This is a genomic window from Pseudoalteromonas lipolytica (genome assembly GCF_003515105.1).
GTDB lineage: Bacteria > Pseudomonadota > Gammaproteobacteria > Enterobacterales > Alteromonadaceae > Pseudoalteromonas > Pseudoalteromonas lipolytica.
On record NZ_CP032090.1, the window covers coordinates 447672 to 505342 of the forward strand.

The 57671-nt window shown below is 39.9% G+C and carries 55 protein-coding genes, 5 tRNA genes and 1 riboswitch (2 of these 61 cut by a window edge); of the genes, 39 read left to right on the forward strand and 21 right to left on the reverse strand.

Going from position 1 to position 57671, the window contains the following annotated elements:
* The 3 genes in view from D0907_RS02055 to can are tightly spaced (at most 51 nt apart) and all read left to right on the forward strand, a layout consistent with a single transcriptional unit that may run on beyond the window.
* Positions 1–137 carry the 3' portion of an ABC transporter substrate-binding protein gene (locus D0907_RS02055; protein ID WP_118844777.1) on the forward strand. The gene continues 868 nt to the left of window position 1, outside the view, so 137 of the gene's 1005 nt are visible here — the last part of the coding sequence; its start codon lies beyond the left edge, outside the window; its stop codon occupies positions 135–137.
* A gap of 51 nt (positions 138–188) precedes the next feature.
* The gene (locus tag D0907_RS02060; RefSeq protein ID WP_118843950.1) at positions 189–1367 is read left to right on the forward strand and encodes a methyltransferase; all 1179 of its coding nucleotides are present in this window, start codon (positions 189–191) and stop codon (positions 1365–1367) included.
* An 18-nt stretch (positions 1368–1385) separates the two neighbouring features.
* On the forward strand, positions 1386–2048 hold the full coding sequence (gene can, locus D0907_RS02065) for a carbonate dehydratase (RefSeq protein ID WP_036971509.1): 663 nt from the start codon (positions 1386–1388) through the stop codon (positions 2046–2048).
* A gap of 46 nt (positions 2049–2094) precedes the next feature.
* On the opposite strand, the gene ubiK is transcribed toward can, so the two are convergent.
* Positions 2095–2358 (reverse strand): ubiquinone biosynthesis accessory factor UbiK, encoded by a 264-nt coding sequence (gene ubiK / locus D0907_RS02070; protein ID WP_036971505.1) that lies wholly within the window; start codon positions 2356–2358, stop codon positions 2095–2097.
* A gap of 110 nt (positions 2359–2468) precedes the next feature.
* On the opposite strand from ubiK, the gene rep reads away from it, so the two are divergent.
* Positions 2469–4481 carry a DNA helicase Rep gene (gene rep, locus D0907_RS02075; RefSeq protein WP_036971502.1) on the forward strand — a complete coding sequence of 671 codons (2013 nt, stop codon included), beginning with the start codon at positions 2469–2471 and terminating at the stop codon, positions 4479–4481.
* 24 nt (positions 4482–4505) lie between these two features.
* On the opposite strand, the gene D0907_RS02080 is transcribed toward rep, so the two are convergent.
* The 3 genes from D0907_RS02080 to elbB form a co-directional block, all read right to left on the reverse strand.
* Positions 4506–7085: a diguanylate cyclase domain-containing protein gene (locus D0907_RS02080; protein WP_118843951.1), complete on the reverse strand. Its 2580-nt coding sequence runs from the start codon at positions 7083–7085 to the stop codon at positions 4506–4508.
* 203 nt (positions 7086–7288) lie between these two features.
* Positions 7289–7681 (reverse strand): c-type cytochrome, encoded by a 393-nt coding sequence (locus tag D0907_RS02085; protein WP_065978244.1) that lies wholly within the window; start codon positions 7679–7681, stop codon positions 7289–7291.
* Positions 7682–7862: 181 nt separating this feature from the next.
* Positions 7863–8513: an isoprenoid biosynthesis glyoxalase ElbB gene (elbB, locus tag D0907_RS02090; protein WP_036971490.1), complete on the reverse strand. Its 651-nt coding sequence runs from the start codon at positions 8511–8513 to the stop codon at positions 7863–7865.
* Positions 8514–9024: 511 nt separating this feature from the next.
* Here elbB and polA point away from each other — a divergent pair.
* From polA to D0907_RS02105, 3 genes are all read left to right on the forward strand, one after another.
* Positions 9025–11760 (forward strand): DNA polymerase I, encoded by a 2736-nt coding sequence (polA, locus tag D0907_RS02095; protein ID WP_118843952.1) that lies wholly within the window; start codon positions 9025–9027, stop codon positions 11758–11760.
* Between the two features lie 527 nt (positions 11761–12287).
* Entirely contained in the window at positions 12288–12875 is a 588-nt protein-coding gene (locus D0907_RS02100) for a YceI family protein (RefSeq protein WP_075594321.1), read from the forward strand.
* The gene (locus tag D0907_RS02105; protein ID WP_074989665.1) at positions 12875–13393 is read left to right on the forward strand and encodes a DUF1285 domain-containing protein; all 519 of its coding nucleotides are present in this window, start codon (positions 12875–12877) and stop codon (positions 13391–13393) included. The genes D0907_RS02100 and D0907_RS02105 overlap by 1 nt, the downstream gene beginning before the upstream one ends.
* Positions 13394–13397: 4 nt before the next feature.
* Here D0907_RS02105 and yihA read toward each other — a convergent pair whose 3' ends face one another.
* The gene (gene yihA, locus D0907_RS02110) at positions 13398–14057 is read right to left on the reverse strand and encodes a ribosome biogenesis GTP-binding protein YihA/YsxC (protein WP_065978240.1); all 660 of its coding nucleotides are present in this window, start codon (positions 14055–14057) and stop codon (positions 13398–13400) included.
* Positions 14058–14340: 283 nt separating this feature from the next.
* On the opposite strand from yihA, the gene D0907_RS02115 reads away from it, so the two are divergent.
* From D0907_RS02115 to D0907_RS02125, 3 genes are all read left to right on the forward strand, one after another.
* Positions 14341–14973, forward strand: coding sequence for a c-type cytochrome (locus D0907_RS02115; RefSeq protein WP_036971475.1), 633 nt, complete (start codon positions 14341–14343; stop codon positions 14971–14973).
* Positions 14974–15723: 750 nt separating this feature from the next.
* Complete coding sequence (gene yihI, locus D0907_RS02120) at positions 15724–16326, forward strand: Der GTPase-activating protein YihI (RefSeq protein WP_036971473.1); 603 nt, start codon at positions 15724–15726, stop codon at positions 16324–16326.
* On the forward strand, positions 16323–16838 hold the full coding sequence (locus D0907_RS02125) for a DUF2489 domain-containing protein (RefSeq protein WP_036971469.1): 516 nt from the start codon (positions 16323–16325) through the stop codon (positions 16836–16838). The genes yihI and D0907_RS02125 overlap by 4 nt, the downstream gene beginning before the upstream one ends.
* Before the next feature lie 62 nt (positions 16839–16900).
* Here D0907_RS02125 and hemN read toward each other — a convergent pair whose 3' ends face one another.
* The gene (hemN, locus tag D0907_RS02130) at positions 16901–18274 is read right to left on the reverse strand and encodes an oxygen-independent coproporphyrinogen III oxidase (protein WP_065978239.1); all 1374 of its coding nucleotides are present in this window, start codon (positions 18272–18274) and stop codon (positions 16901–16903) included.
* Between the two features lie 273 nt (positions 18275–18547).
* Between hemN and D0907_RS02135 the strand changes: the two genes are divergently transcribed.
* Positions 18548–18624, forward strand: a tRNA-Ile gene (locus tag D0907_RS02135).
* 441 nt (positions 18625–19065) lie between these two features.
* Here the strand turns inward: D0907_RS02135 and galE are convergent.
* Complete coding sequence (gene galE, locus D0907_RS02140; RefSeq protein WP_036971461.1) at positions 19066–20079, reverse strand: UDP-glucose 4-epimerase GalE; 1014 nt, start codon at positions 20077–20079, stop codon at positions 19066–19068.
* Positions 20080–20310: 231 nt separating this feature from the next.
* Between galE and D0907_RS02145 the strand changes: the two genes are divergently transcribed.
* Positions 20311–20814: a DUF3016 domain-containing protein gene (locus D0907_RS02145; protein WP_118843953.1), complete on the forward strand. Its 504-nt coding sequence runs from the start codon at positions 20311–20313 to the stop codon at positions 20812–20814.
* Positions 20815–21112: 298 nt separating this feature from the next.
* Positions 21113–21616, forward strand: a complete 504-nt coding sequence (locus D0907_RS02150) for a DUF3016 domain-containing protein (RefSeq protein ID WP_118843954.1) — start codon at positions 21113–21115, stop codon at positions 21614–21616.
* A gap of 149 nt (positions 21617–21765) precedes the next feature.
* On the opposite strand, the gene D0907_RS02155 is transcribed toward D0907_RS02150, so the two are convergent.
* A complete protein-coding gene (locus tag D0907_RS02155; RefSeq protein WP_065978238.1) occupies positions 21766–22056 on the reverse strand; it encodes a prephenate dehydrogenase in 291 nt (96 codons plus the stop codon).
* A gap of 72 nt (positions 22057–22128) precedes the next feature.
* On the opposite strand from D0907_RS02155, the gene D0907_RS02160 reads away from it, so the two are divergent.
* On the forward strand, positions 22129–22341 hold the full coding sequence (locus D0907_RS02160) for a hypothetical protein (protein WP_054554124.1): 213 nt from the start codon (positions 22129–22131) through the stop codon (positions 22339–22341).
* Between the two features lie 3 nt (positions 22342–22344).
* Here D0907_RS02160 and epmB read toward each other — a convergent pair whose 3' ends face one another.
* Positions 22345–23358, reverse strand: coding sequence for an EF-P beta-lysylation protein EpmB (gene epmB / locus D0907_RS02165; protein ID WP_036971447.1), 1014 nt, complete (start codon positions 23356–23358; stop codon positions 22345–22347).
* Positions 23359–23399: 41 nt separating this feature from the next.
* Here epmB and efp point away from each other — a divergent pair, with 41 nt between their 5' ends.
* Both efp and epmA read left to right on the forward strand, forming a co-directional pair.
* Positions 23400–23966, forward strand: a complete 567-nt coding sequence (gene efp / locus D0907_RS02170; protein ID WP_036971443.1) for an elongation factor P — start codon at positions 23400–23402, stop codon at positions 23964–23966.
* A gap of 63 nt (positions 23967–24029) precedes the next feature.
* Positions 24030–25004 carry an elongation factor P--(R)-beta-lysine ligase gene (gene epmA, locus D0907_RS02175; RefSeq protein ID WP_118843955.1) on the forward strand — a complete coding sequence of 325 codons (975 nt, stop codon included), beginning with the start codon at positions 24030–24032 and terminating at the stop codon, positions 25002–25004.
* 146 nt (positions 25005–25150) lie between these two features.
* Here the strand turns inward: epmA and D0907_RS02180 are convergent, their stop codons facing one another.
* Positions 25151–27250: a TonB-dependent receptor gene (locus tag D0907_RS02180; RefSeq protein ID WP_118843956.1), complete on the reverse strand. Its 2100-nt coding sequence runs from the start codon at positions 27248–27250 to the stop codon at positions 25151–25153.
* 151 nt (positions 27251–27401) lie between these two features.
* Between D0907_RS02180 and D0907_RS02185 the strand changes: the two genes are divergently transcribed.
* The 8 genes from D0907_RS02185 to D0907_RS02220 all read left to right on the forward strand — a co-directional run bounded on the left by D0907_RS02185 (position 27402) and on the right by D0907_RS02220 (position 34976).
* Positions 27402–27791, forward strand: coding sequence for an acyl-CoA thioesterase (locus D0907_RS02185; RefSeq protein ID WP_036971432.1), 390 nt, complete (start codon positions 27402–27404; stop codon positions 27789–27791).
* Between the two features lie 124 nt (positions 27792–27915).
* The gene (locus D0907_RS02190) at positions 27916–28320 is read left to right on the forward strand and encodes an META domain-containing protein (RefSeq protein ID WP_075594334.1); all 405 of its coding nucleotides are present in this window, start codon (positions 27916–27918) and stop codon (positions 28318–28320) included.
* Between the two features lie 85 nt (positions 28321–28405).
* Positions 28406–28507, forward strand: a riboswitch (TPP riboswitch).
* A 150-nt stretch (positions 28508–28657) separates the two neighbouring features.
* Positions 28658–30610 (forward strand): phosphomethylpyrimidine synthase ThiC, encoded by a 1953-nt coding sequence (gene thiC / locus D0907_RS02195; protein ID WP_036971427.1) that lies wholly within the window; start codon positions 28658–28660, stop codon positions 30608–30610.
* Positions 30611–30685: 75 nt separating this feature from the next.
* Positions 30686–31690 (forward strand): FAD-dependent oxidoreductase, encoded by a 1005-nt coding sequence (locus D0907_RS02200; RefSeq protein ID WP_118843957.1) that lies wholly within the window; start codon positions 30686–30688, stop codon positions 31688–31690.
* Positions 31691–31699: 9 nt separating this feature from the next.
* Positions 31700–31897 (forward strand): sulfur carrier protein ThiS, encoded by a 198-nt coding sequence (gene thiS, locus D0907_RS02205; protein ID WP_065978234.1) that lies wholly within the window; start codon positions 31700–31702, stop codon positions 31895–31897.
* 1 nt (position 31898) lies between these two features.
* Positions 31899–32681 (forward strand): thiazole synthase, encoded by a 783-nt coding sequence (locus D0907_RS02210; protein WP_036971418.1) that lies wholly within the window; start codon positions 31899–31901, stop codon positions 32679–32681.
* A 13-nt stretch (positions 32682–32694) separates the two neighbouring features.
* On the forward strand, positions 32695–34224 hold the full coding sequence (gene thiE / locus D0907_RS02215; RefSeq protein ID WP_065978233.1) for a thiamine phosphate synthase: 1530 nt from the start codon (positions 32695–32697) through the stop codon (positions 34222–34224).
* On the forward strand, positions 34221–34976 hold the full coding sequence (locus D0907_RS02220) for a HesA/MoeB/ThiF family protein (protein ID WP_036971412.1): 756 nt from the start codon (positions 34221–34223) through the stop codon (positions 34974–34976). Before thiE ends, D0907_RS02220 begins: the two co-directional genes overlap by 4 nt.
* 34 nt (positions 34977–35010) lie before the next feature.
* Here D0907_RS02220 and asd read toward each other — a convergent pair whose 3' ends face one another.
* Both asd and rsgA read right to left on the reverse strand, forming a co-directional pair.
* Entirely contained in the window at positions 35011–35877 is an 867-nt protein-coding gene (asd, locus tag D0907_RS02225; RefSeq protein WP_036971409.1) for an archaetidylserine decarboxylase, read from the reverse strand.
* 18 nt (positions 35878–35895) lie between these two features.
* The gene (gene rsgA, locus D0907_RS02230; protein ID WP_036971407.1) at positions 35896–36954 is read right to left on the reverse strand and encodes a small ribosomal subunit biogenesis GTPase RsgA; all 1059 of its coding nucleotides are present in this window, start codon (positions 36952–36954) and stop codon (positions 35896–35898) included.
* Positions 36955–37076: 122 nt separating this feature from the next.
* Here rsgA and orn point away from each other — a divergent pair, with 122 nt between their 5' ends.
* From orn to D0907_RS02255, 5 genes are all read left to right on the forward strand, one after another.
* The gene (gene orn, locus D0907_RS02235; protein WP_036971404.1) at positions 37077–37622 is read left to right on the forward strand and encodes an oligoribonuclease; all 546 of its coding nucleotides are present in this window, start codon (positions 37077–37079) and stop codon (positions 37620–37622) included.
* 190 nt (positions 37623–37812) lie between these two features.
* Positions 37813–37888 (forward strand) — tRNA-Gly (locus tag D0907_RS02240).
* Between the two features lie 121 nt (positions 37889–38009).
* Positions 38010–38085: transfer RNA gene (locus D0907_RS02245), tRNA-Gly, on the forward strand.
* 128 nt (positions 38086–38213) lie between these two features.
* Positions 38214–38289: transfer RNA gene (locus D0907_RS02250), tRNA-Gly, on the forward strand.
* Between the two features lie 121 nt (positions 38290–38410).
* Positions 38411–38486 (forward strand) — tRNA-Gly (locus D0907_RS02255).
* Between the two features lie 77 nt (positions 38487–38563).
* Here D0907_RS02255 and D0907_RS02260 read toward each other — a convergent pair.
* From D0907_RS02260 to D0907_RS02270, 3 genes are all read right to left on the reverse strand, one after another.
* The gene (locus D0907_RS02260) at positions 38564–38989 is read right to left on the reverse strand and encodes a secondary thiamine-phosphate synthase enzyme YjbQ (protein WP_075594341.1); all 426 of its coding nucleotides are present in this window, start codon (positions 38987–38989) and stop codon (positions 38564–38566) included.
* Positions 38986–39453, reverse strand: coding sequence for a chemotaxis protein CheX (locus D0907_RS02265; RefSeq protein ID WP_065978232.1), 468 nt, complete (start codon positions 39451–39453; stop codon positions 38986–38988). The genes D0907_RS02260 and D0907_RS02265 overlap by 4 nt, the downstream gene beginning before the upstream one ends.
* Positions 39454–39530: 77 nt before the next feature.
* Positions 39531–39965, reverse strand: a complete 435-nt coding sequence (locus D0907_RS02270) for a transcriptional repressor (protein ID WP_036971396.1) — start codon at positions 39963–39965, stop codon at positions 39531–39533.
* Between the two features lie 95 nt (positions 39966–40060).
* On the opposite strand from D0907_RS02270, the gene D0907_RS02275 reads away from it, so the two are divergent.
* Positions 40061–40681, forward strand: coding sequence for a MarC family protein (locus D0907_RS02275; protein ID WP_036971394.1), 621 nt, complete (start codon positions 40061–40063; stop codon positions 40679–40681).
* 95 nt (positions 40682–40776) lie between these two features.
* Positions 40777–41256, forward strand: coding sequence for a hypothetical protein (locus D0907_RS02280; RefSeq protein ID WP_075594342.1), 480 nt, complete (start codon positions 40777–40779; stop codon positions 41254–41256).
* 391 nt (positions 41257–41647) lie between these two features.
* On the opposite strand, the gene D0907_RS02285 is transcribed toward D0907_RS02280, so the two are convergent.
* The 3 genes from D0907_RS02285 to D0907_RS02295 all read right to left on the reverse strand — a co-directional run bounded on the left by D0907_RS02285 (position 41648) and on the right by D0907_RS02295 (position 43545).
* Positions 41648–41938 (reverse strand): pyocin activator PrtN family protein, encoded by a 291-nt coding sequence (locus D0907_RS02285; protein ID WP_118843958.1) that lies wholly within the window; start codon positions 41936–41938, stop codon positions 41648–41650.
* Between the two features lie 369 nt (positions 41939–42307).
* A complete protein-coding gene (locus D0907_RS02290; RefSeq protein WP_118843959.1) occupies positions 42308–43039 on the reverse strand; it encodes an N-6 DNA methylase in 732 nt (243 codons plus the stop codon).
* Positions 43039–43545 carry a hypothetical protein gene (locus D0907_RS02295; protein ID WP_162898021.1) on the reverse strand — a complete coding sequence of 169 codons (507 nt, stop codon included), beginning with the start codon at positions 43543–43545 and terminating at the stop codon, positions 43039–43041. The genes D0907_RS02290 and D0907_RS02295 overlap by 1 nt, the downstream gene beginning before the upstream one ends.
* 571 nt (positions 43546–44116) lie before the next feature.
* Here D0907_RS02295 and D0907_RS02300 point away from each other — a divergent pair.
* From D0907_RS02300 to D0907_RS02335, 8 genes are all read left to right on the forward strand, one after another.
* On the forward strand, positions 44117–44569 hold the full coding sequence (locus D0907_RS02300; protein ID WP_118843961.1) for a hypothetical protein: 453 nt from the start codon (positions 44117–44119) through the stop codon (positions 44567–44569).
* On the forward strand, positions 44562–45038 hold the full coding sequence (locus D0907_RS02305) for a hypothetical protein (protein ID WP_118843962.1): 477 nt from the start codon (positions 44562–44564) through the stop codon (positions 45036–45038). The genes D0907_RS02300 and D0907_RS02305 overlap by 8 nt, the downstream gene beginning before the upstream one ends.
* Before the next feature lies 1 nt (position 45039).
* Positions 45040–45345 carry a hypothetical protein gene (locus tag D0907_RS02310; protein WP_118843963.1) on the forward strand — a complete coding sequence of 102 codons (306 nt, stop codon included), beginning with the start codon at positions 45040–45042 and terminating at the stop codon, positions 45343–45345.
* Positions 45339–47090: a type IV secretion system DNA-binding domain-containing protein gene (locus tag D0907_RS02315; RefSeq protein ID WP_118843964.1), complete on the forward strand. Its 1752-nt coding sequence runs from the start codon at positions 45339–45341 to the stop codon at positions 47088–47090. The genes D0907_RS02310 and D0907_RS02315 overlap by 7 nt, the downstream gene beginning before the upstream one ends.
* The gene (gene mobF / locus D0907_RS02320; protein ID WP_118843965.1) at positions 47074–49488 is read left to right on the forward strand and encodes a MobF family relaxase; all 2415 of its coding nucleotides are present in this window, start codon (positions 47074–47076) and stop codon (positions 49486–49488) included. The genes D0907_RS02315 and mobF overlap by 17 nt, the downstream gene beginning before the upstream one ends.
* A gap of 71 nt (positions 49489–49559) precedes the next feature.
* Positions 49560–52544: an Eco57I restriction-modification methylase domain-containing protein gene (locus D0907_RS02325; RefSeq protein ID WP_118843966.1), complete on the forward strand. Its 2985-nt coding sequence runs from the start codon at positions 49560–49562 to the stop codon at positions 52542–52544.
* Positions 52537–53685 (forward strand): phospholipase D family protein, encoded by a 1149-nt coding sequence (locus D0907_RS02330; protein ID WP_118843967.1) that lies wholly within the window; start codon positions 52537–52539, stop codon positions 53683–53685. Before D0907_RS02325 ends, D0907_RS02330 begins: the two co-directional genes overlap by 8 nt.
* A 39-nt stretch (positions 53686–53724) precedes the next feature.
* Positions 53725–55056, forward strand: coding sequence for a hypothetical protein (locus D0907_RS02335; protein ID WP_118843968.1), 1332 nt, complete (start codon positions 53725–53727; stop codon positions 55054–55056).
* A gap of 81 nt (positions 55057–55137) precedes the next feature.
* On the opposite strand, the gene D0907_RS02340 is transcribed toward D0907_RS02335, so the two are convergent.
* The 3 genes from D0907_RS02340 to D0907_RS02350 all read right to left on the reverse strand — a co-directional run.
* Entirely contained in the window at positions 55138–56769 is a 1632-nt protein-coding gene (locus D0907_RS02340) for an N-6 DNA methylase (protein ID WP_118843969.1), read from the reverse strand.
* Positions 56759–56947, reverse strand: a complete 189-nt coding sequence (locus D0907_RS02345; protein ID WP_118843970.1) for a hypothetical protein — start codon at positions 56945–56947, stop codon at positions 56759–56761. The genes D0907_RS02340 and D0907_RS02345 overlap by 11 nt, the downstream gene beginning before the upstream one ends.
* 98 nt (positions 56948–57045) lie before the next feature.
* Positions 57046–57671, reverse strand: the 3' portion of a protein-coding gene (locus D0907_RS02350) for a tyrosine-type recombinase/integrase (protein WP_118843971.1). Its footprint extends 571 nt past the window's final position; 626 of the gene's 1197 nt are visible here — the last part of the coding sequence; the start codon falls outside the window, past its right edge; it ends in the stop codon at positions 57046–57048.

The following is a 57671-nucleotide window of genomic DNA, read 5'->3' on the forward strand; positions in this document are numbered from 1 at the left end:
ATGCATTTTCAGGGTTTATGTATGATCAACAGCAAAGCGAGGGCATAGAGTTATCTTGGATGCTTATTTTAGCGATAATATTGAGCATTGCATGTGTTCCTTTGTACATTGGTCTAATAAGCAATGGAAGGCGTTAAACCTCTTAAAAGCTGTTATACTCACTTTTATTTTTTGTCGTTTTTGTAGTTATGACACTTGCCCAGCACTTTGCTGCTTTAGATACACTGCTTTATTCAACTCGCCAATACTGGCAATGCACGGCATTTGACTTTGATGATATTCCATGGCCTGAATTAATGTCTTTATTATGGGCGATTGATGACAGCCAAGTGAGTGAACTTGATGCCGACCAGCATGCTTTATATCAATACTTTTGTGATGCTATAGACGGTGTTGATGAACTTAATGCCTTATGCGAACTGCCCACAACAAAGTTGCCAAGGAATGAATTTCCATTTTGGATCAGTAATGGCATCAAAGGACGCAAGTTTGAGCAGTTACAAGATTTTGTTGCAGCGATCAGCCAAAATTCACAGCAACACCCTGTTTTAGAGTGGTGTGCAGGCAAAGGACACTTAGGGCGGATGCTGGCATTTAGTGGCGCACCCTCGGTACACAGTATTGAACTACAAGAGCACCTGTGTGAGCAGGGAGCTCATAGTGCTAAGCAGCAACAATTAGCCATGCAGTTTTCACAAGCGAATGTATTAACGGATAACACCGATGCATTTTTTAAAACAGAGCAACATGCCGTCGCTTTACATGCATGTGGTCGTTTACACCAAACATTTATGCAGCAGGCAAGTCGGGCCAAAACCCAGCAGATAAGCTTTTCACCCTGTTGTTATCACTTATTTACCGACGATGCCTACCAAGCAATGAGTGAGCATGCACAGCATAGTCAATTGACGCTAACCCATCGCGATTTAAAGCTGGCCTTGCAAGAAACCGTGACCGCACCAAGTCGGGTTGATAAAGTGAGAAAAACAGAAGTCGAGTGGCGACTTGGTTTTGATGCATTACGTAAATCAATTACCGGTGTTCAGCACTATGTGAGTGTGCCTTCCGTGAATAAAGCGGTATTTTCTGATTCTTTTAGGTCGTTTTGTTTGTGGGCAGCTGATAAAAAGTCACTACATATACCAGATGATATTGATTACAATGCATTTTTAGAGATAGGTAAGCAGCGTAAAAGGGTCACAGAACGCATTGAACTCATCCGACATGTGTTCAGAAGAGCAATTGAAGTTTGGCTCGTGCTCGATCGTGCTTTATATTTGCAACAACAAGGCTATCAGGTATCAGTAAGTACGTTTTGTGAAAAACAGCTCACACCAAGGAATATCTTGATCCAAGCTAATTATTAAAAATCGTAAAGAGGCGCAATGAGAAAGTTAAAAAATTTATTCGAAAATAATAGACGTTGGGCTGCGCGTACGAGTGAAAGTGATCCTGAGTTTTTTAAAATTCTATCAATGCAACAAAATCCCGAGTACTTGTGGATTGGCTGTTCGGACTCACGTGTACCCGCTAATGAGATAGTTGATTTATTACCGGGTGAGTTATTTGTACACCGTAACGTTGCAAATGTGGTTGTGCATACTGACCATAACTGTTTATCAGTCATGCAGTACGCGGTTGAAGTACTTAAAGTTAAGCACATTATGGTCGTTGGACACTATGGCTGTGGGGGTGTTCAAGCGGTTTTAAATGAAGCACGCTTTGGCTTAATTGATAACTGGCTACGTCATGTTGGTGATGTAAAAGAAAAACACATCGAACAGTTAAACGCATTACCAGAAAAAGAACGTTTAAACAGCCTGATTGAACTCAATGTAATTGAGCAAGTACGTAACGTGTGTCGTACTAATATCGTGCAAGATGCGTGGGCGAAAGGCCAAGAACTTACGATTCATGGTTGGGTATATGGTTTAGCAAATGGTCATTTAAATGACCTTGAATCCGTGGTGACCTGTGCTGAAGAAGCCACAGAGACATACGGTACTGCGGTAAAACGTGTTTTCGAACGTATTGCAGAGAAAAGTTAAGACTTAACTGGATAGAAAAAAGGTGAGCTAAGTAGCTCACCTTTTTTTATTGTTCGTCTTGTTTGCTAGCAAGTTGCTGTTCAAGTAAGGCAACCTTTTCTTCTAGCTCCGTGAGTTTTTCACGAGTTCGAATAAGTACTTGGCTTTGAATATCAAACTCATCACGGCTTACAAAGTCCATCTCAGCAAGTTTGTTTTGGATAGCTTGCTTCGTTTTACCTTCAATGGTGTCGGCAAGGTTTTTCACGCCTTGTGGCATGTTATCAGTGATTTGCTTTGCGATTTCTTCAAGTTTTGCTGGGTTGATCATCTTCGTCCCTTGAGTCACGTAAAAAAACAATCTTACCTTATTGGCTAGGCGTAGTGTAGTGATTACGGTAAAATTGCCGGTTCTGTCTTTGGATAATTTCTTAGGGGCTTATGAAACTCAACCCAAAACAAGATGAAGCGGTAAAGTATATCAGTGGACCGTGTTTGGTATTAGCCGGCGCAGGCTCAGGTAAAACGCGTGTAATTACCAACAAAATCGCTTACTTGGTGCAAAAGTGTGAGTATCAAGCACGTAACATAGCAGCCGTTACCTTTACTAATAAAGCGGCAAAAGAGATGCGCGAGCGTGTTGCACAAACGCTTGGTAAGCAAGAGTCTAAAGGGTTATGGGTTTCGACATTTCATACCTTAGGTCTTGAAATCATCAAAAAAGAATTAACCACATTAGGCTTTAAGCCAGGATTCTCATTGTTTGATGATCAAGATACCAATCAATTATTAACCGAGCTTACAGAAGACGAACTAAAAAAAGACAAAGACTTATTAAACCTGTTAAAAATGCAGATAGGCAGTTGGAAGAACGAGCTTATTTTACCCGAACGGGCGATTCGTGAAGCGCGTGAGCCACAAAAAGCACTGTTTGCCCAGTTGTATGCCCGCTATCAAAATCAACTACGAGCTTATAATGCCCTCGATTTTGATGATCTGATCATGATCCCCACCTTGCTACTGGGACAAAATGCGACAGCACGTGAGCGTTGGCAACAGCGTTTTCGTTATTTGCTGGTGGATGAGTATCAAGATACGAATACGAGCCAGTATCAATTGGTTAAGTTATTAGTGGGTGAACGTGCTCGCTTTACGGTGGTGGGAGATGATGACCAATCAATTTATTCGTGGCGTGGTGCTAAACCACAAAATCTGGTGTTATTGAGTAAAGACTTTCCGGGTTTGCGTTTAATTAAACTTGAACAAAACTACCGAAGTGCAGGGCGTATTCTTAAAGCAGCCAATATTCTTATCGCTAATAATCCGCATGAGTTTGATAAAAAACTGTTCAGTGAACTAGGTTATGGTGAACCGATTAAAGTCATTGGCTGTCGTGACGAAGAGCATGAATCTGAACGCGTTGTTGCAGAGATCATTTCGCATAAGTTCATGAAGCGGACCAGCTATAAAGATTACGCCATTTTATATCGGGGGAATCACCAAGCGCGCGTATTCGAAAAAGCGCTGATGAGTAACCGTATCCCATATAAAATTAGTGGCGGAATGTCGTTTTTCTCACGTTCAGAAATTAAAGATATCATGGCGTATTTACGCTTGTTGGTTAATCAAGACGACGACAATGCATTTTTACGTATCGTGAATACCCCACGACGAGAAATAGGTACCGTCACTCTCGAAAAATTAGGCACACTTGCCAACGAAAAGCACATTAGTTTATTTGCTGCCTGCTTTGAGCCTGAACTTGCACATCGTTTAAAAGGGCGGGGCTTTAATGCGTTAGCAGGGTTTGCTCGTTGGGTGGTTGAACTGTCTGATAATGCAGTGCGGGGTGACACGCTCGAAGCGGTAAAAGAACTGGTCAGGCAAATTAATTACGAAGCGTATCTTTACGAGTCATCGCCTAGCGCAAAAGCCGCAGAAATGCGTATGAAGAATGTGTCGGAGTTATATCGTTGGATCACCGATATGCTGACCGGTGATGCCGATAACCCCCCGTTGAATTTAGCAGAAGTGGTGAGCAAGTTAACGCTGCGCGATATGCTTGAGCGCAATGAAGAAGAAGATGAATCTGATGCGGTACAGCTTTTGACTTTGCATGCCTCAAAAGGCTTGGAATACCCGTATGTATTTATGGTGGGAATGGAAGAAGGGTTATTACCTCATCAAGTGAGCATCGACGAAGATAACGTTGAAGAAGAACGTCGTCTTGCTTACGTAGGTATCACAAGAGCCCAGCAAGAGTTGGTTATGACATACGCTAAGCTGCGCCGTCAGTTTGGTGAAACATCGGATACAGAGCTGAGTCGTTTTGTGCAGGAGTTACCACAGGATGATTTGGCCTTTGAAGCAAAGAAACCGCCTTCTTCACAAGCAGAGCGAATGGAGAAAGGTCAAGCACGTGTTGCTAACTTGCGTGCCATGCTTAAAAAGTAACGCCGTTATGCTCAATGCACATGTTTAAATATTTAAATCAAGCGGTATTGTCGAGTGTGTGCTTGTCGTCTCTTTATTGAAGGGCGCAAGTGCATGCTGTTTGCCAATAAACAGCGATAAGCCGTGTTTATCTAACAGGGTACGGTAGTTAAAAATCGATGGGCCTTTGGCTATGACTTGGATATTTTGAATATGGGTAATAGCCAGTACACCTTGAAGCTGTAAATGATAGTTTTCTTGTTGTAGCACACGCTTACTGAAAGTTGAGCTTAATAATAAGTAATCGAACTTAAATTCGGTCAGTAAGTTCAATTCACAGCGATCTTTTGCAAACTCATTCAAACCTATCGAGAATCCTTGTGCCACAAGACTTTTTAGGTTTTCTATTTGTACAGCCGATGCATAACGAATTTCTTGTTCATTAAATAATAAACATATCTTTTTAGCATCATGCGCTTTGAGAAGGTGACATAGCGCTTTAAAGTTGATGCGTTCAAGCACTAATCCTGAGCATGGAAATAACACCTTTTGTAACTTTGTTTGGGCGGCTAATGAAAAAGCTTGTTTGAGTAAACTCAGCTCAACTTCGAAATGCTGAATACGATCAGTGGCAAACTTCTTGAGTACTTCAAAGCTGGTACTGCCAAGTACAGGGTGTTCTCCAAACGCCTCTAATAGCGACTCAGCATGTGCTGACTCGTCAAGCGTAATGATTTCTGAGCTTCTAAAATGCATTGGTAAATCATCAAGGTGATGCATATTTTCAGCTTCATACTGTGAGGTCGTCGCATTGAGTAAAGGATGAAAACACTCAAAGCGGTTGCGCCCTGCGTTTTTAGCATAATACATGGCTGCATCAGCATCACGAATAATCTCATCGGTGTGCTTGTAACTCGTTTTTGAGTAGGTAATCCCTATACTTGCACCGCTTTGAATACATTGACCTTTCATGCAGAAAGGTTTCTTCATGATTTCAATAATGCGTTTTGCAACATCTTCTGCTTGCTGCGGCTCTGTTAAATGGGTGAGCAAAACAACAAACTCATCGCCGCCTAATCGTGCAAGTAAATCATGTTCTCGAATACAGTGAGAAAATGATTCTGCGACACTAATTAAAAACTGATCCCCAGCTTGGTGACCTAATTGATCGTTAATATCTTTAAATTTATCTAAGTCGATAAACAGCACTGCAAATTGTTGCTCTGGATAGCGTTGATAATGCTGCAGCGTTTTTTCAAGCTGTGTTAAGAACAAGCTTCGATTCGGTAAGCTGGTGAGCGAGTCATGATGTGCATCGTGATATAACTGTTGTTCAATTTTTTTACGCTCTTCCATTTGCATTTGTAAGTGCATATTGGCTTGGCGCAATTCTTTGGTCTTTTCAGCAACGCGATGTTCAAGCTTTTGGTGGCTTTGCTTAAGTTCTTGGTTAGCTAAATGGGCTTGGATTACATTGGCGATTTGGTGTGAAACGAAGGTGATGAGCTCACAATCATCTTGGCTAAATTCATGTTTATTGTTATATGCTTGGCAAACAATTAAGCCAATTACCCCTTGTGATGTCTTTAGTGGCGCTCCTAACCAGCTGGTGGCAGATTCTTCGGGCGGAATATCTCTAGGCCTTTCTATGACCCCCTGTTTTATGAGGCTTTTCGCGCGCTTTGCATCAATCACTTGGCATTTTTCGGTACTCAGTACCAACTCACTGTAACCTTTAGCAAATGGCCGAGGTTCGGCATTATCGCTGTATTCATCAACGCAGTAAGGAAAGCTTAGCCAGTGAGATTGTTGGTCATACAGCGCAATATATAAGTTATCTGCGTACGTAATGGTTTTTATTATTTTGTGTACATGCTGATATACGTCTTCTAGATTTTCACTCAGTGTTGCAAGCTCAGAGATCTTAAACAGTATTTGCTGTCGTTCTAATGCTTTTTTTCGGTGTAATATTTCTTCATTGAGTGCCTGGTTACTTTGCGTCAGTGCGCGGGTGCGAATTTTGACTTCGGACTCAAGAAGTTCGCGCTTTTTAACGCGTTCTATAGCAGTTGCAAGGTAAAGTGACATCACTTCTAACAGTTCAATTTGCTGCTCAGAATAGCTTTGCGCTTTATCGTAGCTCTGCGCCACCATCACGCCAATGATGGTTTTATCACGATAGACCGGTACGCCAACCCAGTGCTCTGCGGGGGTCCCTAAAGCTTTAAATTGACCCTTTTTAACAGCTTGTTGGGTTTGTTCTTTAGTAAAGTAGCTGGTTTTACCATGTTTGAATACATGACCAGTTAACCCCTCTTTGAAGTGTTGATCGTATTTTAAGGGCACAGAAAGGCCATCTTTTTCGTCTGCAAAATACGACAGTTCTAAAAGATCGTTCACAGGGTTGTGCAGCACAACGTAAAAGCTTTTACTTGGGATAAAGCTTTGCAATATATCGTGAATAGCGGGGTAAAGAAGGGTTAATTCGGCAACAGTGCTTGCTTGCTCTGATAACTGTAATAGAGCATGTTGCAAGTGATGAGATTGCTTATATTTTTGTATAAGCGATTTTAAGCGAGCATTTCTACGGACTAGCTTATCAATGTGTGTTGCTGAATCTTCCAATGATTTAGAACCAGTTTTTATTATTGTTTAAATATTGTTCTTTATAGTTCCACTTTTTTCGTAGATCGTCAAGTAGCAGATAGGCTAATTAAGGGGTTATACAGACAAGGTTGCTAGTACTAAATTATTATTTTTGTGCGTGTTTCAGGCATAAAAAAAAGGGCCTAATAAATTAAGCCCTTCGTATTATGTGTTTATAACTGTTATTTGCTTGTCATAAAGTCGATAGCAGCACTGATTTCTTCATCAGAACAGTCCATACACGTACCTTTAGGAGGCATTGCATTGAAACCATTTAAGGCGTGATTAAGTAAAGTGTCTTTGCCTTTAGCGATACGAGGAGCCCAATCATCAGCTGATTTAGGTGCGCCTAATGCGCCAGTACCGTGACAAGCGAAACATGATGCTTGATACACCTGCTCGCCAGAACGAGGACCAGTAGGTTCAGCAGCCGCAGCAGCTTTATCACCTTCTAGATATACAGAACCAATTGGCGCTAGACGCTTCTTAATTGCGTCTTCAGTCAAAGAGTTGTCATACGCTTGTGCGTATGCCGTTGTTGCTAGCAGTAATAATGCAGCTGATAGTTTTTTCATTTTGCCTTGCTCACTTCGATTTGAACGTGATCAATCACGATATCTGACGGAAATTAGAACGATTATAACGCTAAGCCACAATTTATAAAATGATCTGAAAGGCTTTTTCTTGATAAAAAAAGCCATTTTTTGCTCCAGCGCAATAAAAATCAGCTTTATGTGCTGAATCGCTACAGTGTTATTATGCCAGTTCTAATACTTTACTGACTAATTTTTCAATCCCAGCATCAGCCTCTAAAATGCTTTGCGCAAGCATATATGCAGGGGTGGTAACCACTTTATGTTGTTCATCCACAACAATGTCGTCAACGGCACAGTATTGGTGATCGCCGCCTAATTGTTGAATAGCCGCTGCGGTATCTTGGTCGTTACCAATGGTTGTTTTTACGCCTTGGCCATAAATAAGTGGCAGCATGGCAGGTGCAATACACATATATCCCGCTGCTTTATTTGCTTTAACAAACGCAGTACATGCATGGAGTACATCATCTTGTACTTGAGCATCTGCGCCTTTTACAGCAAAGTCAGATAAGTTTTTTGCCGCACCAAAGCCGCCGGGTATGATGAGTGCGTCAAATTCATTCACGTTTAGTTCTGTGATAGCTTTTATTTCGCCACGCGCAATACGTGCTGCTTCCACTAAAACATTACGATTTGGCGTCATCTCTTCACCGGTTAAGTGGTTAATGGTATGCAGTTGCTCAATGTCAGGAGCAAAACATTGATAGCGTGCACCTGCTTTGGCTATGTGTAGCAAAGTTAATACTGCTTCATTGATTTCTGCGCCATCGTAAACACCGCAACCCGCTAAAATTACAGCCACTTTTTTCATTAGATATTCCTCCTTAATGCAACTTTGGTTAGTGTAGCAATTATGCGTGTCAGTCGACAAAATAAAAAAGTTTTCTGGGTCGACTGCTCGAGACGCTTGGTAAATTGCTGTTTATGCCTTTTTATAAAATACAAACGTACAAAAAAGTATAAAGGATCGCTATGATCTTTGATCCATTGTGCTAGAATACTCCTCCGGTTATGAAAAGGGATATTTATTCATCGTTAAGCAAGCAATGGACATGAGTAGCTAAAACCGTTTTCCACATCGGATAAAAATAATAAAAAAAGAACCTCGTATTATCTTTTTTAAATCAAAACATGTGCTTACAGAAAATTCCTAAATGTTTTTACATTTTGGGAGAATTGCTCGTGGGTTTTATCTACAAAGTTATCCACAGCTTGCTATTTATGAATGTGTTACTGCTCAATAATTCACAGTCGTTTTCTTCATAGCCTTATGGCATGCTTACAATCAATTTATTGTTATTCATTTAGGATCCAATTTCACCATGGCTCAGATCCCTGAAAATCCACTTATTCTTGTTGATGGTTCTTCCTATTTATTCCGCGCATATCATTCACCTCCTCACCTAACAAACTCGAAAGGAGAGGCTACAGGGGCTATTTATGGCGTCGTTAATATGCTTAAGAGTCTAATCAAACAATATGATCCGTCGCATATGGTGGTGGTGTTTGATGCCAAAGGTAAAACCTTTAGAAATGACATGTACAGTGAATATAAAGCGAATCGTCCACCTATGCCGGATGACTTACGCACACAAATAGCACCACTTCATAATATTATTAAGGCGATGGGTTTTCCGCTTATTAGTATTGAAGGGGTCGAGGCTGACGATGTTATTGGTACATTTGCACGCATTGCTTCTGAGCAACAACGCCATGTGTTGATCTCTACAGGTGATAAAGATATGGCGCAGCTTGTGAATGAGCACGTCACACTTATTAACACCATGACCGATAGTATTTCAGACCCTGACACGGTGGTTGAAAAGTTTGGTGTAGGCCCTGAATTGATCATCGACTACTTAGCGCTGATGGGCGACAAGGTTGATAACATTCCTGGCGTTGATGGTTGCGGCCCTAAAACTGCGGTGAAATGGTTACAAAAGTATGGCTCGTTACAAGGCGTAATCGATCATGCCGATGAGATCAAAGGCAAAATAGGCGAAAAGCTGGCAGCTGCGCTTGATCATTTACCACTGAGTTACGAACTGGCAACGATAAAATGTGATGTCGAGGTTGAATCTGACCTAGAAAGCTTCAAGTTACAAGAGCCTAATCGAGATGAGTTAATTGCTTTATACGGTGAGTGCGAGTTCCGTCGCTGGTTAGCTGAATTACTCGATAACCCGAAAGACGCAGATACACATTTAGACGTACCAACCGAAGAAAATGAATTGCCACAAGTGAGTGATGCTCATTACGAAACCATTCTTACTGAGCAACAACTTGATACGCTAGTTAAGCAGTTAAATGAGGCTGAGTTATTTGCCTTTGATACCGAAACAACCAGCCTTGATTACATGCAGGCACAATTAGTTGGTATGAGCTTTGCGGTTAAGGCCGGCGAAGCGGCGTATATTCCGGTTGCTCACGATTATCCCGATGCGCCAGAACAATTAACACTCGACACGGTAATGGCAAAAATTGGCCCAATTTTAGCCGACGAGCGCAAAGCGAAAGTGGGGCAAAACCTAAAATACGATAAAAGTGTACTGGCTAATGCTGGGTTTGAATTAAACGGTATAAAATACGACACGATGTTGGAGTCGTATGTATTTAATAGTGTGGGCAGTCGTCATGATATGGACTCGTTAGCACTTAAATACCTAGGGCATAAAAATATCAGTTTTGAAGAGATTGCTGGAAAAGGCAAAAAGCAGCTGACTTTTAATCAAATTGAACTTGAAAAAGCAGCGCCATATGCTGCTGAAGACGCTGATATTACATTACGCTTACACGAGGTGTTGTGGCCGAAGATTGAAGCTGATAGCCAACTTAAATCAGTATTTGAAGAGATTGAGTTACCGCTTGTCTCTGTACTTTCAGATATTGAGCGTACTGGTGTCGCGATTGACAGTACCATGTTAGCTGCCCATAGCCAGCGATTGGGTGAACGTTTACTCGAGCTTGAACAAGAAGCATATGACATGGCGGGTGAAAAGTTTAACTTAGGCTCACCTAAACAACTACAAGCAATTTTATTTGAGAAGCTTGAACTGCCAGTAATTAAAAAAACGCCAAAAGGGGCGCCATCTACAGCAGAAGAAGTATTGCAAGAGCTGGCGCATGATTATCCTTTACCTAAAGTAATCATTGAGCATCGTGGTTTATCAAAGTTGAAATCAACTTACACAGATAAGCTGCCATTAATGGTGAATGAGCGTACCAAACGCGTACATACCTCGTATCATCAAGCGGTAACGGCAACAGGGCGTTTAAGTTCAACAGATCCTAATTTACAAAATATTCCGATCCGCTCGGAAGAAGGGCGTCGTATCCGTGAAGCATTTATTGCGGCTGCGGGCCATAAAATTGTGGCTGCCGATTACAGCCAAATTGAATTACGTATTATGGCGCATTTATCGCAAGATAAAGGCTTACTGACCGCCTTTGCCAATGGCTTAGACGTACACAGTGCAACAGCGGCAGAGGTCTTTGGTGTTAGTCTTGAGGACGTCACCAGCGATATGCGTCGTAAAGCGAAAGCTGTCAATTTTGGCTTAATTTACGGTATGTCGGCATTTGGTTTATCTCGTCAATTAGATGTGCCTCGCCACGAAGCACAGCACTATATTGATAAGTACTTTGAGCGTTTCCCAGGTGTACTTGAATACATGGAAACGACGCGTCAAAAAGCGGCGGATAAAGGGTATGTAGAAACCATTTTTGGTCGACGCTTACATTTACCAGAGATCAATGCGCGTAATGGCGCACGACGTAAAGCGGCAGAACGTGCTGCTATTAACGCGCCAATGCAAGGTACTGCCGCCGATATTATTAAAAAAGCAATGCTTAAAGTGCATCAGTGGGTAAATGCCCAAGCCGAAGGCGCAGTGAAGCTACTTATGCAAGTACACGATGAATTAGTGTTTGAAATTAAAGAAGAGTGTGTTGATGAGTTCAAAGCTGAAATCTGTAAGCTGATGTCAGAAGCTGCGACCCTTGATGTCCCCCTTATTGTTGAAGCAGACAGTGGGGATAACTGGCAGCAAGCTCACTAGTTTTGCTGATTTTATGCCGAATATCTTGCTTAATGCTGGGTATTCGGCAATGAGGATAACCTGCACATTAATACCGCCCATGTTTTAACCCGCCAAAACGTAAAACGAGCACTTTGAATCTTCACCACACAGTTATTTTGATCATACAAAGTGAGCGTGTGATCCATTAAAAATGACCTCTTATGCCAGTTGAACGATCACTTTTTTTGTAAACTTAAGGTTAACAAGAAAAGACAGTTTTAGAGTTTCGTTATATGTTTATCAATTAATGGTCTTTTGCTGCATATTTAATTTATTTTTAGGTGGGTATTTGCTAAAGTCCGCGCCGTCCTCATCCTGTAGGACATCCTGTTGATGATGCATCTGAAAAGATGCAACGTATTGATAGCTTCTCCCCAGTTTGCTATACCGGCTCACTCTTTATTGAGTGAGCCGTTTTTTCTTGTTCTTATCATACAATTCATTGCACAAATTAGCGCAGGTGATACCATCAAAGTGATTCTTAATTACTTTCGAAGGAATGCGTTATGTTTAAATCTTTGGCTATTACAGCCTTATCATTATCAAGTTTATTTGTTGCCCCATTGGCGAGTGCTAATTGGCAAGTTAATAATGAACAAAGCAATGTAAGCTTTGTTTCAATAAAGAAAAACGCAATCGCTGAAGCTCATCATTTTAAAAACGTATCAGGAACCTTAAACGAGCAAGGTCAATTTAAGTTAATGATCGACCTGACGTCTGTTGAAACGCTGATCCCCATCCGTAACGAGCGCATGACTAAGCTCCTGTTTGAAACAGCCCAGTTTCCTAATGCCGTATTAACAGCTGATTTAAGCCAAGCTTTATCAAAGCTCGTGCCTGGGCAGCATGTATTAAAAGGTCTTAAAGCTGAACTTGATTTTCATGGTAATAAGAAAGAACTAACACTTGATGTACTTGCTAATATGTCGCCAACGGGTGATGTAACTGTGTCATCGTTTACGCCCGTGATTATTAATGCTGCTGATTTTAAAGTGACTGAAGGTATTGCTGAATTACAAAAACTGGCTGGTTTACCGTCAATTGCTACTGCCGTTCCGGTTACATTTTCACTGACTCTTGATAAAGAAAAGTAATGCAGTCACTTGCTGAGCTAGAAACCGCACTTGCACAGCCAGACAAACCATTTGATAAGTGGCAACCGACCCATTGTGGTCAGTTGCCAATTAGCATTGATGTGCATGGCGTGTGGTTCTACGCGGGCAGTGAAATAAAACGAGAAGCGATGGTTAAGCTGTTTGCCTCTGTTATTTGCAAAGAAGCAGACAGCTATTATCTAAAAACGCCTGTCGAGAAAATGGCTATCACCGTGGCCGATGTGCCTTTTATTATCGTAGATTGGCGCTTTGAAGAAACAGAGCAAGGAAACGCGTTGTGTTGTATTGATAATTTACAGCGCACTTGGTTAGTCACTGCGTGTCAGCCACTGCAACTGCGTGAATTTGAAAACGTGACGGTACCATACCTTAAATTGCCGCATGGACTGGCTGCCAGAGTATCGAGGAATGTGTATTATCAGTGGGCTGAAATAGCCAGCTCTGATGAGGATGGCTATTTCATTGAGTCATTATCCAAGCACTACTACTTGGCTTAATAACTTAAGCGTCTGGTTGTTGATCCGATTCTGATTCCGACTCTGCTTCTTGCATTTCAATAGGCCCTAAGAACCATTCGTCTAGCTTTTTAGCAACTTCAGGTAAGCCTGTCCCTTTCAATGATGAAAAGGCATGAACTGTAATATCGCCCTCTAAGCTGCTTAGTTCACGACGAACTTGTAAAACTTGTGCTTTGCGTGCACCTTGCTTTAGTTTGTCGGCTTTAGTGAGTAACGCAAGAACCGGAATTTCACTCCCGACCGCCCAGTCGATTAAGTCGCGGTCTAAATCTTTAAGTGGGTGACGAATATCCATTAACACAACAATGCCTTTAAGGCTTTGGCGTTTTTGTAAATATTCACCTAATGATTTTTGCCATTTCTTTTTCATTTCAATGGGGACTTTCGCAAAACCGTACCCCGGTAAATCGATTAGGCGCTTGTCGGCATCGAGCTCAAAGGTGTTTATAAGTTGCGTACGACCAGGTGTTTTTGAGGTACGTGCTAACTTTTGGTCTGTTAAGGTGTTAAGAGCACTTGATTTACCGGCGTTTGAACGACCGGCGAACGCGACTTCAATCCCCGTATCAGCAGGTAAACGAGAGATATCAGGTGCGCTGGTAACAAAGGACGCAGTATTGTATTTGATACGAGATTTGAGCACAGGCTCTCCTAATCTTTTATAAATAATAACAGTCAGTGGTCGAAAACCACTCAAGGCACGTATTTTATACTATTAAAGCAGCATTCAAAAGCGTATTTAAGCGTGCTAACTTGGCTTTGAACAAGGAAAATTGCTAGGTAGAAACTTAATCTAAGTCAAATCCCTATAAATTATAAGCTTAATGTGGGCAGAAAACGTGCCAGAGAATTTATTATCGTGTAGAATATAGAAATCACAACATCCATATTGTAGATGATACAGGGTCGGAAACAGAGAATTCACCATGAAAAAAATAGCACTATCTTTAACTATATTGCTTGGTGCGTTGTCAGCAAGCAACGCAACAGCATTTGATGGCGATGTAAACGCAGGTAAAGAAAAATCGGCAACGTGTGCGGCCTGTCACGGCCCAGACGGTAATGCGCCGGTTAATATCTACCCTAAGATTGCAGGTCAACACGCAGATTATATCTATAAACAACTACAAGAGTTTAAACTAGGTATGACATCGGGTGGCAAAGAGGGCCGTATGGACCCTGTAATGAGTGGTATGGCTATGCCGCTTAGCGATCAAGATATGAAAGACCTAGCAGCTTACTTCTCTTCATTAAACATGTCTGAGGGTGTAACACCTAAAGATGTTGTTGAAGTTGGTCAACAGCTTTATAAAGCCGGTGATGCAGAGCGTGGAATCCCAGCTTGTGCAGCGTGTCACGGTCCGCGTGGTAACGGCACATCGCTTGCTAAATTCCCTAAAGTTTCGTTTCAGCATCCTGAATACATTAAGTCGCAACTTGAAAAGTTCCGTGATGGTACGCGCAATAACGACTTAAATGGCATGATGCAAGACATTGCTAAAAAGCTAACAGACAAAGACATCGAAGTACTTTCAAAATACTTAGGTGGCTTACACTAAAGTCTGATTGCTAGCTTAAATTACTAGCATTATAATTTAGACAGTTTACAAAAAAGCAGCGCAAGCTGCTTTTTTTACATTTGCAGCATGCCGTAATTTCCTACTTTCTTGTGAGACATTGACCATATCCAACTGTAAGCTAAGTCTTATTTTTATTTCTTAATTTTGTGTAAGTCTTTGTTATTATTTAAGATGGTATTGTTACAAACTCTTCGTTGTAAGAAAAATTATATAAATTAGTTGTAACAAAATTATTAATGGGTAAATTAACCACTGTCGCTGAGACAGCAAAACAACATGGACAATGTAATAAGGAAAGTGACTGCGGCAAATCTTTAGGGGAAGACACTGATTAGTGTCCTAAAGGAAATAACAAAAAAGTGTCAGGATTGACCGAGAATAATAAAAGCTCATGGAAGTTTAATAATAAAAACAAAATGGAATGCTACATGGAAGGTAAAAATAACAACAAAATGGAAAAACAATAATAATAAAAATAATAAAGACTAAAAAGTCGAAGGGAGAAGTGTCCAGTTAATTGGCGCTCAGATTAGTAGGCGGTAGAGATGTTTTCTCTACCGCCTTTTTATTTGTCCTGTTACAATAGCCACCGTTTGTACTATAAGTATGAAAAGTGCGCAGTTCGTCAAGTTGACCAACCTCATCCGCACACCGAATTCTTCTGGTTATGCCAGCATTACAATGCCATTAAGGTGTTGTGCACAACCTCTTAAGTGAGATGATCAATATATGAGTAGAAAGAAAAAGTCGCGTAAAATTCCATCAAATGGTCCAGTACGTCTAAGTAAGGAAAAGCTTAGAGAGATGCGCGCACTAAAAGAGCAGCGAGTTAAGAAAACCAAAGGGGCTAAGCCTGGTTCACGTAATGCGCCAGATGCTCAAAAGGGTGATAAAGCTGCTACAAACAATCAATCGCAAGATAAGCGTGTTGGTAGTAAAAAACCGGTTTCATTAGTGGCGGTCAAGGCTGATCCTAAAGTCGAAATGAAACGTAATTTACAACCAATGGTTGAATTGAAAAAAGTGTCAGAGCCAGAGCTAACACCAGAGCAAGAGCTTGAAGCGTTAGAAAATGATGAGCGTTTATTAAAGTTGGTTGAACGCCATGAGCGTGGCGAGTTATTGACTGGCAAAGATGCGAAGTACTTCAATAGCCGTATCGCTCGTCACCAAGCATTGTGTGAGCTGCTAGGAATCGAAGACGAAGATGATGACTACGAAGACGACTTTGAAGATGACTTTGATGTTGAAGGCGGCTCTGATTTCGATAAGTACCTATCTGATGACTTAGCAAATGAATGGTACGATGACGAAGATGAGGATGATAGATGAGCACAACCTTGATTATTGCCATTGTTATTGGGGCGGCAATTATCGCAGGACTGGCTTTTTATGCAGGGCAATTACTATACAAGGTAAATGCTCAAAATAAGCTTATCGCAAAAAAACAAGCTGAGCATGAGCAAAAGCTTGCCGCGTCAAAAGCGACTCGAAATGCTAAGTTAGCGGATAGCATTCATTTAATTGCGCGTGCAATGAATGAAGAGCAGTGTGAATTTTCAGAAGGTTGCTTACGTATTTGGGTTCTTATTTCTCAATACAGTTTCGCAGAAGAGTTTGATTTACGCGAACGCTACCCTGGCATTTATAAAATGTACAATGTCGTAAAAGACATGCCAACGCATGATGCACGTAAGAAGTACTCAAAAAAAGAGGTCTTCAAGATGGATTCCACGCGTTGGCGTGCTGAAGAGCAACACAGCGATGAAATTAAAGCTGACTGTGTTAAGTTAATAGACGAGTTTAAAGCCGCGCCAGGCAGTGAAAACGTCGTATTTAACTAGCTTTCAACATAAAAAAGCAGAGCCTTGAAGCTCTGCTTTTTTGTATGAGCATGATTGATATATCAAATAACCCGCGAAAAACGTGTTTGTTTGATTTGTTGTTGTAAGTGCGCATCAAAGCACATACAAATAATACGAATAAACAAATTGCCTCTCGCTGTAACCGTAATTTTATTGTCGCTTACTTTTATTAAGCCATCAGCAAGTAGGGGGGCAAGTGCACGTAATGCATCACTAAAATACTCGTTAAAGTCGATATTAAATTGCTGTTCAACAGCCGTCATATCAAGTTCAAACTGACAAATTAACTGTTTAATAACCGCGGCACGTAAAATGTCATCATCGGTGAGCATAATGCCTTTACACAACGCACTACCAGCGTTTTCTTGAACTGCTTTGTAATAATGCTTCAGTTCTTTTTCATTCTGCAAAATAGCATTACCAATCTGCGAAATAGACGACACGCCTAAACCAAGTAAATCACATTGACCATGCGTGGTATAGCCTTGAAAATTGCGATGTAATTTGCCCTCATTTTGCGCAATAGCGAGTTCATTATCCTTACGAGCAAAGTGGTCCATACCAATAAATTGATAGCCAGCCGCTAACATTTGTTCGAGCGTATTTTTAAACATCGTGAGCTTATCGCCCGCAGAAGGTAAATCCGCATCCTTAATTTTCCGCTGAGCCGCAAATCGTTCTGGTAAGTGTGCGTAATTAAATACCGATACGCGGTCAGGATTCAATGCTATAAGTTGATCAATCGTTTCTTTAAAGCTCTCAGGCGTTTGTAGCGGTAAGCCATAAATCATGTCGGCGTTTATTGATTTAAAGCCAAGCTCACGCGCTTCACTAATTAAACCTTTTACAGAGTCCACACTCTGCGGGCGATTAACCGCAAGCTGCACTTCGTCGTTAAAATCTTGGATACCAAACGATACGCGATTAAAACCAAGTTGGCGCAAGTGCGGAAGCATGCCATCCGCCAGCGAACGTGGATCAATTTCGATACCGCGCTCAGCGTCATCGGCAAAGTTAAAATGTTGTTCAACTAAAGCCATTAAACGGCTCATTTGCTGCGCAGATAAAAAGGTAGGGGTTCCGCCGCCTAAATGAAGTTGTTCAACATGGTAATCAGCAAATAAGGTGGCTTGTTCAGCAATTTCAATTGCCAAGTTATCTAAATAGATATCCGCTTTTGATTGGTGACGTGTAATAACCTTATTACAGCCACAGTAATAACAAAGCTGGCTGCAAAAAGGGATATGGATATACAGCGACAAAGAGCGGCTTTTAGATGCCGTAATCGCGTCAATCATACTTTGTTGGTTGTAACCATCAACAAGAGACAATGCCGTCGGGTAAGAGGTATATCGTGGTCCAGAAATATTGTACTTGTTGATCAGAGATTGATCCCAGCTAGGTAAATTTATCACAGTCAGCACTCCGCAATTGATTAAGAGGCCATTTTAGCGAGTTTAGGCATTTTGCTATTTGATCTAGAACAATGTCGGAGGCTACAAACTAAGTAGCATGCTTTAAGGTAACTGAAAAACCGAAAAGTTTACTATTTGAGCAGTTAGTTTACTGATTGTTAAAATAAAGAGTTTTGCTAGTGACAAGGTTAAAAAAAGTTTTTATACTGCAACCCGCTTTAGAGACTTAACATCCTAAACGCATCACAAAAAATTAGCTTCGGCTAATACAATGGCCCCTTAGCTCAGTTGGTTAGAGCACACGACTCATAATCGTTAGGTCCCCAGTTCAAGTCTGGGAGGGGCCACCATTTTCTTTTTCAAGTTATTTAAAATCAATGCGTGATAGCTATTCTATACGAAGCTGTTCCACTCTTATTTTGATACATCAAATTTTTCTTCAATTAAAAAATAATAATTTACATACTCTCTTGGGAAAGTGTCGTCATTATTTTTATAATATAAAGTAATAGGTACAACGACTTATTGAGCTAACACCTACTCGCAATAATACCTAGTTAATTTTAAGGACTAACCCCGACCTTGAGGGTGTTAGAAGTTTCTCATTTACGAGTGTATGGATTCGGAACGTGGGTGATAAAGGAAAAATGACCTAACTCAACTAAATAAAATACAGCCTTGTTATTGATGTATCTTCCTTGTCTCAAAATAGATTATTTAATTAAGCGGTGGATACAAAAAGCCGATGTGTAACATCGGCTTTTTGAACATGTATGATTAAGTCACTTTACTTATTTGTAACCATTAGGGTTGTTGCTTTGCCAACGCCACGTATCTTGCATCATTTCATCGATGCCACGCTCGGCTCGCCAACCTAATTCGTTAAGCGCTTTCTCTGGGGCTGCGTAACACGCTGCAATGTCACCTGCTCGACGAGGTGAGATTTGATAGGGCACAGCCTGACCACTGGCTTTTTCAAAGGCTGTGACCATTTGCAGCACTGAATAACCATTCCCTGTGCCAAGGTTAAATACATGAGCACCAGTATCGTTTTTAATGCGGTTGAGTGCTTTTAAATGGCCAAGTGCTAAATCGACAACGTGGATGTAATCGCGCACACCTGTGCCATCAACAGTGTCGTAGTCATCACCAAAAACACCCAGCTTTTCTAACTTACCAACGGCTACTTGTGAAATATAAGGCAGTAAGTTATTTGGAATACCATTCGGGTCTTCGCCAATTAAGCCTGATTCGTGAGCCCCTACAGGGTTAAAGTAACGTAAAATAACAAATGCAAAGCGCTCGTCTGATTTGGCGATATCTTGCAGCATCATCTCTACCATTAATTTAGAGGTGCCATAAGGGTTCGTTGTGCCACCAACGGGGAAGTCTTCGCGAATAGGCAAGCTGGCTGGGTCACCATACACTGTAGCAGACGAGCTAAATACTAACTTGAAAACACCTGCATCGCGCATTGCATCAACGAGTGTTAACGTGCCTTGTACGTTGTTTTGGTAGTACTCAATAGGTTTAATAACCGATTCACCAACCGCTTTTAAGCCTGCAAAGTGAATGACGCTATCGATCGTATGTTCACGGAAAATGTTATCTAGGCAATCTCTATCAAGAATATCGCCTTCATAAAAAGTAACGTCTTTACCTGTGATTTGCTTTACGCGAGTCAACGACTCATTTGATGAATTGCTTAAGTTATCAAGCACAACAACTTCTGTGCCTTGCTGTAATAACTCTAAAACGGTGTGAGAACCGATGTATCCGGCTCCGCCGGTGACTAAAATGGTCATAAAATTTCCATGAACTAATACCAGGTTGAATTAGTCTTATTTCATCATATTCCGTGCAAAATTTCATAAATAAATTGTTATTTTTGGAAATTAAGCAAAAGCGGGGAAGCTTGTTTTTGGTTACATTTTGTACCATATTAGTAACACGAAAGTGAGGGAGTATTAAGCTATAGTTAATTCTCTACTGCTAGTTTTTTAACTATTGGCTCAACCTGTAACGTGGAGAGAAAGATGAATACAGTAAAAAAAATTGCCTTGGCTATGGTTGTTGTTCTACCTGCTTTTGCTCATGCAGGTGAAGCAAAAGTAAAGTGGCATGATTTTAATGACTACAGAGATGTGCGCCCAGGAAATAACTCACCGAAAGGGGCGTTTCATAAAAATGTAGCGAAAAACTTTGAGAAACATTTTAATAAACTAGCTGAGAAGCTACCTGAAGGATACACTTTTAATGTTGAGGTAACTGACCTTGATTTAGCGGGAGATGTCCAGTTTGGTGGTATCAATGAACTTCGAATCATTAAACCTATTTATTTTCCGCGTATTGATTTTAATTACTCAGTTACAGATAAAGACGGCAAGGTGGTTAGCGAAGCGAGTGATGTAAAACTCAAAGATATGGGCTTTATGGATCGCATTAAAATGGGTCGCGATGAAGCGTATTATCATGATAAGCGATTAATCACTGATTGGTTTGAAAATGAGTTAGTACCTACACTAAATTTATCAGAGTAAACATGAGTATATAAAAAAGCGCTTTTTTGAAGCGCTTTTTTTAAATCAAGACATTTAATTGTAATACGAGTTTTGTGTTAGCCCAGCTCTAGCTATCTGCTTAGGTTTTATTATACCTGCAAATTTTAACTGATACAGAAAAGTGAATAACGATGGAAAGCGTTTAGTCTTGATTTTGTTTGTTTTTTTAAACCATATTTATCGTTGTATTAATTGAAATACTAGTTTAATGGAAGTGCTGTTTCATAACTGCACAGTTGTGTTCATTGATGAAAATAAAATACAAAAGGAAAACAGGATGTATAAGATAAATAAAATATTTTTAGCCATGGGTTTGTTTCTACCTATGTTCGCTTATTCAGGTGAGGCGCAAGTAAAATGGCATAGCTTCGATAAGTATAGTGACGTTCGCCCAGGAAATAAGTTACCTAAAGAACAGTATTATCAAGATGTTGCTGCGCATTTTGAGAAACACTTTAATAAATTAGCGGAAGAACTTCCTAAAGACTATATTCTTAATGTTGAAGTAACAGAGCTAGACTTGGCTGGTAATGTTCATTTAGGTACAGTGAATGAGTTTCGTGTACTTAAATCAATTTATTTTCCACGCATTGATTTTAATTATTTCGTTTCTGACAAAGCTGGCAACATTATTAGTGAAGCTAACGATGTAAAATTAAAAGATATGCGGTTTATGGATCGTATCAAAATGGGTCGTGATGAAGCTTATTATTATGATAAGCGCTTAATTACAGACTGGTTTGAAGATGATTTACAGCCTACTTTGAATCTAAGTGAATAAGTCTAAAGTGTGGTTAAATACGCTATAACTGTGTTTATGAATGCTTGCTTTTTGCACCAGATTTAAAAATGTTTAGGATGATAGATAGCCCTAAAAAGTTATAACTCTTTAGGGCTAAATAGCTAAACTAATCGATTACAATTATTTGCTTACTTAAACGTCGCTAGCAGTTGTAATAACTGTTGAAGTTTAATTACGGTTTTTTTTAGCTTTTCTTCATCTAAGCCATCATTACTTAGGCTCTCAACATCGGCTGCAACGTCGAGTACATATGGCTTAAAGCGTTTTGCTTCAAAATCAAAGCCGGCATCTTTTGCAAATAAGGCTTTGAACTTGCCATGCCCTTGCTGCTGTAAGTCATCTAATTTTTTATCAGCATCAAGTGCCTGACGGTAAACGATTTTTAAGTTAGCATTGAGCTGTTCAATGATTGAATCCATTTTTTTCCTAAAGCTTTAGACTGCAATGCCGATATAGTACGTGGATTGCAATAAAAAGTCAGGTAGTGAACTATGAATATATCAGGATCAAGCTTACCGGCGATGAGTGGCGGCGGCGAAAGCGCTGAAGTTTACAGCGCATCACTTGCTAAAAAACAGCAAAAAGCTGATGGTGCTGCGGCACTTGCACTTATCGAAGGCGCAGCGATGAATACAAGCGCTGCACAGACACCCGCTAAATCGGTGACTGCGACACTCGGTAATAACGTAAACGTTTACGTTTAAGCATTAAACTAGGTTGAGATCGATAGGCGTTTTACTTTTCTCGCCGCCGATCTCTCGAACTAGTTTGGGTACTAAAAACCCTGGCAATGCTTCGAGCATGTGTGCCACTATTTCGCGTGCGCGCTGCTCAGTAATATCAAAATGACTTGCACCTTCTACTTTATCAAGTAAATGTAGGTAGTAGGGTAAGATATCAGCCTCGAACAATGCTTCACTCAAGGCTATTTGAGCATGGCTCGAGTCGTTAACATCCTTTAATAATACAGCTTGGTTTAATAACGTGACGTTAGCAGCTTTTAATTTTTGCATCGCAGCTTTAAAGTCAGCATCAATTTCGTTCGCGTGATTAATGTGATTCACTAACACCACTTTTAAAGGCGAACTTGCAAATCGCGCACACAGCTCATCGGTAATTCTTGCTGGGATCACCACTGGCAAACGACTATGAATACGCAAACGTTTTATTTGTGGTAATTGTTCAAGTTCATCCATAAACCAGTTAACAGCATCATCTTTGGCCATTAATGGGTCGCCACCACTTAAAATGACCTCATTGATATTTTTATCGGCTTTTATGTAGGCTAAAGCGTCAATTAAGCTGCGTTTATTTAATTGGTTTTCTTGATACGGAAAATGGCGTCTAAAACAATAGCGGCAATTCACGGCACAGCCGGTTTTAAACATGACCAAAACACGAGAGCGGTACTTATGTAATAACCCCGGTTGGTTATTATCTTGCTCTTTTAACGGGTCTTTATCGTAGCCTGTTTGCGCTAAAAATTCTTGGTGACGTGGCATCACTTGTAGCAAAAGTGGATCGTTTATATCACCAAAACGCATTTTTTTGATAAAAGGCAGAGGCACACGTACAGGAAAAAGACTACGAGCTTGGAGGTCTTTTTCGTCTACTACACTTGATAAACCTAGCATTTCTAGCAAACGTTCAGGGCAGGTGACAACATTTGCTAATTCTTTTTGCCAGTTTTTATGCAAATTTACTTCATTTCTTTGTATCATTGACACGTAGATTACTCGAAATTATTTAGACAGAGGAAACGATGGCGAATTATAGCACCAATGAGTTCAAGGGCGGCCTAAAAATTATGTTAGACGGCGAGCCTTGTAGCATCCTAGAAAATGAAATGGTAAAGCCAGGTAAAGGTCAGGCGTTTAACCGTGTTCGTATTCGTAAACTTATCACAGGTAAAGTACTAGAAAAAACATTTAAGTCGGGTGAAACGGTAGAAGGTGCTGACGTAATGGATACCGATCTAGCGTATCTATACACTGACGGTGAGTTCTGGCATTTCATGAACAACGAAACATTTGAGCAAATCGCTGCTGACGAAAAAGCACTAGGCGACAATGCTAAATGGTTAGTTGAAAACGATGTATGTACTATCACGCTTTGGAACGGTAACCCAATTGCTGTTACTCCACCGAACTTTGTTGAACTAGAAATCACAGAAACGGATCCAGGTCTTAAAGGTGACACAGCCGGTACGGGCGGTAAACCAGCAACATTAAGCACGGGTGCGGTTGTACGCGTTCCTCTATTTGTACAAATTGGCGAAGTGATCAAAGTTGATACTCGCAGCGGTGAGTACGTAAGCCGCGTTAAGTAATAGGCTTTAAAAAGTTTAATTGATAAAATCCCAGCTTCTGCTGGGATTTTTTTTGGAGACTGTATGTCCACTGCTGTTTGGCAACCAAGCGCTGATATTGCTACTTTACGCGAGCGAGCTGCGATCATTCGCCGTATTCGCGAATTTTTCTATGAGCGTGAGGTGATGGAAGTTGAAACACCGACTCTTAGTGCGGCCAGTGTTACCGATGTACACCTAGCCAGTTTTAGTACCGAGTTTGTGGGCCCAGGTCATGCAGGTGGTTTGCCGTTATATTTACAAACCTCGCCTGAGTTTGCGATGAAACGATTATTGGCGGCAGGATCGGGTGCTATCTTTCAATTGTGTAAAGCGTATCGCAACGAAGAAGCGGGTAGTCATCATAACCCTGAATTTACCATGCTTGAATGGTATCGCCCAGGTTTCGACGAATTTGCGCTTATGGATGAAATGGACGAGCTTATGCAGCTTGTACTGGGTGTTGACGCGGCTGAGCGTTTAACTTACCAACACGCGTTTATAAATGCATTAGGTATAGATCCATTAACTGCTGACATGAGTACGTTACAGCACGTAGCAAGCGAACAAGGGTTTGCTGATATTGCCGCGCATGAAACGCATCGCGATACGTTGTTGCAGCTGTTATTTTGCATGAAGGTTGAGCCAACTATCGGCCAAGAAAAGCCATGTTTTGTTTACCATTTTCCAGCTTCGCAAGCGGCACTTGCGCAAATTTGTCAGCATGACAATCGCGTTGCTGGGCGTTTTGAGCTGTATTTCAAAAATATGGAGTTGGCTAACGGTTTCAATGAACTTACCGATGGTAAAGAGCAAGCCGCGCGTTTTACTGAAGATAATCAATATCGCCAAGCAAATGGTTTAAAACAGGTACCGATGGATACGCGCTTGATTGCAGCGCTTGAGCATGGCTTACCACAATGTGCAGGTGTGGCGCTGGGGATTGACCGTTTAATTATGCTTGCAACGAACAAGCAAAAGATTAAAGACGTGATCACCTTTGATGTGGAACGAGCTTAAATGCAGGAACCTTTGACTCACACCGAATAATTCATTGAGTCGTGATATTCGCAGTTGAATCCCTTGTTACATGGTTATGTAGAAGCAGATTCATCCGCGAAAATCAGGTGATAATAAGCGCTGGTTAAAACCAGCGCCTTCACGACTTACAGTTCGTAAATAAATGTCACACCGGCCACCATTGGTTCGCCCAATTGTGTGTATGTGTGAGTTTGGTAACCATCCAGTGGGTCGTTACCAAACTCAAAACCACGGGTTGGTACATCTTCATCAAATAAGTTTCGTGCCCACGCATTGATGCTCCAGTTTTCACTTTCATAACCTAACGATGCGTTAACTAAGTTAGAGCTCGGTGCTTTTGAGTTATGGCTATCTGAGAAGTAATAATCATCTTTGCCTTCAACACCAATCGATGCATATAGTGCAGGGGTAAAGTTATAGCGTGCCGTAAATGCATATTGATACTTCGGTGCTTGTGCTTGGTCGCGGCCATCTTGATCAAGGCCTGATTGGGCTACAAAGTCATTAATTTCAGTATTTAAATAGCCCGCACTCCCAGTAAGTAATAAATTCTCGGTTGCTTGGTAGCTGCCTTCTATTTCTAACCCGTAGTTTTCACCAGAGCTTGCGTTATCAATATAACCCGTGAACTTTTGCCCTTCGACTTGCCATGATTTCAACTGCATATCTTCACGGTACATGTAAAATGCTGCCAAGCGCAGTACGAATTTATCGTCAAGTGAGCTGCCTTTCACACCAAACTCACCACTCCAAAGGTATTCAGGGGCAAATGAGGTGTGGTTAGCAAAAAAGTCAGCGTCAAGATTTAAGCCTTCATCTTTCGCTTTTGCTAACGCCTCAGAGTTAATACCGCCAGCTTTGTAGCCACGAGTTATACTGGTGTAAATCATAGTGCGGTCAATGACTTGATATTCAAGAGCAAGTTTACCACCGACCATCACATCATCGGTTTCTTCAATAAAACCATTGTTGTCAATGTAATCACCTTTATATTGTTCTACACGCAATCCTGTGATTAAGGTTGTTTTAGGGCCAATAGGCGTTGTTAGCTGGCCATATGCTGCAAGGTTAGTTGTTTCATAATTTGATGCAAAAGGGTGTGCCAACCATGTATATTGGCGTTCTAAGTCAACTTCGCGTCCTTGGTAATAAATACCCGCCACCCAGTCGCCAGATTTACCGTTAAATTGGAGTTCTGCTGCATGGTCTTTACGGTCTCGTAAATAGGCGTCTGTTGAGCTGTAGCCCCATTCATGTAAGCCAGCTGCACACAATTGTGGCTGTGTTTCATCGTTACAAACCCAGTCTTCGTCATAGCTGTATAACAGTTCGCTGTCGATGCCAGATACGTTCAGACTGACATCAAACCAATCAAAACCGGTATAAATATTTGCCAGACCCACCGCAATGCTTTCTTGATTATCTTCACCAGGCTCATCAGCTACACTGTAGCGGCTGTTATCAAGGGTGAAAGCATCATAGCCATTATTAATATCGATATAATGCACACTTAGTTCTGTGCGTAAGTTATTTGTAAGTTGGCTGTGCAGTTTAAAGCGAGAAACAAGTTCATCTTGCTGTTGCGTATCTTTATTTAAATATATATTTTCAACATAGCCATCAGACTCGCGTTGATAAAGACTTGCGCGTACGCTTGTATCGTCAGTAATACCTGTACCTGCTGCGATGCCTGCTTCGTAGCTATTATAATTACCTGCACCGAGTTGCACTTTTACACTCGGATTGAGCGTTGGCGCAGCTGATTCCATTTGAATCATGCCTGCTAATGCATCTGCACCAAAACGTGTCCCCTGTGGGCCACGGTATATTTCTACTTGGTCTATATCAAATAACAGTGAGCTTCCCCCTAGACCAGAGTAGTTTATGCCGTCAATCACTAAGCCAACAGATGGATTAATGGGATCAACAAATTGTGAGCGTAAACCCACACCACGAATTTGCACAAAACGACCGCGTGATGCACCCGATGTAAAGTTTACATTGGCTGCACTGGCTAGCATTTCATCTAAAAATTTCGCTCCACGCTGATTAATTTCATGGTCTGAAAAAAGGCTTGCGCTGGCACTTAACGTTTGAATACTTTCTTTTTTGAAATCGCCCGTAACTAAAATAGTTTCAAGCTCTGTGTCTTCAGCGTAAGCAATCGATGAAGCTGCAAATAATGGCAAAATAGCAGCTGATAATAATGATAAACGTCGTTTCATGCGGTTCTTAACTCCATTTTAGGGACTGCTATTCTAGCAAGCCTACTGGCCAAATGAGTATTTATACCTAAAAAAAGTGAATCTTTAGCTTGTTTAGGTATTTATGATATAAACGCAGGCAATTATACGTAAATTGATTAGGAATACGACTATGACCTTTAAAGTTGACTTTAAAGTGCGAGACTATGAATGCGATCTGCAAGGAATTGTTAATAACAGTGTTTACTTTAATTACTTAGAGCATGCCCGCCATGAGTTCCTACATGCTAAAGGGGTCGACTTTGCAAAGCTTGCGCGAGAAAAAATTAACCTAGTGGTGCTTCGCAGTGAAATGGATTACAAAGCATCTTTAGTGCCGGGCGATGAGTTTTATGTGGCCGTTGAGCCGCAGAGAGTGAGTCGTTTAAAGTTTGCTTTTAAGCAGACCGTTTACCGTAAACATGATGATAAAGTGATGCTAAGCGCCTTAGTAATCGGCACCTCTGTCAATGAAAAAGGGCGTCCTTTTTTACCAGAAGAAGTCGATAACTTATTTAAATAACGCCCGTTGTTCTATTAAGAGCTAGCTTAGAACATTTTTTTACAGATAAAACATGTTTTTTTAACGATCAAAGTCGTTAAATGTTGTTATTATTATCGCATTGAAATTTTGGTCGTAAAAAAATATGAAGTTAGTAGCCTTGCCTATTCTTTTTGTACTATTTTGCATGGGCTGCTCATCGACAGGGAAGGTCACCAGTGAGCAATTAAAATATACACAGTGGCAATTATCAAAAGTTAACGGGTTAGCCATTAGCGTATCGCAAAAAGCGTCAATGCGTTTTATTGAAGCGATGCAAGTTAATGGGTTTGCTGGATGTAACAAGTTTTTTGGTGAAGGTCAGCTTGTTGAAGATACCTTAACAGTGAAAAAGCTAGGTATGACACGTAAATCGTGCGGTGATCAACTTGATGAACTTGAAAAGAAACTGCTGTCGACGCTAAAACAAGGCGCGGTCATTTCGCTAAATGGCGAGCAGCTTACTTTGCAAGGGGCGCACCATTTTACTTTCATTAATACGGCTCCCTAATAAGGCGAATTAGTATTAAAACTAAAGCGCTTGCAGCGAATTTTTAACTAACGTACACTGATTACGTTTTTATAAAACAACGAATTTATACTTGTCGGAGTGCCTTTAATAAGGCTGAGATCGCGAAAGCGGGATCCGTGAACCTGATCAGGCTAACACCTGCGTAGGGAACAAGCTGCCTCATAGGGCGCTTGTGCGCCAAAAAATGGGGCATAAGTTGCTAAGCTTAGGCTGCAATTGTAAGTGAAATAACTTACTAACGATCCAATGGCGTTTGCCACTCTCTATTGCACCTGCAATATCTGACAAGACAATCCTTAAAGCAATGAGGTAAGTCATGTCAAACACTACAACTAAACCGTCTCGCCGCGAAATTCGTGCGGCTGCATCTGATTATATTTATAACTTAACTGGGCAACCTTTCCCTAATTCGCACAAAGTATATGTTGAAGGCACGCAAGAAAACGTGCGTGTCGGAATGCGCGAAATAACCCTCAGTGATACCTTCATAGGTGGAACCGAAGAAAACCCCGTGTTCGAGCCGAATGCGCCAATTCGTGTGTATGATACATCGGGTCCATATACCGATCCTGATTTTAAACTCGACGTGCGCAAAGGGCTAGAAAAGTACCGCGAACAGTGGATAGAAAAACGTGGTGACACGGAAATTCTTGATTCAGTTACCTCGCAGTTTTCGCAGCAACGAATGGCTGACGAAGGTTTAGACCATATTCGCTTTGAGCACCTCCCAAAAATACGCCGTGCGAAAGCAGGTAAAAATGTGACGCAAATGCATTATGCACGCCAAGGCATTGTAACGCCTGAAATGGAATACGTGGCTATTCGTGAAAATATGGGCCGTGCAAAAATTCGTGAAGAGCTCCTTGCTGCACAGCATAAGGGAGAGTCATTCGGAGCCAGTATCCCCGATTTTATAACCCCTGAATTTGTGCGCGATGAAATTGCCCGTGGCCGAGCCGTGTTACCTAACAATATAAACCACCCTGAAACCGAACCAATGATCATTGGCCGTAATTTCCTTGTAAAAGTGAACGCGAATATTGGTAATTCATCGGTTACTTCGTCTATTGAAGAAGAGGTCGAAAAAATGGTGTGGTCGACTCGTTGGGGCGCAGATACGGTGATGGACTTATCAACGGGTCGTTATATTCATGAAACCCGTGAATGGGTCGTACGTAACTCACCCGTGCCAATTGGTACCGTACCAATCTATCAAGCACTTGAAAAAGTAAATGGGGTTGCCGAAGACCTCACTTGGGAGATTTTCCGCGATACTTTGATTGAACAAGCGGAGCAAGGCGTCGACTATTTTACTATCCATGCTGGTGTGTTACTTCGTTATGTGCCAATGACTGCAAAGCGTGTCACGGGTATTGTATCGCGCGGCGGCTCAATCATGGCAAAGTGGTGTTTAGCACATCACAAAGAAAACTTCTTATACACGCACTTTGAAGAAATTTGTGAAATTTTAAAACAATATGATGTGTGTTTTTCATTGGGCGATGGTTTGCGTCCAGGTTCAATTGCCGATGCCAACGACGAAGCACAGTTTAGTGAATTACGTACACTAGGTGAGCTGACTAAGCTTGCATGGAAGCATGATGTACAAGTGTTTATTGAAGGCCCAGGTCATGTGCCAATGCATATGATTAAAGAAAACATGGAAGAGCAACTAAAGCATTGTGAAGAAGCACCTTTTTATACGCTTGGCCCATTAACGACTGATATTGCACCGGGTTACGACCATTTCACCTCGGGTATTGGGGCTGCACAAATTGCGTGGTATGGCTGTGCCATGTTGTGTTATGTCACCCCTAAAGAGCACTTAGGCTTACCGAATAAAGAAGATGTAAAGGAAGGTCTTATCACCTACAAAATTGCCGCACACGCAGCCGATTTAGCCAAAGGTCATCCAGGGGCACAAGAGCGTGATAACGCGTTATCGAAGGCGCGCTTCGAGTTCCGTTGGCACGACCAATTTAACCTAGGTTTAGACCCTGAACGTGCCCGTGAGTATCATGATGAAACTCTGCCACAAGAGTCTGGCAAAATAGCCCATTTTTGCTCTATGTGCGGTCCTAAATTCTGCTCGATGAAAATAACCCAAGAAGTACGTGATTACGCGAAAGATCTAGAAGCGCGAGGTATCGACCCTAACAATGTAGGCGATGCTATCGAAATTAAGATGGTCGATGTTGAAGCAGAGATGAAAGCGAAATCCGACGAGTTCAAAAAAACGGGTTCTGAAATTTATCATAAAGCAATTTAACCAAGGAGCTAGGTGCTAGAAAATGAGACGCTAGAATGATTATCTCGCGCGAATTATCTAGCACCTAGAACGTTTATGTCTTTAAAAATAGCAATTTTGGGATTTGGTTTAACAGGACGACTTACTGCTTTAGCACTCTCTAAAGTGCATCAAGTCAGCGTGTATGAGCAAGATGATCAACACGCAGCAAACAGTGCCGGAAATGTTGCGGCGGCTATGCTCGCACCGCTGGCTGAGTCGGTATTATGTGAGCAAGATATAGCGCTGCAGGGGCTGGCGAGCATTCAACGCTGGCAGCACGTTATTAGTGAACTGGATGAGCCTGTGTATTTTCAGCAAGCGGGCAGTTTGGTAGTTGCTCATCAGCAAGATAAAGGCGATTTACACAGTTTCATTAGCCGCTTAAAACCATTAGCCGAGCATACAGCTGACACAGTGAGCAGCGCGCAAATAGCAGATCTTGAGCCAGAGCTTGCTGGACGCTTTCACCAAGGGGTGTATTTACCCTGCGAAGGCCAGCTCGATAACCAGGCCTTCTATGCTGCGAGCTATAAGCAATTAGTTGCTCGTCAAGTCAGCTTTAATTGGCACTCACACATTACTTTAACAGGTCATAAGGTGAATGGACAAAGTTATGACTTTGTTTTTGATTGTCGGGGATTAGGGGCAAAAACAGCTTTACCTAGCCTTCGTGGTGTGAGGGGGGAAGTGGCACGCTTATATGCACCAGAAGTAAACCTGTCTCGGCCAGTACGCCTTATGCATCCGCGCTACCCCATTTATATTGCACCTAAACCGAATCATCAGTTTGTGATTGGCGCGACTGAAATTGAATCGCACGACACAGGTAAAGTCACCGTGCGCTCAGCACTTGAGTTATTGTCGGCAGCTTATACGGTTCACAGTGGTTTTGCTGAAGCGCGTATTGAAAATTTGCAATCAGGGCTTCGTCCTGCATTTGCAGATAACCGTCCACAGGTGACCCGAGAAGGGAGAGTTATAAGCCTTAATGGCTTATATCGTCATGGTTATTTGTTAGCGCCTTATGTTGTCGATGAAGCAATTAGCTTAATGGCTTAGGGGGTCATAATGAAAATAGTAATAAATGGTCAATCAGCTGTTGTGGCTGAGCAAATATCGCTTAGCGAGGCGTTGGCAAACTATGGGGCTAGGCCGCCATTTGCTGTGGCTGTAAACGGCGACTTTGTACCACGCAGCCAATGCGAAACAAAAACTCTTAACGAGGGTGACAGCATTGAGCTTTTGTCACCCATTCAAGGAGGTTAGCATGGATAGTTTTACTCTTTATGGTGAACAAATACGCAGCCGCTTACTCATTGGTTCTGCATTGTATCCTTCGCCCAGTATAATGACAGAATCAATTGTGGCCTCTGGGGCTGACATTGTTACCGTGTCATTAAGGCGCCAACAAAGTGCGCAAGCCGGCGATGATTTTTGGCAGTTAATAAAAAACACCGGGCTTAAAGTGCTCCCAAATACAGCAGGGTGTCACAGTGTGAAAGAAGCGGTTACTCTGGCTCAAATGTGCCGTGAGGTTTTTGCCACTGATTGGATCAAGCTTGAGCTGATTGGTGATGAATATAATTTGCAGCCCGATCCTTTTGCGTTACTCGAAGCAACAAAAATACTATTAGATGAGGGCTTTAAAGTACTGCCTTACTGCACCGATGACTTAGTGTTATGCCAGCGTCTTGCTGATTTAGGCTGTGAAGTGCTGATGCCTTGGGGCGCGCCTATTGGAACAGGCAAAGGGTTACTGAACCCCTATAACCTAAGAATGATCCGAGAGCGTTTACCTAGTCATACCTTAATCGTTGATGCTGGATTAGGGTTACCTTCGCATGCCTGCCAAGCCCTTGAATTAGGGTATGATGCGGTATTATTAAATTCGGCAATCGCTGGAGCTGGGTGCCCAGTTACAATGAGCCATGCATTTCGCAGTGCCGTTGAGGCAGGCAGATACAGCTATTTAGCCAAAGCGATGCCCGAAAAAGACGTAGCCAGCCCATCAACACCTACTATGGGCATGCCATTTTGGCATCAAAATTAAAGATGAGGAAAACATGAATCAGGTTGTATGGAGCATAGCGGGATCTGATTCCGGCGGCGGGGCTGGAATTCAAGCCGATATTAAAGCGATGCAAAGCTTTTCAGTGCATTGCTGCACCGTGATCACGGCTTTAACAGCACAAAATAGTTTAGGTGTTGAGGCCTTAAATCCCATTTCAACGGAGGTGATTGAATCTCAATTACAAGCTTTAGTAACCGATATGCCCGCCACAGTGATAAAAATCGGCATGTTGGCGAATGTGCAGCAAATTCAGTTAATAAGTGAACATTTAAAACATTATAAAAACACCTGGGAAGTGCCGCCTTTGGTTGTCTATGACCCTGTGGCGATAGCTTCCAGTGGCGATTTACTCACAGAAGAAGATACCGTGAGTGCAATTAAAGAGTGTTTATTACCGTGGGTAGATGTTGTTACACCCAATACCCACGAAACGCAGTTACTGACCGGAGTGTATTTAATTGGCCCAAGTGCAGTAAAAGAAGCTGCGCAAAAGCTGCAAAGTTATGGCGCAAAATCGGTCATCATCAAAGGTGGTCATTGGGACTACCCAAGTGGTTATTGCATCGATTACTGCCTGCAAGATACACACGAGTACTGGCTTGGAAATGAAAAAATTCAAACACCGCATAGCCATGGCACCGGGTGTAGTATGGCCTCAGTGATTGCTGCTTGCCTAGCAAAGCGTTATCCACTGAAAGACGCTTTTATTCTCGCAAAAGCGTATATAAACCAAGGTTTAAAAGCGGCAGTGCGTTACGGTGAAGGAATTGGCCCTGTTGCACACACTCATTTTCCGGTTAATTTAGCAGATTACCCACAAGTGATTGAAGCGGGGAGTTGGCTTGGTGATGAACTCGACTTTGATCACCCTAGCAATTTTACTATGGCGGCTGGTTTTGCTGAGTGTCAATCTAAAAAGCTCGGCTTATATGCAGTGGTCGACAGTGTTGATTGGTTAGAAAAGTGTTTAGCTGAAGGCGTTAAAACCGTACAGCTACGAATGAAAAATACAGATGATGCAACGCTAGATGAGGCCATTGCCAGTGCTGTTATGCTTGGTCAAAAATACGATGCGCAGGTGTATATTAATGACTATTGGCAACTGGCGATTAAGCACGGTGCTTATGGAGTTCATTTAGGCCAAGAAGACCTACAAACGGCTAATTTAATTGCTATAAAAGAGGCTGGCTTGCGTTTAGGCGTCTCGACCCATGGTTTTTATGAAATGCTGCGCGCCCATAATTATCGCCCGAGCTACATGGCATTTGGTGCAATTTACCCAACCACCACAAAAGACATGACAGGGCAAATTCAAGGCCTAGAAAAGCTTGAAAAATTTGTCCCGTTAATGGCCGACTACCCAACAGTTGCCATTGGTGGCATTGATGTGTCACGTGCAGAGCAAGTGGCAAATACCGGGGTAGGCAGTGTGGCTGTGGTGCGAGCAATTACCGAAGCCGAAGATTACCCCTCAGCGATTGCTAAACTCAAACAATGTGTTGAAGGCGACTCAGAAGCATGAGTGCGTTAAGCGATAAAGAGCGCATACGTTACAGCCGCCATTTAATGCTTAAAGAAGTGGGATTGGAGGGGCAGCAAATATTAAAGACCGCACATATTGCGGTGGTAGGTGCTGGTGGGCTTGGCTCACCTGCGCTACTTTATTTAGCTGCGGCTGGTGTGGGTAAGCTCACGTTGGTTGATAATGACAATGTCGAGCTTTCAAATTTACAGCGACAAATTTTGTATAAAGTTAATCACTTAGGGCAAGCAAAAACACAGGCAGCCTCGAAAGTGTTAGCAAGCTTAAATAACCAAATTAGTATTGAGCCCATTTGCCAAAGACTTGATGAAAAAAACCTTGCAGACGTTTTACAAGGGGCCGACATCGTACTCGATTGCAGTGATAACTTTGCCACTCGTTACTTAATTAATCGCTATTGTTTAGCGCACACAATCCCGCTCATTTCAGCCGCTGCGATTGCCACACAAGGGCAACTAATGTGCTTTGACTTTCGCAATTCCGACAGCCCCTGTTATGGCTGCGTATTCCCGCAAACAGATGATCAACCAGTATTAAATTGTGATAACGCGGGTGTAATAAGCCCATTACTGGGAGTCATGGGCAGTATGCAAAGCTTACTGGCGGTTAATATACTGTTAGGCCATAAAACGGGCAGCGAGTTTATTCAATTTGATGGGCTGACTTTACAGCAGCTACGTTTTACACCTCACAAAGATAGCGAATGCGCAGAATGCAAAAAGCAGGCTTGAAGCCTGCTTTTTAATTTTTGTATAACTAAGATGGTTAGTCTTTGATTGTCGCAAATGGTGTGCCCATGCGAGTGATTGTTTCTGGGTGTTGGTCAGATAAAAACTCAGCTTGGTTTGCACCCCAGGCTAAAATCACGGTAGACCCTAACTTAAAGCGACCCATTTCTTCGCCTTTTTTCAAAGTGATTGCGTTATCACCTTTGGTAGGGTAGTTCCAGCTGAATACATCTTTACCGGCAGGTGGTGTAACGGTACCTGCCCATATGGTTTCGATGCTGGCTACAATCGTTGCACCTACCAGTACCATCGCAAGTGGGCCTATGTCAGTTTCGAAAATTGCAACCACACGTTCATTACGCGCAAATAAGTTAGGGACGTTTTGCGCCGTAAGCGGATTCACTGAGAATAAATCACCTGGTACATAAATCATTTTACTCAGCGTACCATCAATCGGCATGTGAATACGGTGATAGTCTTTCGGTGCTAAATAGATTGTTGCGAACTTACCACCCAAAAATGGCACGGTATCGTCTTCGTTACCACCTAGTAATGCCTGTAAGCTGTAGTCGTGCCCTTTAGCTTGAATTATTTGACCATCTACCACATCACCTAATTGGCTAATCGCACCATCAACTGGGTGAGCAATAATGTCTTTTTCTTCTGCAAGTGGGCGAATACCTTCCTTTAAAGGGCGAGTAAAAAATTCATTAAAGGTTTTGTAATGAGCTGGATCGGGGTATTTAGCCTCACTCATATCAATTTTATATTGTTTGATGAATAGCTTGATTAACGCCGTGGTTAAGCCACCCGCTTTCGCTGCTGCTAACTTGCCGACCATGCGCGAAATGAAATGTTTTGGCATGGCATACTGCATGGCAATTTTGAATTTATCTAAACTCACTTGTTATTTCCTAAATAGTTATACGCGAGGAGCGCGTGCACCCGCACGGCCATCGGCCATAGTTTCTAAAATTCGGTGGTAACTGTCAAAACGAAGTTCTGAAATATCTCCATCATCAACCGCTTGGCGAATGATACAGCCCGGATCATTTAGATGTTTACAGTCACGAAAACGACAGCCGCCAATAAAGTCACGGAACTCTTTAAAGCACCAAGTTACGCGTTCAACATCTAAATGCCATAGGCCAAACTCACGGATCCCTGGTGAATCAATAAGGTTACCGCCAGAGGGTAAGTGATGTAAACGTGATACGGTTGTTGTGTGTTGCCCAAGACCACTATTTTCAGAGACTTCCTGAGTTAAAATAGCGGCGTCGGGTAAAACAGTATTAACTAATGTTGATTTACCCACACCACTTTGACCCACAAAGATGCTGTTTTTATCTATTAACGTTTGTTTAAGCTCATCAATACCTTGGCCCGTTTTATTACTGACGAGTAATACTTGATAGCCCAGTTCACGATAAATATCGAGAATTTCATTAATATAGGCGAGTCCTTCATCGTCAATTAAATCGATTTTGTTGAGCACTAAAATCGGCTCTATGCCCATGTCTTCACAGGCAACTAAATAACGGTCGATAATGTTAGGAGTAAACTCAGGTAATACCGCTGACACCATTAAAATTTGGTCGATATTAGCTGCAACGACTTTCACTCCGTCATAAAAATCTGGACGTGTAAGCTGCGAGCGACGTTCGTGAGTTGCTTCGATGACACCGGCTAAGTCACCCTCACTCACTTTGGCGCGACGAAATATCACTTCATCCCCGCAAACAAGGCTTGATACAGTGCGACGAATGTTACAGCGCAGCACATCACCAGAGTCCGTTTCGATATCTGCATGTTGTCCAAAACGGCTTAATACAACGGCATTTTCAGCAGGGCCTAAATTGTCGTTTTGCCATTGCACGGCTGCGCCCTTGTCTTGCTTTTTATCAGCATTAGACAAACGTTTTTGATGATTGGCCTTAATCCGACGAGACTGGCCTTTACTTAATTTCTTTTGTTTTGCCACTTTTGGCCTATAACTTGATTAAATGTCGGGCTTTTTGAAAAAAAAGCTTTAGGTCGACTGATGATACTAATATGATATATCTAAATGCGTTGGATCTAAAGGAAAGCACCGCTAAGGTAACTATGTCTTTTCATAAATCAAATCTTATCTGGCTCGACCTGGAAATGACTGGCCTCGAACCAGCAACAGATAAAATACTCGAAATTGCCACTGTTGTCACCGACAGTGAGTTAAACATCTTGGCTGAAGGCCCTGTTATTGCTATTCATCAAAGCGATGAATTACTTGATGGCATGGACGAGTGGTGTACGACCCAACATGGTCAATCAGGTTTAACAGCCCGCTGCAAAGCCAGTTCTTTCACTGAGCAAGATGCCATTGAGCAAACATTGGCGTTTTTGAAACAGTGGGTACCTGCTGGCGCATCGCCTATGTGCGGAAATTCAATCGGCCAAGATCGTCGATTCATGAATAAGTACATGCCGGAATTGGAAGACTATTTTCATTATCGCAACCTTGATGTAAGCACTATTAAAGAGCTTGCGCGCCGCTGGAAGCCTGAGGTTCTTGCTCAAGTGAACAAAAAAGGTTCACACCTTGCCCTTGATGATATAAAAGATTCAATTATGGAATTAAAGGTTTACCAAGAAAAATTCTTTAATTTGTAAAAAACATTTGCAAACACATCGGATTATTGTAGAATCCTGCCCCGCTTAAGACGTTAACCCTCGCGGGGTTAGTGTGTCTTTAGCTAAATTATAGTTGAAATTTGTGGCACTAGCTCAGTTGCCAGAACGTTTTACCGCAACCTTTAGGTTGTGCAGCAACGGACAAATTACTGACTATTTTGAATTAAATGCGGCACTAGCTCAGTTGGTAGAGCGCAACCTTGCCAAGGTTGAGGTCACGAGTTCGAGCCTCGTGTGCCGCTCCAATTTCTCACCAAAAGAAATTGTTATAAAAAATTCAAATTATACGGCACTAGCTCAGTTGCCAGAACGTTTTACCGCAACCTTTGGTTGTGCATCAACGGACAAATCACTGACTATTTGAATGCGGCACTAGCTCAGTTGGTAGAGCGCAACCTTGCCAAGGTTGAGGTCACGAGTTCGAGCCTCGTGTGCCGCTCCAATTTCTCAGCAAAAGAAATTGTTATAAAAAATTCAAATTATACGGCACTAGCTCAGTTGCCAGAACGTTTCACCACAACCTTTAGGTTGTGCACCAACGGACATATTACTGACTATTTTGAATTGAATGCGGCACTAGCTCAGTTGGTAGAGCGCAACCTTGCCAAGGTTGAGGTCACGAGTTCGAGCCTCGTGTGCCGCTCCAATTTCTCACCAAAAGAAATTGTTATAAAAAATTCAAATTATACGGCACTTGCTCAGTTGCCAGAACGTTTTACCGCAACATTTGGTTGTGCATCAACGGACAAATCACTGACTATTTGAATGCGGCACTAGCTCAGTTGGTAGAGCGCAACCTTGCCAAGGTTGAGGTCACGAGTTCGAGCCTCGTGTGCCGCTCCAAATTCTAAACTATTCTTTATAAATAACTCCCAGTTAAAAAACATTTCAGCTACGTCACGCCTGTTTATTTATTTTTTTTATAGTTGACCTTGGACTGTGGCAACAATGCGTCTTGAACCGCCTTGGTCGCGATGCTCACCTAAATAAATACCTTGCCAAGTACCGAGTTGAAGGCGTCCTTGATGGATTGGAATTGTCAGTTCGCAGCCTAATGTACTGCTTTTTATGTGTGCAGGCATGTCATCGTCACCTTCATAATCGTGGCGATAATAACTCTGCCTTTCTGGGACAAAGTGGTTGAAGTGGCTTTCCATGTCCATACGCACTGTCGGATCTGCATTCTCATTAATAGTTAAACTGGCAGAAGTGTGCTGAATAAACAAATGCAATAAACCGACTTTATACTGGCTGATTTCAGGTAGTTGACGAAGTAACTCGTCATCAATGATGTGAAAGCCTCGTGTGCGAGGCTTTAGTTGAATGGTTTTTTGTTGCCAACTCATAGCTTATCAAAACTAACTTCTATATTGGCATTCCCGTCCTCTGAGGTGAACGGAATGAGTACTTTAGCACCTTCACACTTATGTGTAATGGTGTGTCCTTTACCTGATACAACAATCGGTGTTGCCATATCAAATTCATAGCCCTTTTCGCCCAGAAGGTTTTTAGCGCCCCCGGTGACCATGTTGGTTATTTCGCCTACCATATCAGTCACTTCTTCGTTAACTGAATCTGGTCGCTCTCCCAGCATTCTTTCCATAATAGTTAAGGCCAAACTTTCATCAAAGGTGATTGAAAGTGAACCTTTAGTTTGTGGGCCAACCATACCGATTAAACCAGAGACATCGCCGCGCGCAATCTCATCTTTTTTGAGGCTAGGTTTACCGGGTTTTAATTCTGTTTGAGCCATGGTGCTCAATACATTGAGTAAAGACGATAAAAAAGGGTTGATGAACTCCACATTCATTGTTTATTTTCCCTTAGGTTATTGCAGCGAGGCTGCTGTTCTAACTTTAATTGTAGTGGCTGTATAAAACAGTGCACTTAATCTTTGCAATTTTCACATTTTCCGTGTGCTTCAATTGTTTGTCCTGAGACAATAAAGCCGCTTTCAGCTGCTAAGTTATTAAGCTCGTGCGAAATAACAGTAGAATGCAGCTCTTTTACATAACCGCAGCTATCACAAATTAATAATTGTACTGGATGAATGTGATCAAAATGATGGCACAACATAAATGAGTTTGTGCTTTCTATTTTGTGAATAAAGCCCAGTTCCGACAAAAAGTCTAAGGCGCGATAAATTGTTGCTGGTTTTGCTCCTGACTCAGTTAATTTGAGTTGTTCTAATAAGTCATAAGCACCAACACCACCTTGCGCGCTCGCTAGCAGGCGGAATACTTTTTCACGGATAGGTGTAAAACGTGCACCACGATTATCACATACTTGTTTTGCTTTACTGACGAGTGATTCTGTATTCATCTTCTCTTATCCTTACGCTACCGTGATATACTATCATACTGTATTGTAGTTGCAGCGTTTTTATTCGCTAGCAGGTTTTCTTGGGAGTTTTCGGTATGAGTGAATTGCTTGCTGCGTTCATTTTCTTTTTTGCTGTCATTGATCCAATTGGTACTGTGCCGGTCTTTATCGCGGTTACACGAGGCGAAGACGCTAAGTTTAAACGTAAAGTAGCATTAAAAGCGGTGGGAGTGTCGGCACTGGTTTTATTGTTTTTTGTACTCGCGGGTGAACTACTTTTAAACGCAATTAAGATTCCTTTGTCTGCTTTTCAAATTGCCGGCGGAATTGTGTTACTAATATTTGCCTTGTCGATGATTTTTGGTGAAAGTAAGCCTGAAAGTGAAATCAAAAGTGTCCGCAATAGTACCGAAACGGCTATTTTTCCACTCGCTATTCCGTCAATAGCAAGCCCCGGAGCAATGCTTGCTGCAGTACTAATGACTCGAAACAATGAATACACATGGCTGGAGCAGTTAATCACGTCATCAGTGATGTTATCGGTGTTGATTATAGTGCTGGTTTTACTGTTACTTGCAACGCATGTACATAAACTCATCGGTGATAGTGGTGCAAGTATCATAAGCCGTGTGATGGGATTAATTTTATCTTCGGTTGCGGTAACAAATATTCTGGGTGGCATTGCTCATTATTTTGGCTTAACGGTTGCGGTATAGTAAAAATTAAAGCGCATTTTCAGTCATTTAAACTTTGAATTATTGCCTTCTATTATCTAACTTAAAAGGAGGCAATATAATTTAAGGAACAAAGAATGCGACTCAAACATGTTGTTTTATCTGTTTTTCTGCTTTTTAGTTTAGCTGCTTGCATGGAGCCGACCTATGATAGTGGCAAATTAAAAGTGATCGAAGTGACAGATCATGACTTTAAAATCAATGATGAAAGTGCAGTAACCTTGATCATCGGTCATGCCAATGTAGCTGAATATAGCTTTTCACTTCGCAAGAGCGATCTTAAAAAAGGCACTCTGTTGCAGTCGGTGTCTGACAGTAACCCGAATGTGCGCGCTGATGGAACATTCTTCAGTGAATATTATGTGCAATCAAAAGATCATGACACGCACGCATCAATTGAAATTGTAGAAATCGATCCTGTTGAGAAAGTGGCACGCATTGCTGTGGGTGCTAAGCTCGTTAATCTAAAAAATGAAGATTATAAAGAACTCGAAATTACACTATTTGAACTTACCGGCCAAAATTTAGAAAATCTCTTAAATAAAGTAGAGATTTAGTCATTACTTTATTTCTTCCCAGATGAAGTGTGTTAGTTACACACTTCTTCATTATCTGATCTACGATTAAGTCATGCCGTCAGCTTTGTTAAGTGGTATAATCACGCAAACTTTATTTTTATTGTGATGGCTAATTATCTTAGCCGTTACTGCTTTAATAAGCGTTAATGTATTAGGTAATCAAGTTGCAAGTGAACGCATTGATATTTAAAGGGGCCATACTATGAGCACGACGACATTAAATCGCCGTTTGTCGGTGGCACCCATGCTCGATTGGATGCACTAAGCATGTAAACTTATGTTTTTTAAGGGTTTGTTTTTTGTACTTTAGTTTTTGGGTACTTTTTGGGTATTCTCAGGGTTTAAAAAAGGGGCTAGCGCCCCTCTAAACTCAATTCATAAACTGTGCTTTTGACCACTCGTTGTAGTCGGCTTGGCATTTCTGCTCAATAAACGCTGCGAGTGTCGAGATTCTGACCACCCAAGGAGATTTTTGTGAATCTCCCAAACGAGTTACAGGGAATGGCAATGCACCCTCCGAAGCCCGTCTTTTTGCCGTGGTAGAATTCATACCTAAATAGATTTCGGATATTTCTTCGAGTCGGACAAAAATGGGTTGACCAAACTGCTCACGTAAAAGGTCACATGTGATACGAATTTGGTTTGGTGAGTTTAAGGCCATAGATGGATCTCCTGCAACGACAAGTCAGTCCATGTTGCAAAAGAAGAACAATCCATAAAGATTAAGTTCTCTGCTAAGATGCTCTATTCTAAGCACCCAAACGCAATGTCACCTAAGTTAAACCCATATATATGGTAGCAGATGCTTAGGTGAGGTTCAGCATTTTTAATCGATTTATTTTTTGACCATTTTGGTTCATTCTTCAATGCGAGTTTACGGCGATATACTATTATTTTTCTTTTGCGGTTCGATCGAATAGGAGGAATAGAATACAATAAGGTGATGCCACCGTTGCAGGCAGGCTGTTTGGTGTATCGTGGAAATTATTCGAATTAATTGTGAATAATTTCCACGATAGTTGTTTGCAGATTAGGCGGCAGTGGAGAAGTTAGAATCCTCTGGGTTAGGGGGTTGTTCTCCAAAACACTGTGATACTAAATGCGATTTTGAAAAATCTGTTAAAGTGTCCCCGTTGAAGGCTCTAATGATCAATGTCTTGTGCTTTCGGTTAATAAGCTGATTAAGTGCAAGCTGAATATAACAAGCTTTAACCAAAGTTAGATCAAGGTCGTTTATAGTTACTTCTGCTACTTGGCAATCTGAATCACCTATTGTAGCTAAAATGAGAGAACCTGTTCCACAAGTTGGCTCATAGAATGTTCTATGGGTTTGTATCTTGGTTACAGATCTATTCAAAAGTGCGCTAATTAATTTTGACAAATCGTTTGATGTAAATGATTGCCCTAATTTTTTCTTATTTAAATTAGTAATCTCATGAAAAATGCAGCCTAAATTATCTTCGTAAGGTTTTTCAGCAGTTAGCTTTTCAATAAAAAATCTAAACCACTCAAAAGAATACTTGTAGGGATAATATTTTTTATTAATGCTGTTATTTGTAATATGCTGGAAAAACATATTAATAAGTTCTTCCAAAAATTCAGGTTCTGTCTTAGCAAACTCTTGGGACTTTTGTTTTATCAACTTAACCAAGTTTTTATGCGCATTACCCAACATAAGCTTTGTATGCATTTTAGCTAACTTATTTCGCTCTGCGTCTGTCCAATCAGAGACCAACTTGTTTTCTTCTTCTCTTGTTAACATTACGCTGCCTCCTCAGTTGTAAGTAAAGCCTCGAATTCGCATTCAGTAGGGTGATCAATGTCGGATAAGTGCTTATTAATTCGGGCTAATCCAACTTGACAATAGTTTGGGCACAACTCAACTCCTATAAATGAGTACTTGGACTGAATCATAGGAACTGCTGTACTTGAACTTGCAAAACAAAGCATAAAAGCACCGTGTTTTAATACTTTAAATGCCTCTTCTAATGCTTCTTGACTAACAACGTCATTATCCCATTTTTTTTCTGCAAAATTTATCGCATAGGGGCTATCTGTTGTTATAAGAGCTATTGATCTTGTTGGGCTTTTTTTAAGCCCCAACACATTGTCACCATTGATAGTTTTGTATGTGGCTTTGTCTTTCTTTTTTGTCATTTTATATACATTTTTCATATCATTTTCTCCTATGGTTACTGAAAAATTTGGTGCAAAAAGCCTTGCCAATTTAGGCAACGAATTTGTTAGTGAGTGGTGAATTTCAGACAAAACTCTGCGCCATCTAACCTTGTTGGGTTAGTTCTTAGTTGGCGAATGTGAGCTATTGAAAGTCACTTTCTCAGTATTTTTAAGACTCTGAGAAGTGACGTAAGGAATGTTACGGCTCTTACTCAGAAGTCCAATTCAGTTTTTGAGCTTTCACTATTTAAACCGTTTGGGCTTTGTTAATAAGTTGAGTACATATTAACCTATTGATGGTGTGTTTGTCAAATTTACAAAAGTGTAAGTCATTGATATATATAGGTATTTTTTTGTTTTTTCCTGCGTGTTTTTGTATATTTATGTATGCGATATTTCGAAGGTTTAACTATTTTTCTATAAAATTCATATGGATATAATTTTTTTTAAAAAAAATATGATTTTTTTTAGTTTTACTCTTTGCAAATTAAAAAACTGTGTTATCACATTTAAAGAATGCTCATGTTATTAATCATTTTTTGGAATCTATTAATTTAAATATTACTTTTTAAAATAAATATCTATTTCCCGACAGGCTTAGTCCTGATCGAACTGCTGAATATCTTTACTGCATTCATTTCACTTAAAAACAGGAGAAATTATGAATAAAGAACTAAAAGATATTGCAGTAAAATTACGCAATGAAATAAAAAAACAAAGAATAAATGAAGATAAAGTTAAATTTTTCTTTGAAAATTATCAGTCTAACTTTCAGACGCATTTACAAGAAGAGCTGAATGACCATATACCATTAGATAGCTACCGTGTTGAAGTCGCCTATTACTTTTTAGAGGGCTTAGAAGAGAGTCAAGATATTGATATAGCAAACAATAGTGTAGAGCCTGATATATATAACGCAGATTTACTTTCATGGTTATCGAGTAACTTTCGTAGATCCGATTACGTAAATCAAATACTTGAAGAAAGTGATATACAAGACTGCTTTAACCTCCTCAGGTTAGCTCAATATAGGGAAATAGAGGAAGTCACCCAAGCTGTTATCAATTACATCGAGAGTGAGCTGGAACAGGGGTTGGAGGTTGAATATGAATAATTATTTAGCCCACATTCTTATTTTCCAAGTAAATGAATATCTAAAAAAGAATATCCCTTGTTACTTCAATGAAAACCTTGGCTTTTCGAAGTCCAAAAGTGAAAGCTTGAAAGAGCATTTATTTTCTTTGTCATTAGATAAGGCGACAGAGTACTTATGTGAATATGGTTATCCATTGAACCCAAGTGAAGAAGAAATTCATTTTGCCAAGTGGTTATCAGTAGAATTGCTGACCGTATACCTTAGAACCCCAGAAGTGACTAATGATACTGTCTACACCTCACTCCACTGTGTGAATTGTGGTGTCGTTGCACAACAAATATCAAACCCTTTGAAATTGAACTGTTTCAAAACATATTTTATCGAAACCTTATTGGGTTCTTCCTTGCCGCTAAACCTACGAAAAGCCCTTTTAGTGACTGCTCTTGCTTCGGGTTCTCACAGTCTGACTACATTAGGAGGGATTTAAAATGGAAAAGAGTAGAAAATTTTCAATACAATTACCAGAAAGTGAATACCGCTTTTTGAAGCAGGTTGCAGCTGTACAGGGAACTACTATGGCACAGCTAATTAGAAACGCTTGGTTTGAAAAAGCGAACTCATTATCAGCCATAGAAGATATAGAGGCAAAGTTAACAGCTTTGGAAAGCTTGGCGAGTAATTCTGTGAAAACTGAGCAATTGACTGAGCTATTTAAGGACAATACTAAACGCCAAAAAAGATTATATCAAAAGCTAATTGATATCGAAAAAGTTCTGGGAGGTAAGTCATGTTAAAGCAAATAACTCCCGACAATTTCTATACATCAAAAAGCCCGTCTTCTGCGCTAACATACAGTTTTCCTTTTGTGATTTTGTGCTCGTTAGCTGTTTATACATTTGCTGTTATTGTTTTTTTATACGTTCTGTTATTCGAGTATTTTGAACTGCTTAATATCGAGCTATTTTACGAAATATTAAAATCGACATTGCAAGTTCAATTAGGGCTTGGCGATTCCGAATTTGCTTTGAGCAAGTGGTATTCTTCGTTAGATAGAACTAATCAAATTGTTGTAATGACAAGTATGATTTCTGCTCAAATATTTGCATTGTTTTTAGCTATTTACTCTGGACTTTGGGCGAAGAAAAAAACGCTAAATTTGGGAGAGCGTCAAATATCAGGAACAAAATATCTTGAATTTGCACAAGCGGAGTCAAAATTATCTGAGCTGCTAGAATCTGAATATAAATTTTCAGGATATGGTCTACCTATACACCATAACCTAAATTTGCCGAAGGGAAGAGAAGGTCAACATGTTCTGGTATGTGGTCAAATTGGCAGTGGCAAAACTTCTATTTTGCTGCCAATAGTAACTAGCGTAATTGAAGATAAAGAAAAATCAGTAATCTATGATATTAAGGGGGATTTTTCTGCTTATTATCGACACCATGAACACGTAAAAGTCTTGGCTGCATTTGACCAAAACTCAATTCAGTGGGCGATATGCAAAGACGTATATGATTATAACTCAGCAATGCAATTTGCTGAGGCAATGATTCCAGAAAACTCCAAGCAAGATCCTCTTTGGGTTCAATCGAGCAGGATCATATTAGTTGGTATTTGTCAGGTTTTAATCCAGAAGCATGGCTCAAATAAATGGGGGTGGAAAGATCTTTCAGAAATGTTGAAGCTGCCCGAAAAATATTTGCATAGGGAGCTAATTAGTATTAGTCCAGAAGCTGGGCTGTTGGTAGACGAAAAATCTAAAACCAGTAAGAGTATGGTGCTTACATTGCAATCTTATACAGCTCCAATACATCAAATTGCTCTTGCATGGGAGAATGCTGAAAACGGGATCTCATTGAATGAATGGGTGTCCGATCAGAACAGTAAGATTAGAACCATAATCGTGCAGCAAAATCCGAGATATAAAGCTCTATCAGAAGTTGTATGTAATTTAGCTTTATGCTTTATCTCAAATCAACTTTTATCGTTAGAGGACGATACTGAGCGAAAATTTTATTTTATTTTAGACGAAATTTTTCACTTAAACTTTCCAATCATAGATTTTATGACTGTTTCCCGAAGTAAGGGGGCGAGAATGCTAATTGGAGTTCAAGATTTGGCATTATTGACCCGCAAAATGACCAAGGAAGAGGTCATGTCCTTAGCTTCAATGGTTGGCACAACTATTATGCTTAGAGTCGGTTCTATGGGGGATACGATCAAAACCATGGCTGAAAGTTTAGGTTCTCAGGAAATTGAAAGGTTGCAATCGAATTTCGACAAAGAAGGCAAAGCTACGTTTTCATGGCAGAGAGTAACCATACCTGTTGTCAGAAAAGAAGACCTACTGTCACTTCCACAACCGAGCAAACAGGGAATACATGGTTACTTATCAATTGCTGGAACAGGAATAGTCGGTAAGCTCTGCTGGAAGTTACCGAATATGACAAAGTTATCAAAGCCCTTTGAACTGGCCGATTGGATCAAGAAGTCAGACAAAGATAATAAGGAGGATTGCTATGCTGACGATTACTAGACTGGGAAAGTGTTCAGATCAATCCAAAATAGCATATTACACGGAAATAGCTTCATTAAATTACTATTCAAACGAGTATGAACCGCAAGGTTACTGGTATGGCAATTTATCTGGGCAATTGAAATTAAAAGGCAAAGGAGTAACGCATGAGCATTTACTTAATTTGGCACAAGGTTATTCAAAAGATGGGAGAAAACCGTTAGTAAAAAATGCAGGCACAGAGCACTGGATCGGTTCTGATCTAACTTTCAGTGCTCCTAAAAGCGTTTCAGTTTTATTTGGTCTTAGTGAAAAAAAGCAAAGAAAACAAATACAACAATGTCATCAAATAGCGATTGAGAAAACTCTCAAATATATTGAGAAACATATTATTCAAACCCGTTCTGGGTTTGATGACTATAAAAACAGGCAGAGAGTAAATACTAATAAGGCGTTGTTTGCTGTTTTTGAACATGCCAGTTCAAGAAAACTTGACCCACAGCTTCATTCTCATTGTCTTTTATTAAATTTGACATATCAAAATGGTAAAGAGTTTAGCTCACTTGAAACTCTCAAATTACATCAATATCAAAAAGTCTTGGGAGTTATGTACCGTAACGAATTATCACATCAATTGACGAAGAAACTAAATTTATCTATTCAGCATGACGATGAATTTTTTAAGATACGAACTGTTCCTGATGAGCTGTGTAAGAGATTTAGTAAACGAAGCGATGAAATAACAGAAGCAATAGCGGAAAAAGCTTTAATTTCTAACTCTACAACCAAAGGCAAAGCTGCCCTGTTTACAAGAGATAAGAAGGTGCATCTGCCGCGTGAAGCCCTACACCAATATTGGAAAGTTGAGTCAGAAAATTGGATACCAAAATACCCAGAAAATGCTTTTCAGAATGATTACAAACTAAGTGACTTTAAATCTGAAATGTTGTCAGAACTGGTTGAACAACAGTCTATTTTTCAACATAAACACTTACTAGAAGTGGTCAATAAGTATGCTCAATGGCTGGGGTTAGGCATTGATGTAGCTCTGGATTACTTGACTCAGTTAGAACGAGATAATGAAGTCGTGACTCTGATTCATCCTAGTTTTGGGGAGTGTTACACAACTCAGGCACAATTAGAATTAGAGAAAAGCTTTTACATTGAGGCGGTTGAATATTCGGCACAGAAAAGTCATGCGATGAGTTATCAGTTATCACCTGACTCAACTTTAAATCAAGAGCAGCAAAAAGCTTTAACAGGTGTAATTTCTGCGGGCAGTTTATCTATAATTAACGGTTTGCCTGGCACTGGTAAGTCGTATCTACTAAAAGAGTTAAATACAGCTTACACAACTAATAAGTATAAAGTCATTGGTTGCTGTATTGCTGCCAAAGCTGCTGAGAACTTGCAAGAAAGTTCAGCGATTAAATCCCAAACATTAGATTCACTGTTACTTTCTTTGAAAAGTGGAGCGAAAAAGTTAAATGAAAAAACAATAGTGGTTCTTGATGAGGCTGGTATGGTCGGAGTGGAGAAGCTTAATCGGTTATTTGAGTATGTGGAAATGTCACGAGCCAAGCTAGTTTTGGTCGGAGATTATAACCAGTTAACCCCAATTCAAGCTGGTAATCCATATTTTCGATTGAAGGACAAAATCCCATTTTTTGAGCTGAATAACATTCAACGTCAGAAATTAGAAAAAGACAGGCAGAATGTTTTAGACATAAAAAGTGGTCAAGTTTTAGGAGTGCTAAATGATTTAGACAAGCGGGGAAATTTATCATTTGAAAAGGCGCACCTTCAAGCGAAAGCTAATTTAGTAAATGACTGGTATAGCTCATTTCAATCTAAACCTCTCGAAAATATAATGATTGCTTCAACAAAACAGGACGTTGCCGATTTAAATAAGCTTGCAAGACAAAAGTTGAAGTTAGATGAACAGCTTTCTGGCTTAACCGTTCAAATGTTAAACCACGAAGATCAACTGCTTAATTTACAAAAGGGTGATCAAGTTATGTTTAGAAAAAATGCTCACGAAATTGAAGTAAACAACGGCTCTACGGGACTAATTAAAGAGGTTCAGCAATTAATAGATCGCTCAATAAATATCAAAATAGCATTAGACAATGGCAAACAAGTCGAATTTAACACCAAGTATTATTCTGCCCTTGATTATGGTTACGCTATGACGACCCATAAATCCCAAGGACTGACTTGCGACAATGCCTACATATTTTTTAGTGAGCGTTATCTATCAAAAGAACTCACTTACGTAAAAATGAGCCGTTCTCGTAATGCTCCAAAAGTTTACTGTGCCAGTGCTCTACTTGAAAAGACTGAGTACTTAAAAGAGCTTAGTTTAAAAGCCGAGATGGAAGCTGAAAAAATTGATGCTATCGAGTTTGAAGCCAACTAAGATAACTGTTTCGTGTTGTGCCTATATGATTTATTATACTGATACAAAAGCCAAATAACTCAATAAGTAATATGGACATACAAGCGTTAGTTGAAAAATACGAAAGAGATCGAGTTTACTATTGCTCTAATAAATACAATGAAACCCAATTAAGAACTGATTTTTTAGACCCTCTATTCGAACTATTGGGTTGGGATATAAGTAACTCGGAAGGCAAGCCAACCAATGAAAGGGAAGTACTTGTTGAGGAAGGTCTTAAAGCTACAAAAAGTTCCAATACAAAAAAACCTGACTATACGTTTAGACAATTTTCGCAAAGAAAGTTCTTCGTAGAAGCAAAGAAACCAAGTGTAGATGTAAATATTGATTCAGAACCAGCTAAACAAGTCAGAAGGTATGGTTTTACGGCAAAACTAAAAGTTTCAGTACTATCCAATTTTGAATATTTAGCAATATACGATTGCTCTGCACAAGTTGAAGAAGATGACCTAGTAAGCAATTCTCGAATCAAGGTTTATCATTATTCCGAATACATAGATTGTTTTGATGAACTCATAAAATTGTTAGGGAAGGAGAGTGTTTACAATGGGCAATTCGACATTGAATGGAGCCAGATTGAGGATAAAATAAACCACTTCAGTGTAGATAATTTATTTTTAGCTCAAATTAACGAATGGAGAGTAAATTTAGCAGCAACTTTTTTGGGAATCAAGACTGAAATTTCCGACTTAGAGTTAAATGACTTAACTCAATCTTATGTCAATAGTATTGTTTTTCTTAGAGTTTGCGAAGATAGAAGCTTAGAAGAATTCGAATCTCTCTTATCTTTATCTAATGAAAAAGACTATGCCGCTTTGGTTAAGTTATTGCACTCAGCGGATAAAAAATATAATTCAGGCCTTTTTGACCTTCCATATATTGATGAATTGATCAGTGACAAAAACTCCTATATTTGGGAAATAATTGAGCAGCTTTATTTTCCCCAAAGTACATATTCATTTTCTGTATTTTCTTCTGATATATTGGGTAGTATTTATGAGATTTTCTTAGCGGAAAAGATTGATAGCACTTCTGGGGAAATCAAATTAATCCCTAAAGCTGAGAATGTTGACAGAGACATAGTTACAACTCCGACACATATAATCAGAGATATTCTTAGGAAAACAGTAGTTAAATACTGTGAAAATAAAAATGATACAGAAATACTTAATAGTAAGTTTGCAGATATTGCATGCGGTTCAGGTGCATTTTTATTAGAGTTATTTCAAGTACTTCAAGATGTTTTGGTTGATTATTATTTAATAAATGACAATTCAAAATTGGTTCAAGTTTCATCCAGCACTTATAAACTAAATTATCAGACCAAATCACAGCTTCTAACGTCTTGTATTTTTGGAGTTGATAAAGATTATAACGCAGTTAAAGCGGCTCAATTTGGTTTACTTTTAAAGCTGTTAGAAGATGAAGATAATTCTACAATTACTGTTCCAGTGCTTCCCACATTAAAAGCCAACATACTTTTTGGTAATAGTTTGGTAGAACCAAATGATGTTTCAAGTCAAGATGATTTACTCGAAATTAACCCATTTGAATTTGGTGAATACCAATTTGATGTCATTGTTGGCAATCCACCATATTTAGCAACAGAACATATGAAAAAATTAACTCCCAAAGAGTTAAGCATTTATAGCAGTAAATATGACTCTGCTTACAAACAATTCGATAAATACTTTTTATTCATTGAAAGGGGGTTAAGTCTACTCAAAGATAATGGCTTCTTCGGCTACATAATACCTTCAAAGTTTATGAAGGTTGGGGCTGGGAAGAATCTAAGGGAGTTTTTATCAAAAAATAATTACGTTTCTGAGATCTTATCTTTTGGAGCTAATCAAGTATTTAAAAATAAGACAACCTATACATGTATTCTTGTAGCCCAAAAAAATATGAATGAGTCATTTGAATTTACCGAGGTTAATGACCTGTCTAAATGGAATATTCGGGATTACAATAGTTACCAAAGTGTTATTGTCGAAAGTACGGCACTAGGCTCAGATACTTGGGTTTTAGAGCCAAGTACTCAAAAGGTTCTTAATGCCCTTGCTGAAAATACATTACCGCTAATAGAAATATTGGGTGAAAAGACTATTGAAAATGGTATCCAGACGAGCGCAAACAGCGTTTATATTCATAAAGTTGATCATGACGATGGTACGTACCTTCACTTCGGGTACGCAGGAAACTCTTTTCAAGTAGAGAAAGAGCTGACAAGACCCTACTTTAAAACTGGTAGAGGTGATGACACTCTTTATACGTATAGAAATTTACAACCAAATACATTTGTAATTTACCCATATAGAAAAATTGATGATTGTATCGAATTAGTTCAATACGAAGAGTTGGAAAGTGACTACCCATTTATGTTTCAATTTTTGTCCGTTATCCGAGACAAGCTCGATAATGATAAACGAGACATCAAACCTGAACCAAAGACTGAAAATGAATGGTATAGGTATGGTAGAAGTCAAAGCTTAGAAAATTGTGACGTACCTAAAAAAATTGTGGTTGGAGTACTGTCTAATGGTTTTAAATATTCGATAGACGAACAACGTACTTTCATTTCTTCTGGGGGAACAGCTGGATATTGTCCAATTAACATTCCGACAGATTGCAATTATTCAATTTATTATATTCAAGCGTTATTAACTTCGAAATATTTAGAGTGGTTCGCGTCAGTTTATGGTGAGGTATTTAGAGGCGGGTATGTTGCTCGTGGCACAAAAGTGCTGAAACGAATGCCAATAGTCAGAATTGATTTTGATGATGCAGAGTCCAAGAGGTTACATGATGATATTGCTAAGTTGCAGCTTTCTCTTAATTCAATTTACGAGCAATATGAAAAACATTTGGGTAACCCTAGGCAACAGACCCCATTAATGCGTTCTTTTCAAAATAAGTTAAATGAAATGAACACTCTTCTTCGGCGCTTATTTAACCTAGGAGAGTTAGACGAATTAATTCCAGAAGTATCAGAATTGTATAGTGGTAAAGATGACTAGCAGCAAACAAAAAACGAATAGTGATTGGTCAATTATTTTTCAGCCGTTTGCAGGAAATACACATCAAGCAAAAATAAATACAGAGTTTGATTCTGATGTTCAAAAAATACTAATGTCTACTGCTTATGTAAATCAGGATGGTGTAGAGTCGTTAATTGATAAAATAAAAGCTCACTCAAATAAGATAGAGCTATATATAGGTATTGGAGAACGAAACTCTACAACATCGAAACAAGCGTTAGAGCTTTTACTTGATGCTGGAACAAAGTTATATGTTGTAGATACCAACAAATCAGGAGTTATCTTTCATCCGAAAGTTTTTCTTTTTAAAAAAGAGCGGTCAGCGAAATTAATTGTCGGAAGTGCAAACCTTACTCATAGTGGTCTACATAACAATATTGAAGTAAGTGTCAGTTTAGGGATCGATTTAGAATGCCCTGAGCAATTTCAACAATATGATTCTATTCTCGATAGTTTCGATAAGCTAAAAAGCGAGCATAGGGAAAACTGTTATTTGCTGAAAGATAAAGCTGCCATCGAAGATTTATTAATAAAAGAACGCATTATAGACGAGTCCCAAAAAGCAGAATTTTCTGGTTCTGGGAGCTCTAATAGTAAAAATAAAGGTAAACCAATTGGCTTACCATTTGTGTCTAAGAGCAAAAAAAAGCGAAGTAATGCGGGTAAGCAGGCTGCTGTTAATGCTGACTCTTTTGGAAAAAGATATTTATGTTATGTTAAGAAGAAGTTACCAGAAGGGGATCTCCAACTTTTAGAAAATGGACATGGTTCTGGTGTAATTAGATTAGTGAAGTCTGGCTTCAAAATTAATGATGAAGTAATCGACCAAAGAACGTATTTTCGTAAAAATGTTTTTGGAGACTTGCAGTGGGCGGCAGTAAACGATAAAGAAGAAGCAATAGGAGTGTTTAAGCTTTCTATTAAAGGGAAATATTGTGGTGTATTTAATATTAAGTTAAGTCATAAGCCTTCATGGGAGTCAAAGCAGAAAAATTATACAACCGCGCTTCATGTTTCAGCAATTAAAAAACATATTCAGAAAAAAGGGCTGATAAATAAACAGTTTCAGCTTTATAAAATTACTGATGCTGACTATGACTTTGAAATTTTGATTGAGTAAAACATCCAGTTCTTTTTCAATTGGAGGTCTTAAAATTTTATGGCGAATCATAAACTTGAATTAGGTAAAGAGCTCATTGCAGGAATTTCTCAGCTAGGCAACGTGCTTGGTTATTACGTTGAGGAGGAGTTTCCAGTGGATACAGCTATTTGTGGCGAACCTCCCGCAGTTGATGTTGCTTGGTTTTCTAAAAAAGGAAATAGGTTTCCTTTATTTATTTTTGAAGTGGAAAGTAAAGCCACTAATGGAATGACAAATAACCCGCTAAAAGTATATGCACAAGAAAGTAGTACATTTGAAAAACCCCTTTTCTTTTTTCATGTTGTGGCACAAGGTGGCGAGAATTCAGCTCGCCCTAGGAATTTAGAAGCTCAATACGGGAAGAACAACTATCGAATATATTTGGTTGGTAGTGTTAGTGCTAATGCTTTTATTAAAGATGTTCTAAATCAGCATACAAGAGTTCGAAACGACATAGACTATTTATCTCTCCATCAATTACTTTCTTCGAAGTTATGGTGCGAAAAAGTAACCTATCCAGAAGTGCTAATGTTTTCCGCTAGTCTTGGATTGTCGAGAAACGAAGTTATTTCATCATATGTGCGTATGACTAGGTTTGATTTTGATTTGCTCCCTGATTTTATTCAATTAATAGCAGAGGATTCACACCTCGGTTTTACAAATGTGATTTTAGATTCATATATTGGTAGTCAATACTATGTCCCTATACTTTGCTCTTTACTTTGTGGGATGAGCAAAAATAAGGAAGAATCACAGCATTGGTCGTCAATGTTAATCGAGTGGCAGGATAATAATAGTTATATACCCATGATTGCGCCTTCGTTTGGTTTGTCCAGAGATTATGACGAATTCATTCTTGGATTTTCGCCCCAATTAATTTGCTTATGTATTGTTTTAGCTTCTAAAAAAGGTCAATTTGAACGATATTTGATCGAAGTGTTGGGAGGAATATTGGACAAAGTTGGTAACTGTTGGGCTGGCTTGAATACGGCGATTTATCTTCTTCATATCAGTGCAGCCCTAAGACTTTCAACTCCATACGATAAAGCTAAATGTTTCTTAGAGAAATTTGAGAAAATCTCTGAAAGAAATATATATCAACCGCCTTCCGTTGTTTCAATATTGGAAGGTGAGTTTGATGATTACTTTGAACACGGAAGTGGTGTAAAAATTCCTTCCATGGAAGTTTTTACTGATTTATGTGTTAAACAATATCAAACTAGTTATTGCGATTTGCCTCTTTTAGCATTAAATGCGCTTGATGACGATTCATATATCTATGAATGGTCAAACGACTTAGTTGGTTCGCTTTGGAAAAATTCTACACTCAATTCTATTATGCGAGATTAAAATATCACACACCTGAATGATGCTACACTGCGCAAATTAATTACATGGTGCTGACAGATATGTGCTAAAACTAAACCAAAGTTAGTGGTCTTTCCTTTGTCTTCGGTTTTTTAATCGCTCCCAAATAGCTACTAGATTATCTACGTCCTCGTTATTCAGTCCCAAAGGAGTTAATATTTTGTACCCTTGCATTTTGAGGGTTTTAGCCATGTCATCAGTCCTAATGCTCTCATCAAGTTCTTCGATATCAAAATCGAGTTTTTCTGGAATAGGTATAAATAGCTTCTCAATTTCTGATGGTACAAGTTCTAAAACACCACCACCGTAATATCTGCCCTCTAATTCTGCAAAAATAGCAGTTAAAGGATTGATAAAACAATAAGCTAATTTAGCAGCATCCATTCCCTTTGCTGTGACTCTGTAAGCTGTGTCTGTCGTTAACGCTTCTAATTCGTTAAAAATTAGCCTAGGTGTATCGTGAGATCTTTTCAGCATGCCTAGGTTTCTACTATAAACAGAAGGGACTTTATACCAAGGTTTGCGAATCCTGCATTTATATCTTTTATGCAGCTCTTCGCTTTCTCCCTGTTTTATGTACTCTTGAACAGATTCGGGTAAATCCGAAAAGTCGTCTTCTAAGTAAATAAAATTTGTAGGGTATTTATTTTCTTCGTTATGGGTATGTTGCTTTCTGTTATAGATTATCCCTTTACAGTGTTGGCTCTTGCCAAACATCGGGTGGCTAAACTCTTGGAGCCCAAATTTCTCAACTGTCTCATTGTCAACAAGAAAGAACTTGTTTGCACCAGTGACAATACCTACATCGACATCAGCAACTTCTGTGAATTTATAAACATTGCTTTTTCGCATTGTTCGAGTAACCAATTCAAGTTCGGTTGGAGACAATAGGGCTTTTGTCCACTTACCCACAACTGTTTGCCCATTAATAGCATTCGTGTCATTAAATAAGGTTTCGGGATTTTCATTTAAGAACTCGAAGCCTTTAACATGTTTAATGCCAACACCGTATGAATGATCGGTTATTTCATTCTTCTTTTGAGCTAATAGAATCACAGCTCCTTGCAGAGTATTTTCAAACCAAATTTCTTGGGGATCAATTACAACTAACTTGGAGCATTGTTCTCCAAGGAATGTTCTTAAAGACTGCGCATGCATTACGTGGATTATCTCTGATGGAATAACCATTCCGAGTCTTCCGCCTGATTTTAGAAGTTTAATACAAGCGAGAATGAATGGAACCCATGCATTTGTGTGCTTTGTGAATTTCAAATCTAGTTGTTTGAATACTAGTTCTGTTTGCGTTTGGAATTCTTTTTCCAAAAATTGATATCTAATAAATGGAGGATTACCTATTACACCTGATACTTGTTGCTCAATGGAATTCAAATTTTTGTTTGCCCAAGATAAAAAGTCACCTTCGGTTACTTTTGCATTTACAAACCCAAATTTCGTACACTTTAAACGAGACTTTTCAGCTTCAATATCAAATAATTCAAATGCGTTTATTTTTAAATTTTTACTGGCGTTATTATTACTCAGAGCAGTTAAAAAACTACCGTCTCCACAGCTCGGTTCAATGATGGATTCAGGTTTGCCTGCTAAAACCCACTTCGTTACATAGTCTGCTAAGTTTTGTGGGGTATAATAGCCGCCTCTTAGTTTTTGAGCAGTTTGGTCTGCTTTAAATTTCATTTTGGTTTTGCTCAATGCTTTTTAATAGTTCAGCACTTTTATCTTTGATGTGCTTTTCGGCGTTTTCAATAAACCAATCTTTTAAAGTAAGTTGTTCAAAAGCGAGTATCGAGTATAGCTTCTTTTTTAGTTCAGGGTTTATTTCCAAAACAATTCTTCCTGATTCACCTTTTGCCATTTTTAATTCCTGATTTAAACATATTTTATCAGTATACCCTATGTTACATAGGTTACACTAGTGCGTTTTGTTACATGGGTGACAGGTGTTATTTTTGTTCACGTTTTTTCGTCAAGCCCATACCTTTCATTAAAATCATCCAAAGCAATTTTTGTAACATCCAATCGGTTATAAATATTATTTAAAACGTTCATATCTCTGTGACCAGTGACTTTTGAAACTTTGGATAAAGACCAACCTTTATCCATGAGTAGAGACGCACCATATGCTCTTAAATCGTGGAATCGAATTTGTCTTACGTTATGACCTTCTTCAATGAGCTTTTTACGGCTTCGTTGCCAACCAGCAGTTACAGACCTAGCTTCGTAGGGAAAAATTTTTGCTTGTGGGTCAAATTTTTCGTCCTTTTCTTTTAGGTTTTCAATTAGTTGTTTTTTTCGTTCCATAACTATTTCGTATGCACCACTAATCAACGGAACAGGGACATGGTTTCCTATTTTGTTTGTCGGGTGCTTTCTATCTTCAACGATAACTGTGTGTTGGTCTTCATCAAAATTTTCCCACTTTATTCGGCAGATCTCCGAAACTCTCATACAAGAGGCAATTGCAAAATCGAGAATTTGTAAATATGGGATCTTTGCACTGCGGTGTTCCTCACGATTTTTCAAAGTTTCTCGCAAAAGTTCCATTTCTTTGCGGGTCGGTATTTCTGTTCGTTCATTTG

Excerpts from the sequence above, each read along its gene's own strand:
- D0907_RS02060 (WP_118843950.1), top strand. The coding sequence starts at position 189 with ATGACACTTGCCCAGCACTTTGCTGCTTTAGATACACTGCTTTATTCA.
- can (WP_036971509.1), top strand. The coding sequence starts at position 1,386 with ATGAGAAAGTTAAAAAATTTATTCGAAAATAATAGACGTTGGGCTGCG.
- ubiK (WP_036971505.1), bottom strand. The coding sequence starts at position 2,358 with ATGATCAACCCAGCAAAACTTGAAGAAATCGCAAAGCAAATCACTGAT.
- rep (WP_036971502.1), top strand. The coding sequence starts at position 2,469 with ATGAAACTCAACCCAAAACAAGATGAAGCGGTAAAGTATATCAGTGGA.
- D0907_RS02085 (WP_065978244.1), bottom strand. The coding sequence starts at position 7,681 with ATGAAAAAACTATCAGCTGCATTATTACTGCTAGCAACAACGGCATAC.
- elbB (WP_036971490.1), bottom strand. The coding sequence starts at position 8,513 with ATGAAAAAAGTGGCTGTAATTTTAGCGGGTTGCGGTGTTTACGATGGC.
- polA (WP_118843952.1), top strand. The coding sequence starts at position 9,025 with ATGGCTCAGATCCCTGAAAATCCACTTATTCTTGTTGATGGTTCTTCC.
- D0907_RS02100 (WP_075594321.1), top strand. The coding sequence starts at position 12,288 with ATGTTTAAATCTTTGGCTATTACAGCCTTATCATTATCAAGTTTATTT.
- D0907_RS02105 (WP_074989665.1), top strand. The coding sequence starts at position 12,875 with ATGCAGTCACTTGCTGAGCTAGAAACCGCACTTGCACAGCCAGACAAA.
- D0907_RS02115 (WP_036971475.1), top strand. The coding sequence starts at position 14,341 with ATGAAAAAAATAGCACTATCTTTAACTATATTGCTTGGTGCGTTGTCA.
- yihI (WP_036971473.1), top strand. The coding sequence starts at position 15,724 with ATGAGTAGAAAGAAAAAGTCGCGTAAAATTCCATCAAATGGTCCAGTA.
- D0907_RS02125 (WP_036971469.1), top strand. The coding sequence starts at position 16,323 with ATGAGCACAACCTTGATTATTGCCATTGTTATTGGGGCGGCAATTATC.
- galE (WP_036971461.1), bottom strand. The coding sequence starts at position 20,079 with ATGACCATTTTAGTCACCGGCGGAGCCGGATACATCGGTTCTCACACC.
- D0907_RS02145 (WP_118843953.1), top strand. The coding sequence starts at position 20,311 with ATGAATACAGTAAAAAAAATTGCCTTGGCTATGGTTGTTGTTCTACCT.
- D0907_RS02150 (WP_118843954.1), top strand. The coding sequence starts at position 21,113 with ATGTATAAGATAAATAAAATATTTTTAGCCATGGGTTTGTTTCTACCT.
- D0907_RS02155 (WP_065978238.1), bottom strand. The coding sequence starts at position 22,056 with ATGGATTCAATCATTGAACAGCTCAATGCTAACTTAAAAATCGTTTAC.
- D0907_RS02160 (WP_054554124.1), top strand. The coding sequence starts at position 22,129 with ATGAATATATCAGGATCAAGCTTACCGGCGATGAGTGGCGGCGGCGAA.
- epmB (WP_036971447.1), bottom strand. The coding sequence starts at position 23,358 with ATGATACAAAGAAATGAAGTAAATTTGCATAAAAACTGGCAAAAAGAA.
- efp (WP_036971443.1), top strand. The coding sequence starts at position 23,400 with ATGGCGAATTATAGCACCAATGAGTTCAAGGGCGGCCTAAAAATTATG.
- epmA (WP_118843955.1), top strand. The coding sequence starts at position 24,030 with ATGTCCACTGCTGTTTGGCAACCAAGCGCTGATATTGCTACTTTACGC.
- D0907_RS02180 (WP_118843956.1), bottom strand. The coding sequence starts at position 27,250 with ATGAAACGACGTTTATCATTATTATCAGCTGCTATTTTGCCATTATTT.
- D0907_RS02185 (WP_036971432.1), top strand. The coding sequence starts at position 27,402 with ATGACCTTTAAAGTTGACTTTAAAGTGCGAGACTATGAATGCGATCTG.
- D0907_RS02190 (WP_075594334.1), top strand. The coding sequence starts at position 27,916 with ATGAAGTTAGTAGCCTTGCCTATTCTTTTTGTACTATTTTGCATGGGC.
- thiC (WP_036971427.1), top strand. The coding sequence starts at position 28,658 with ATGTCAAACACTACAACTAAACCGTCTCGCCGCGAAATTCGTGCGGCT.
- D0907_RS02200 (WP_118843957.1), top strand. The coding sequence starts at position 30,686 with ATGTCTTTAAAAATAGCAATTTTGGGATTTGGTTTAACAGGACGACTT.
- thiS (WP_065978234.1), top strand. The coding sequence starts at position 31,700 with ATGAAAATAGTAATAAATGGTCAATCAGCTGTTGTGGCTGAGCAAATA.
- D0907_RS02210 (WP_036971418.1), top strand. The coding sequence starts at position 31,899 with ATGGATAGTTTTACTCTTTATGGTGAACAAATACGCAGCCGCTTACTC.
- thiE (WP_065978233.1), top strand. The coding sequence starts at position 32,695 with ATGAATCAGGTTGTATGGAGCATAGCGGGATCTGATTCCGGCGGCGGG.
- D0907_RS02220 (WP_036971412.1), top strand. The coding sequence starts at position 34,221 with ATGAGTGCGTTAAGCGATAAAGAGCGCATACGTTACAGCCGCCATTTA.
- orn (WP_036971404.1), top strand. The coding sequence starts at position 37,077 with ATGTCTTTTCATAAATCAAATCTTATCTGGCTCGACCTGGAAATGACT.
- D0907_RS02260 (WP_075594341.1), bottom strand. The coding sequence starts at position 38,989 with ATGAGTTGGCAACAAAAAACCATTCAACTAAAGCCTCGCACACGAGGC.
- D0907_RS02265 (WP_065978232.1), bottom strand. The coding sequence starts at position 39,453 with ATGAATGTGGAGTTCATCAACCCTTTTTTATCGTCTTTACTCAATGTA.
- D0907_RS02270 (WP_036971396.1), bottom strand. The coding sequence starts at position 39,965 with ATGAATACAGAATCACTCGTCAGTAAAGCAAAACAAGTATGTGATAAT.
- D0907_RS02275 (WP_036971394.1), top strand. The coding sequence starts at position 40,061 with ATGAGTGAATTGCTTGCTGCGTTCATTTTCTTTTTTGCTGTCATTGAT.
- D0907_RS02280 (WP_075594342.1), top strand. The coding sequence starts at position 40,777 with ATGCGACTCAAACATGTTGTTTTATCTGTTTTTCTGCTTTTTAGTTTA.
- D0907_RS02285 (WP_118843958.1), bottom strand. The coding sequence starts at position 41,938 with ATGGCCTTAAACTCACCAAACCAAATTCGTATCACATGTGACCTTTTA.
- D0907_RS02290 (WP_118843959.1), bottom strand. The coding sequence starts at position 43,039 with ATGTTAACAAGAGAAGAAGAAAACAAGTTGGTCTCTGATTGGACAGAC.
- D0907_RS02300 (WP_118843961.1), top strand. The coding sequence starts at position 44,117 with ATGAATAAAGAACTAAAAGATATTGCAGTAAAATTACGCAATGAAATA.
- D0907_RS02305 (WP_118843962.1), top strand. The coding sequence starts at position 44,562 with ATGAATAATTATTTAGCCCACATTCTTATTTTCCAAGTAAATGAATAT.
- D0907_RS02310 (WP_118843963.1), top strand. The coding sequence starts at position 45,040 with ATGGAAAAGAGTAGAAAATTTTCAATACAATTACCAGAAAGTGAATAC.
- D0907_RS02315 (WP_118843964.1), top strand. The coding sequence starts at position 45,339 with ATGTTAAAGCAAATAACTCCCGACAATTTCTATACATCAAAAAGCCCG.
- mobF (WP_118843965.1), top strand. The coding sequence starts at position 47,074 with ATGCTGACGATTACTAGACTGGGAAAGTGTTCAGATCAATCCAAAATA.
- D0907_RS02325 (WP_118843966.1), top strand. The coding sequence starts at position 49,560 with ATGGACATACAAGCGTTAGTTGAAAAATACGAAAGAGATCGAGTTTAC.
- D0907_RS02330 (WP_118843967.1), top strand. The coding sequence starts at position 52,537 with ATGACTAGCAGCAAACAAAAAACGAATAGTGATTGGTCAATTATTTTT.
- D0907_RS02335 (WP_118843968.1), top strand. The coding sequence starts at position 53,725 with ATGGCGAATCATAAACTTGAATTAGGTAAAGAGCTCATTGCAGGAATT.
- D0907_RS02340 (WP_118843969.1), bottom strand. The coding sequence starts at position 56,769 with ATGAAATTTAAAGCAGACCAAACTGCTCAAAAACTAAGAGGCGGCTAT.
- D0907_RS02345 (WP_118843970.1), bottom strand. The coding sequence starts at position 56,947 with ATGGCAAAAGGTGAATCAGGAAGAATTGTTTTGGAAATAAACCCTGAA.